The sequence below is a fragment of the Streptomyces sp. NPDC015661 genome, from assembly GCF_043077765.1.
Classification (GTDB): Bacteria; Actinomycetota; Actinomycetes; order Streptomycetales; family Streptomycetaceae; genus Streptomyces.
Genome location: NZ_JBIBST010000002.1, coordinates 728,776 through 785,395, shown reverse-complemented (window position 1 = coordinate 785,395; position 56,620 = coordinate 728,776). Strand labels below are relative to the sequence as shown.

The window sequence follows — 56,620 nt, the reverse complement described above, 5'->3', positions numbered from 1 at the left end:
GGCGGCCTCGTACAGCTCGTCGGGGATGGACTGCATGCCCGCCAGGTAGATCAGCGCGTTGTAGCCGGTCCAGCGCCAGATGACGACCGTGGACAAGGCGATCTGCGAGGCGACCGTGCCGTTCTGCCAGTCGACGGGGTCGATGCCGACGAGCCCGAGCGCGTAGTTGATCAGCCCGAAGTCACGGCCGAAGAGCTGGGCGAAGACGAGGGTGGCGGCGGCCACCGAGGTCGCGTACGGCAGCAGCACCGCCGTCCGCAGGAAGGTGCGCCCGCGCATCCGGTAGTTCAGCAGATGCGCGAGACCGAGGGCCATGACCAGCTGCGGCACGGTGGAGAGGACGCCGATGGTGAAGGTGTTCCGCAGCGCGACCCAGAAGTACTCGTCACCGAGGAGCGCGGTGTAGTTGCCGAGGCCGCGCCACTCCATGTCGCCGGGGGCCTGGAGCTCGACCCGGTAGAGGGAGACGAAGGCCGTGTAGAGCAGCGGGAAGAGGCCGAAGGCGGCGAACAGGGTGAAGAAGGGGGCGAGATAGGCGTACGGAGAGACCGTCCGCCAGGCCCGCCGGGCGCTCCCCGGCCGGGGCGGCGGGGCGGCGGCGTGCGGCGGGGCCGGTGCCTGGGGTGCGGTGAGGGTCACGGTGCGGCCCTTCGGTGAGAGGTCGGGGCGAGGGGGGTACGGGGCGACGCCGGGCGGGCGGGCACGGCGCCTGGCGGGCACGGTGCCGGGCGGGCAGGCGCGGCGGTCGACCTGGTGGTGGGCTCCGCGAGGACGGGTGCCCGCAAACCGCATACGGGCAGGCAGACGCGGCATGGGTGGGCGGGCGCGGCACCGGCGAGCGGGCGCCGGGCGGGCAGGCAGGCGCGGCGCCCGGCGGCTCCACGTCAGCCGATGGTGTTCTCGACGCCCTTCTTCGCGTTCGACCAGGCCTTCTCGGGCGAGGTGCCCTTGCGCTCGACCTCGCTCAGCGCGTTGGTGATCTGCTGCGCGATGTTCTGGTCGTGCACGCCGAGGACCTGGACCGGCGCCGCCTTCGCCGCGTCGCCGAAGATCTTTCCGGTCGGGGCGCCGGAGAAGTACGCGTCCTCGGCGCCGGCGACCTTCTCGATCGCCCCGGTGGCCGAGGGGAAGTTGCCCTGCTTCTCGAAGAGCCGGGTCTGCTGCTCGGGCGCGGTGAGCCACTTGATCAGCTCGTACGCCTCCTTCTTGTGCCGCGCCGCCCTGGGCACGGCCAGGTAGGAGCCGCCCCAGTTGCCGGCGCCGCCGGGGAGCGCGGCGACGTCCCACTTGCCCTTGCCGGTCTCACCGGCCTGGCCCTTGATGTACCCGAGCATCCAGGCGGGGCAGGGGATCGTGGCGAACGACCCGGCGGCGAAGGCCTGGTTCCACTGCGGGGACCACTGGTCGAGCTTGGCGCTCAGACCGCCCTGCGCGGCCTGGACGGCGTGGTCCCAGGCGCTGCGCAAGGCAGGGTTCTCCTCCCAGATCAGCTTTCCGGAGGCGTCGTAGTACCGCTCCTTCTCCTGCCCGATCATGATCGAGTACAGGCTGCCGACACTGTCGATCCACGCGCTCCTGCCCGGGGCCTTGGCCTTGTACTGCTTGCCGAGCTCCAGATAGCCGTCCCAGGTGGCCCACTTCTTCGCCAGTTCCTCGCGGTCGGTCGGCAGTCCGGCCTGCTGGAACAGGTCCGCGCGGTAGCACAGGGCCTCCGGGCCGACGTCCGTGCCGAGCCCGAGGACCTCGCCGCCCCTGCCGGTGGCGGCGGCCCACTTGGCCGGGGCGAACTGGTCCTTGAGGGCGTCCGCCCCGTACTTCCGGAGGTCCTCGAACCGCTCGGCCTGCTGCTGGGTGACGGAGGCGATCCGGCCGACCTCGATGCCCTGCACGTCGGCGAGGCCGCCCCCGCCGGCGAGCCGGGTCTGGAGGGACTTCCAGTAGTCGGCCTCGTCCTCGGTGTCCGTCTGCTTGATCGTGACGCCGGGGTGGAGCTTCTCGTACTCGGCGTACAGCCCGGCCTCCTTGTATCCGAACGAGCCGAACAGGTCCACGGTGATCGTGACCTCGCCCCCGGCTGCGTCCGTGGACGCGCCGTCCGTCGAACTTCCGCAGGCGGCGAGCAGTGCCCCGGTGAGCACGACCGCCCCGAGGCGGGCGGCGGTTCTTCTGGCGGCTCGGGCGATGGGCATGGGAAGCCTCCTTGGCTCCGGAACGAGCGAGAGCGATTGAGAGCGCTCTCAAACCTGCGGGGGGAGCGTGCCCGTGGAGAGGTGCATCCGTCAAGGCTCGAAGGCGTATCGGACGGGAAGACGCGCCAACTCCCGTCTGTGTTCAATCCATTGACACAGTCGTTTCGCGGGTTTTACGTTTCCGGCGATCTGAGAGCGCTCTCACCCTCCTCCCCGCACACCCCCCACCCACCCCGACGACATGAGGTGCTCCTTCATGCCAGCCCCCCGCAGCAGGCCGGCCGCAGTAGTGGTCCTGGTCTCCGCCCTCGCCGCCCTGGGAGTCGGCCCCGCCGCCGGCCCCGCGGCGGCCGCCACCGTCCCGGTGGGCGCCGGAAGTTACTCCGACAGCCGACCCGCCGGCACCTCGGGACCCACCACGAACACCGGCACCCCGGTCACCCCCAAGGTCACCCCCGCCGCCCAGGGCAAGCCGGTCCCCACCAACGACTGGTGGTCCTCCCTCGCCTTCCAGCGGTACGGGGACAACCCGTACTCCACCCCCATGTACGGCCACCCGCTCACCTACCAGGCCGTCGCCGGCGGCCTGGAGATCGGCTACCCGACCAGCCCCGCGATCGTCGGGGACGGGCGCCAGTACGAGTTCGCCCACAAGCGCGACCTCACCCTCGGCCTCACCGGCCTCAACTCGCCCGACACCAGGGCCGACGCCTGGTCCGACTGGACCGTCACCCCCTACTGGTCCGACGGCGCCCGCACCCTGCGCACCACCATCGGCCACGGCCTGCCCTTCGTGTACGCCAAGGGCACCGGCGGCGACGCCCGGATCACCACCGCCGAGGCGCCCACCGTCTTCGCCGACCAGGGCAACGTCCTCGGCATCACGGTCGCGGGCCACCACTACGCCCTCTTCGCGCCCACGGGCACCGACTGGAACGTGTCCGGCTCGACCGTCACCGCGGGCCTCGGCGGCAAGGACTACTTCTCCGTCGCCGTCCTGCCCTCCACCGACGCGCTCGCGACCTACCGGAAGTACGCGTACAGCTTCGTCACCGGCTCCACGGTGAACTGGAGCTACGACGCGGGGACGGTTCGCGCCACGTACACCCTCACCACCGAGGCGAAGGAGGGCACCGAACGGGGCACCCTCCAGGCGCTCTACCGGCACCAGTGGCTGCACACCACCGACCCGCTCACCCCGTACACGTACGTCTCGCCCCGCGGCACCATGAAGGTCCGCGAGTCCGCCTCCTTCACGACCTCGCAGCGGGCCGCCGCCACCCTGCCGGGACTGCCGGGCGCCGGCGTGGACCCCGCCCGGCTGCGCGGCTACCTCAACGAGGTCGCGAACTCCGCCGACCCGTTCTCCGGCGCCGTCGACACGTACTGGACGGGCAAGGCCCTCGGCAAGCTCGCCCAGCTCGTGCCGCTCGCCGACCAGATCGGCGAGGGCGCGATCCGCGACAAGCTCCTCGGCCTCGTCAAGGGCCGTCTCCAGGAATGGTTCACGGCCGGCGGCGCCAACGAGTTCTCGTACGACCAGGCCTGGAAGACCCTGATCGGCTATCCCGCCTCCTACGGCAGCGACACCGAACTCAACGACCACCACTTCCACTACGGCTACTACGTGTACGCGGCCGCGATCGTCGCCCAGTACGACCCGGCCTGGGCCACCGACTCGGCGTGGGGCGCCATGGTCAAGACGCTGGTCAGGGACACCGCCAACCCCAGCCGCACCGACAGCGCCTTCCCCTTCCTGCGCGGCTTCGACGTCTACGCCGGACACAGCTGGGCCAGCGGCCACCAGGGCTTCGCCGCGGGCAACAACCAGGAGTCCTCCTCCGAGTCGACCAACCTCAGCGCCGCCCTCGTCCTCTGGGGCTCGGCAACCGGCGACAACCAGCTCCGCGACCTCGGCACCTATCTGCTGACCACCGAGGGCGAAGCCGTCGCCCAGTACTGGTTCGACGCCGACCAGCAGGTCTTCCCCGCGGCCTTCCAGCACGACACCGCCGGCATGGTGTGGGGCAGCGGCGCCGCCTACGCCACCTGGTGGACCGCGAACCCCGAGGAGATCCACGGCATCAACGTCCTCCCGGTGACCGGCGGTTCGCTCCAGCTCGCCGGACACCAGGACGCCGTCCGGCGCAACGTCGCCGAGATGGAACGCGAGAACGGCGGCCCCGCCGTCGAGTGGCGCGACATCCTCTGGGAGTTCCAGTCCCTCGCCGACCCCGGCGCCGCCAAGGCCAAGTGGGACGCGGGCAACGCCGGTTACACCCCGGAGGCGGGGGAGTCCAAGGCCCACACCTACCACTGGCTGACGGCGCTCGACACGCTCGGCGCTCCCGACGCGACGGTCACCGGATCCCTCCCCACCTCCGCCGTCTTCCTGAAGGGCACCACCCGCACGTACGTGGCCCACAACCACGGCGCGACCGCCCGCACGGTCACCTTCTCCGACGGCGCGTCCCTCTCGGTCCCGGCCCGTTCCACCGCGACCGGCACCGGCACGGGCGGCCCCGGACCCGACCCCGAGCCCTCGACGGGCAACACCTTCCAGCTCCGTACGGGAGGCACCCTCACCACGGCCACCGGCGCCACCGCCGGCAGCGACACCATCGCCTCGGCCCAGGGCGCCAACCACGACGGCACCCCGTACCGGCCGCTCGTCTACGAGGTCAGGAACGTCAACGGCACGCTCAGGAGCGGTGGTTCGACCGCCTTCCGGCTCCAGGTGGACGCCGGCACGGTGGTCGGCCTCGGTCAGCAGGCCCGCATCAGCTACGACCTCACCGGCGACGGCACCTTCGACCGGACGGAGACCTACCGGTACTTCGCGACCGACCCGGTCACCGGCTGGGAGGAGTACGCCCAGACGCGCGGCCTGCAGTCCGCCACCGGAACGCTCGGCGACCTGCGCGGCGGCACGGTCCGCCTGGAGGTCTGGAGCGCGATCGGAAACGGCGACTCGCGGCTCCAGACGGGCACGGACCGGTCCGTCCTCGTCATCCCGTACGACTGACCCTCCGGCGAGGAGGCGGCGGGCCCGGGAACGTCACCGGGACCCGCCGCTCTCCCGTACGGAGTCAGGCGGAGGCGCGGCGGACCAGCGAGGTCGGGGTGATCACGGACGACGGGATCCCGGGCCCGGTCCCGTCGAGCAGCCGCATGAGGAGCTTCACCATCAGCCGGCCCATCCCCTCGATGTCCTGGTGGACGGTGGTCAGGGCGGGGACGGTCCCTTCGGCCACCGACGCCATGTCGTCGAAGCCGACGACCGCCACGTCCTCCGGCACCCGTAGTCCGCGCTCCCGCAGGGTCCGCAACGCCCCCGAGGCCATCAGGTCGTTGGCGACGAACACCCCGTCGACGTCCGGCCGCCGGTCGAGGAGCTCCGCCATCGCGCGCGCCCCGCTCTCCTCCGTGAAGTCGCCCCGGCACAGGAGCTCGGGATCCGCGTCGAGGAGGACGTCCCGATAGCCGTGGATCCGGTCGATCGCGGACGTCTGGTCGGCGGGACCGGAGATGTGCGCGATGCGCTGCCGCCCGAGACCCACCAGATGCCGCACCGCCTCCCGGGCGCCACCGCGGTTGTCGCAGTCGACGAAGGGCACGGCCGGATCGGTACCGGCGGCGGGCCGCCCGCCGAAGACCACCGGAATCCGAGCCCGCTCGATCACGGACGGCAGTGCGTCGTCGCTGTGCAGCGAGAAGGCCAGGGCTCCGTCGACGTGCCCGCCGCCGAGATAGCGCGAGATCCGTTCGTGGTCCCCCGGACCCTCCACCCACAGGAGCACCAACTGGGCGTCGTGAGCCGTCAGTTCCCGGCTGATGCCGCGCACCTGCTGCTCGAAGAAGGGGTCCGAGAAGATTCGGAACTCGGGCTCCGCGATGATCACGGCGACGGCGCCGTTGCGCCGGGTGACCAGGGTGCGGGCCGCGTGGTTCGGCACGTAACCGAGCTCGTCCACGGCCCTGAGCACCTTCTCCACCAGCGGAGCGCGTACCCCCGCACCCCCGTTGACGACCCGGGAGGCCGTGGCACGGGAGACACCCGCGCGCGCGGCGACGCCTTCCAGCGTGGGGCGGGGCCCCGTGGTCTGCTCGGGCAAGGCGTACGCTCCTCTGCTGCGTCGGCTGTACGGGGCGTGCGGTGGGTGTGTCCGACGGGCCCCGCAGGGACCAGGATATCCGGGGACGTCACACGTTGAGAGCGCTCCCAGAACCCGCTTCCAGAACCCGCTTCCAGAACCCGCTCCCAGAACCTGCGGCACCGACGGGGACTCGGGGAGCGGCGGGCGGTGAGCCGGGCGAGCGGCCCCTGTGGCGAGTCCGTCGGCAGGGGAGAGACGTCCTGATGACTGTCCCGTGGACGATCCCCGGGGCGGTGTCAGTGGGGCGTGCGACGATCCAGGACATGATCGTCTCGCTGGATGCCCTGCTGCCCACCACCGGTACGCACGTGTCGACCACCTACACCGACTGGGTCGCCGCCCACGACCCGGGCGCGGCCGAGGCCGCGCGTGGGCTGGTCCAGGACATGGGTACCGAGCTCGGCCGGTCCTGGACCAAGCCCGGTGCGTTCGTCGACGCGATGGCGCGGCGGGCGCGGCAGCTGCCGCCGGCGCATCTGCCGTGGTTCTGGGACACCGTCGGGCATCGGCTGATCGGTTACGGGAGCAGGCCGGGCGGGCGGGCGTACGCGGCGGCCCGGGCGGCCGAGACCCAGCACTGTCTTCCGGTGGACCCCGCCTACCGCCTGGCCAACGGGCTGCTGTTCGCCACGGGCGGGGCCATGCCCGCCAAGGAGTTCGGCGCCCATCAGCGCTTCCTCGCGGACTCCCTCGATCCGGCGGCGGCGCACACCGCCCTGGAGGCGTTCCTGACCGCCTGGGCCGCCTCGCCCGCCGACCTCCCCGCGGATCTGGTGCGCCGGGTACGGGCCTCCGCCAAGAAGGCCGGGCTCGGGGACGTGGAGGTCGCCCGGCTCGTGGGCGCGATCCTGTCGGTCACCCGGAAGAAGAGCGTGCCCGACGCCCTGCTCGCGGCGGCCGAACCGGTCCTGACGGCCCATCCGCCGACGGACGCCGTCGCGGCCGGTCTGGTGGAGGTCTTCCCCGAAGGCGTCACCGACGGAGGCGCGTGGCTGCGGATGCTGATCGGCTGCGGCGCGACCGCGGCCATGGAGGCCGGCCGGATCGTGCCGGAGGGCGGAGCGCACCATTGGCTCGGGAACTTCGTCCGCATGTACCAGTACGCCCTGCAGTCCGGCGGCGGCGTCGCACGACAGCCGCTGCCCGAGGAACTCCTCGACCTGATCGGCAGGTTGGGACCACGCCTGCGGAGCGAGGCCGCGTCCCTGACGCTGCACACCACCCGCCACCACTACCAGGGCTTCGACGCGGACGTCCTCGACGCCTGCCTGGCGGCGGGGGCCACGGTCACCGACCCGGGCGCGGACGTCCGGATGCGCTTCTGGGGCGAGAAGTCCCGGCGCGACCTCGCCGCGCTCGCCGCCGACCCCGTGTTCGGCCCGCGCCTGGAAGGGACCGTGCACGCGAACCTGCTGCCGAGCTGGCCCATGGCGCGCGGGCGGCAGCCCGGCTCCGCGGTGACGCTGCTCCCGGGCAACGAGGGCATCGCCCACGAGGTGGCCGGACGGGTCGGCAAGCTCGTCGACACCGTCGGGGGCGGCGGCATGGCCGGCGCCGAGGAGTCCGTGACCGAACTGGAGACCCTTCTCGACCGGCCGACCGTGACCGCGCTCGGCGGGATCGTCGACGCCCTCGGCGCGGTGAGCGCGGCGGGCGCGCTGCACCGCTCGCTCACGGCCGGGCTTCCGGAGGAACTGGCCTGGCCGGCGCTTGAGTCGGTGTACGCGGAGTTCGCCGCCGAAGCCCAAACCGAAACCCAAACCGAAACCCAAGCCGAAACCCAAGCCGAAGCCGAAGCCGAAGCCGAAGCCGACGGCGATGACGGACCCGTGCCAGGGGTCTCCGGCGTCGCCGGAATGACCTGCACCTGGCCCGTGCTCACCGTGTTCGGGGCCGACCGTGCGGTCGCGGTCGCCCCGGACGGGGTGCGGGCCTCCTGCCGCTTCACGGTGCCGGACGACGCGACGATGCACGCCGTCCACTACGTCGGCGGATCGTTCCTCGTGAGCTGGTCGGTCAAGCAGGATCCGTACTACTGCGACACCGCCTGCTGGGCGGACCGGCCCGAGGAGCCGTTCGCGCCGGACGAGCAGGGCGGCCTCGTGCCGTTCGGCGGGAAGCTGGACGGGGCCTACGGCTTCCAGTTCGAGACCGCCGACGGGGGAGGGCGCCACGGCGGTCTGCGTGCCCTGCGGCCCGGCGGCACGGAAGGCATCGACAGCAACGAGCTGCAGCTCGGCGACGGCTCCCGGATCTGGACCAACGGCGTGTACCGCGATCGCCCTTGGCAGTCGGTGGACCGGGTCACCGGGGAGCCGGCGGGTGGCGTCGGAGTGCCCGCCTTCCCCGGTCGCCCCGCGAGCGCCGACCCGGCGACGGAACCGTCCGAGGCGGGCATGGCCCTGGCCCAGGAGGCCCTGCACCTGGCGCCGCTGCCCGCCGGTCTGACCGAGTCCCCGCTCGGCAGCAGGGACGGTCTCGTCGGAACCCGGATCCTGTTCCGTACCCCGCACCGCGACCCCGCGCCCGACCACTACCTGCTCCAGAGCATCGACGGGCGCACGGCGCGGTTCGGCATCGACCGGCAGGGCCAGAAGCCGTGGGCGCTGTGGGCGCCGCCGGAGGGTGCCGCGGAGGACGTGGTCCTCGCCGACGCCGAGACGTGGACGGGCGTGCGGGCGTACACCGCGGACGGCGTCCTGCTGTGGGAGCTGGACGGCCCCCACTCGCACCGGGAGCCCCGGGTGAAGCCGGCCCGGCGGGTCACGCCGTCCCGGGGCGTGGCTCTTCCCCCGGCCTTCTGGTACCTCCTCCGGACCCGGGACGCCGCCGGGTCCCGGGGGCTGCGCCACATGCGCCGGGAGGCGGCGGAAGCGCTGCTCGCCGCCGCCTCCGAGGGCATGGCCGCCTCCGAGGGCACGGGTGCCTTCGACGGCACGGCCGCTTCCCACGGCGCGGCGGCGCTCCGTGCGGTCGTGGCGCGGGAGCTGCCGGACGTCACGGATCCCGTCCTGGTCGAGGCGGTCGTCGCCGTGGCGGAGCGGGCCGCACGCGTGGAGGAGCGGCGGCGGGCCCTGCACCGGCGTGTCACCCTGCTCGCCGAGGCGCCGCCCGTGCGGCTCGGCCGGTCCGCGCCGGACACCGAACTCGTCCCCGCGCTCTTCGGTCTGGTCGGGACCGGCGAGCCCGACCAGTGGCGTCGGACCCCCGACGTGGCCCTCCCCGCGACGCTGACCGCGCTCGCGGCCGACGGCGCCTGCCTGGACGGGACGATCGTCGAGGAGGTGCGGCGGCTCTCGCCGCCCGCCCCGCCGCACGACTGGTCCCAGCTCCTCGGCACGATCGACGCGGTGGCCTGGCGGGCCGCGGTGGCACCGACCCCGGACGCGGAACGGGCCGCTCTCCTCGCGCTCCTGGACACCTGGGCCGAGCAGCCGTTCGCCCGTGCGGGCAGCCGTTGGTGGGCGGGGAGGACGTCCGGCCCCGGGATCGTGGGCTTCATGCGCGCGCACGGCACGGTCCTCGCGTCCGCCGGGGTCCGGGACGGCGGCGCGGAGCACTGGTTCGTGGCGCCCGTCGCCGAGAACCCGCACGCCGACCCGGTCCCGGGCGTGGCCACGGAGGTGCGGCACGTGCGCGTGGAGCGTGACGACGCCCAGCGGCTGCGGGCCCTCGTGGCCGCGGTGGACGCCCACGGGCCGGTCCCGCTCCCGGAGACGGCGGCCGCGCGCTTCGCCGAACTGACGGGCGTACGAATGTCGGTGGCCCGGCTCGTCGTCGCCGGTCTCGTCGGCCGGACGGACAGGGAGGAGCACCGGGCCCTCGTGCGCAAGGCCCCGTACAAGGCGACCCCGCTGACGGCGGAGTCGTACGAACGGCTGCGCGCCCGGCTCGGCGACGCGGGGCGCAGGGCCGTCCTGGCCGCCGCCCTTCCCGACGACCCGGCCGAGCTGTGGCGGCAGGGCGGCGTCGAGGCGGCCGTGGAGCGGATGGCCGGAGTGTGGCGGGAGCTCCTCGGGGCGCGGCCCGTCGTCGACGACGCGACGGCCGACGCCCTGGAGACCGACCTCGGCCTCGCCGAGGTGTGGGCCCGGCGCCTCGCCGGAGGCTACGACGCCGCCGAGGACGCGACCGTGCCCGCGGCCGGCTGGGAGCTGGCCGGGACCCGGTACGGCACCGGGGTGGAGGTCAGGGCCGTACCGCCGGCCGGCCCCGAACTGCCCTACCGGACCCCGGTGGGGCTCGCCGTGGCGGACGTCGCGAGCGCCCTGGTGTGGGCGTGGACGGACCGGCCCGTCGGCGATCCGGCGCTGGCGGGCGCGCAGGCCCTGTACGAGCGGCTGCGCGCCGAGCTGGACCGCCCGGAACTGCTGCTCGGCCTCGCCGGCGGCCGCATCAAGGACACGTCGGAGCGGATCGCCGAGCGGTTCGGACCCCGGCGGCTGCCGGTCGACTGGCACGAGGACAACCGGTCCGCCCCGGTCGGCGCCTACGACTCGGGACCGCTCGTCGTGTGCGCTCCCGGCGGCGCCGCCTTCCTGCGCCCCGCGGCGGTCGCCGATCCCGAGGCGTGGCGGGAGGTCCGTGAGCTCACCGACCTCGCCGAGGAGCTGGACCGGGTGGCACCGCTCCTCTCCGGCGGCGGACTCGCGCGGATGATGCGCCGGGCGCGCTCCGGAGCCGTACCGGTCGGCGCGTACGAGGCGGATCCGCGCCGGTCCTGCCCGGAGCTCCTCGCCCGGGTGGCGGCGAGGCTCGGCGTGGGCGGGGACGCGGCGGCCCTGTACCTCCAGCTGGCGACCCTGGCCGCGCCCACCGACCGGAACGTACGTCGGTGGAACGGCTGGTCGACGAAGTGCCACGCGGAGGTCCGGGCGGAACTCCTGGCCACCGGCGCGGTCGTGGAGGCCAAGCGGGCACGGGCCGGCCGGACCCTGTTCCTGCCCGGGGACTGGACGGAACTCAAGGCCCCGCACCTGCCGCTGGAGACCGTGAAGCTGACGAGCCACCTGGTGCGGCCGATGTGGGACAACCTGATCCGTTCCCCGTTCGTCCGGGTGCTGCCCACGGCACCCCTCCACGAGATGTTCGAGGAGGCCTGGGAGCGGATCTCCGCCTAGGTCCCGTCAGGGCCCGTGCGGGGGACGCCGGCAGCACGGGCCCATGACGACGCTGCCCCGCCCACCGAGGGGTGGGCGGGGCAGCGTCACGGAGATGTTCGCCGGTCAGCCGGCGGCAGGGGACCCGAGCTGAACCTGCGGGTCGGCGCCGGCCGTTCGGGCCGCCAGCACCTTCTGCGCGAGGACGCCGAAGACGATCCCGAAGACCGCCCACAGCACCGCCTGGATGGCCAGCGACGCGAGCCTGAACTCCCAGAGCAGCGCGGCCGGGAAGCCCGCCGCGACGGCGTCGTCGTTGTCCGGCAGGAACGCGAACGCGACCGCCGTCACGACGATGAACCCGCCGGCCGCCGCCAGGGTCGCGTTCCAGTTCCCCAGACGCGGCGCGAGCCGGCGCCCGGCGATCACGGCGGCGATCCCGAGGAGAACGCTGAGCAGGATCATCAGGAAGAACAGGGTGGTGCGCTGCCCGATGGTGTCCGGATTCCCGACGGCCGGAGGGGTCGCCGGGTACTTGAGGAACGGCACCAGATAGACGGTGGTGAACGCCGCGGCGGCGGTGAGCGCCGCCGTCGCCCGGGGGCTGAACCGGCCGACGCGGCCCAGCACGAACGAGAACGCCAGCGAGGCGATACCGCCGAGCGCGACCCCGTACACGAGGACGCCGGTGGCGAGGCCGAAGGTCGACTGGGTGGAGCGGCTGAACCCCTCCTCCTCTTCCTCGGCGGCCTCCACGGCGACGGTGCCGCCGCCGTGGCCCGCGTGGGACCCGTGGCCGGCCGGGGCTTCCCCGGCGGCCTTGGCCTCCTCCACGGCGATCGCACCGTTCACGGGCGGTTCACCCACGGCGTAGGCCACGGCGAAGGCGAAGAGCCCGGCGATCAGGCCGGCGAGCATGCCGCGGACCAGGAGGGATCTGACAGTTGAGGCGTGCATGGTGCGGTCGCCCCTCAGTGGCACGGGAAACCGAGCAGGTGGCGACCGTCGTGCACCCACTCGTGCACGTCGGAGCCCGCGAACAGGGAGGTGGCACCCTGCTCGGCACCGACGAAGTACAGCGCGATCAGCGCGAGGAGCCCGACGAAGAAGGCCCAGGGCAGTACGGCGCGCACGGGCAGCGGAGCCGGAACGGCGACGGACGGGGTGGAAACAGCAGCGGAGACGAGGGCCTCGGCCATGATGGAACCTCCTGCGGGAACTCGCGTCCCAGACGGTGGTGCAGGACGACGGTCCACGGGTCTGACTCGCCGTGACCTCCCCTAGGGGACGCCTCGGCATACAGTGGCGCGACCGTGCCGGACTCTCACCGGACTTCCGTCTCGCCGTCGTCACGCTGTTCAAATGTCGCCTGACGGTACCGCGCGCGGGGACCGTCGCCAAGACCATGAGGCGCGCATCACCTTGTGCACGCCCCCGGTAGAGTCCCGTCCGCCCCACCTCGCACGCCCGCCGTCCGGCGCAAAGGAGCCCGATGACAGTCCGGTTGACGCTGATTTCGCCCGCGGCGAACGAGGCGCTGCGCGAGGTCCGGTTCGACGACGACGGTCCTCTCGACCCGGCGGGCATCGCCCTCGCCGAGGCCGTCGCGTCCGCCGTCGGCCCGTCCCCGCGCGCGTACTCCTCGCCGTCCCTGCGCTGCCGCGGCACGGCGGAGGCCCTGGGTCTGTCGGCGGAGCCCGTGGAGGCCCTCGCGGGCTGCGCCATGGGGCGGTGGCGCGGGCGGAGTCTGGCGGCCGTCGCGTCCGCCGAGGAGGCCGAGGTGTCCGCCTGGCTGTCCGACCCGACGGCGGCCCCGCACGGCGGGGAGTCGCTGCGCGACCTCCGCGTCCGGGTCGGCACCTGGCTCGACGGTCTCCAGGAGGGGTCCGGGCGCGTGACCGCGGTCGCCGAACCGGACGTGATCCGCGCCGCGATGGTCCACGCCCTCGCGGCACCGGACTCCACGGCCTGGCGCCTGGACGTCCGCCCGTTGACCGCGGTCCACCTCAGCGGCCGCGCCGGCCGCTGGAACCTGCGCGCGGGAGAGCCGCTCGGACGACAGCAGTAAGGGGGGACCGCGGTGCGGTCCCCCCAGGGCCTGTCCGTCGACTCGCGCCGGATCAGGCAGGTCGCTTCCACTCCCGCAGCAGGAGGTAGCCGAGGTACGCGCCTCCGACGGCCATCGTGTACAGGCCGACCGGCAGGTTGTCGAAGAGCGGCAACTGCTGGGCTGTGAGGTCGGCGAGGACCAGGAGCAGCGCGCCCAGCAGCGTCGACATGACCAGGTGCGGACCGCCGCCGCGGGTGACCCGCTTGGCGATCTGCGGTGCCGTCAGGGAGATGAACGCGATCGGTCCGGCGACGCTGACGGCGCCGGCGGACAGGACGATCGACAGCGTGACCGCCGCGGTCGCCGTGCGGGCCGGGCGGGCGCCCAGGCCGGTCGAGAGGTCGTCGCCCATCTCGCCGATGCTCAGGGGCCGCGCGAGGAGCGCCGCGAGCGGCAGGCAGACGAGCAGCACCCCCCAGATCGTCGTCGCGTCCTCCCAGGAGCGGGCGGAGAGGCTGCCGTTGATGTACGCGGTCAGCGCACTGGCCTTGTCCCGCTCGACGGCGTACACCACGTACTGGGTGAGGGCCGTCGACATCGCGGCCACGCCGATGCCGGCCACGACCAGGCGTCCCGGATTGCGGAAGCCGGTCCCCGTGGAGAAGTAGACGACCGCCATGGCGATCACCGCGCCGAGCAGCGCCCCGACGGGCACCGGCACGACGTCCGGGAAGAACAGCGCGGCGGCCGCCGCACCCGCCCCGGAGCCCGCGCCGAGCCCGATCACGTCGGGACTGCCCAGGGGGTTGCGGGTGACCGACTGGAAGAGGGCCCCGGACAGGCCGAAGGCCGCGCCGGTGGCGATGGCGACGACGAGCCGCGGTCCGCGCAACCGGTTCAGGACGAAGGCGTTCTTGCCGGTGGCCTCGCCCATCAGCGCCGACGGAAGGTCCGTCAGGCCGATGCCGAGCCGGCCCAGGGAGAGGGTCGCCACAGCCGCACCGACAAGCAGCAGCAGCGTCACCGCGGCGGCGATCGCCGTGCGGCGCCGCACCGGGACGGCCACCCACGGGCCGATCCGCACGAGGCTCCGACCCGAGGGACGTTCGGGCCGCGGGGCCGTCACGGCCGGGGTGTCGATCAGCTCGGCGGTCTTCATGACGCTCCCCTCATGCGACGGACGGCGAAGAGCAGTGCGGGCGCGCCCACGAAGGCGGTGACGACGCCGACCATCAGCTCCTGCGGGCGGAGCAGTACGCGGCCGATGACGTCGGCGAACAGCAGCAGCGTGGGCCCCGCCAGCGAGGTGAAGAGGATCTGCAGCCGGAAGTCGGCGCCCACGAGCGCCCGGACGAGGTGCGGGACGGCCAGCCCGACGAAGGCGATGGGGCCGACGGCGGCCGTCGCGGCGGCGCTGAGCAGCGTCGCGGCGAGGAGCCCGGCGCCCTTCACGCGCGCGGGGCTGATGCCGAGGGAGGCGGCCTTGTCGTCGCCCATCGCCATGGCGTTGAGCCCCGGCGCGAGGAGCACCGCGAGGACGAAGCCGACGGCGGCGAACGGCAGGACCGCCCAGAAGGCGTCGAAGCCGCGCCCGCCGAGCGCGCCCACCACCCAGTAGCGGTACGTGTCGAAGACCTGCGGCCGGGACAGCGCGACGGCCTGGATGAACGCGGCGAGGACGGCGGAGAGCACGGCGCCGGCGAGCACCAGGCGGACCGGTCCGCTGCCGCCGCCGGCCGTGCCGACGAGGTGGACGACCACACCGGTCGCCAGGGCGCCGGCGAGGGCCCACCAGATGTTCTCGCGCTGCCCGGAGGCGCCGAGGAACGCGGTCGCGGCGACGATCGCGGCGGACGCGCCCGCGTTGATGCCGAGAAGTCCCGGCTCGGCGAGCGGATTACGGGTGATGCCCTGCATCAGGGTGCCCGCGACGCCGAGGCACAGCCCGGCGAGCAGGCCGAGCGCGGTGCGCGGATAGCGGCTCTCGACGACGGTGCGGAGATAGCCGTCGCCGTCACCGGTGACGACCCGGAGCACATCGGACGCGGATGTCGGCTTGCTGCCGAACATCACGCTGGCGAGGACCGCGAGGGCGAGCAGGACCAGGCACAGGGCGGCGGCTGCCAAGTGCCGGGCAGGGCCCCGCCGTACGACGGCGGGGCCCTGGCCGATCCGGGAGAGAGTGGTCACGCCGGGGACCCGCTGCTACTTCCCGGCCTTGGCGACGGCCTTGTCGATCATGGGGAGGTACCGCTCGATGCTGTAGGGCACCGTCAGCGGGTTGATCATCGACGAGGCCGTGACGAAGGGCTGGTCGTTGCTGTAGACGAGCGCGCCCTTCTTGACCGCGGGGATGGCCGCGTACAGCGGCTGCGCCTCGATCTCCTTGCGGGACTTGTCGTCCATGTAGAAGGTGAAGGCGATGTCGCTCTTGGAGAGCTTGTTGGCGTTCTCCAGGCCGATGAGGGCGGAGTCGGTGCCCTCGGTCTCCTTGAAGGTGTTCACGACCGGGTCGACCTTGAGGCCCAGCTTGGAGACCATCGCGACGCGCTGCTCCTCGGGCTTGAAGACGCCGAGGGTGCCGGGGCCGGTGTTGTAGATGTACGAGAACGTGACGTTCTTGTAGTTCGGGCGCGTGGCGGCGGCGTCGGCGAGCTGCTTGTCGATCTTGGAGGTGAGCTCCTTGGCCTTCTCCGGCCGGCCCAGCGCCTTGGCGACGATCTCGATCTGCTGGTCCCAGTCGGTGCTCCACGCCTTGTCGGGGTAGGCGACGGTCGGCGCGATGTCCTTGAGGAGGTCGTACTGCTTCTGCGTGATGCCCGACCAGGGGGCGAGGATGACGTCGGGCTCCAGCTCGGTGATGGCCTCGATGTCGAGCTCCTCGCCGCCGTCGAACTGCTTGGGCAGCGTGGCGCCGGACTTCTTCACGGCGTCGTGGATCCAGGGCAGGTAGCCGGTCTTGTCGCTGCCCCAGGGGTAGCTCTCGATGCCGACGGGAACGTTGCCGAGGGCGATGGCGGTCTCGGCGGAGCCCTGGCCGAGGGTGACGACCCGCTTCGGCTTCTCCTTGATGACGGCCTCGCCGAGGGCGCTCTTGATGGTGACGGGGAACGCGCCCGCCGGAGCCTTGGCCGACGAGTCCTTCGTGTCGTCCTTTTTGCCGTCCGAGCCGCACCCGGTCACCATGAGGCCGAGCGAGACCGCGGCGGCACCCGCCACGAGGACGCGGCGGCGGAGGGGGGTGAACAGTGCAGGCATGGCGGATCCTTGTCTCCGGGCAGAGGTGTGCTGGCGCCCGCCCGACGCCCCTCCAGGCATGGGAATGCCGAGGCAGCGGCCATCGCGAGGCGCTTGTTAGGTGAGCCTAACCTATCTGGCCCCTGCTTGGGTATGCCGGGCTCCGGCCGAGCGCCCGTCACATGAACCGGCGTCAGTCCGACGCCTCCCACGCCGTCGTCAGCCCGTCCAGCCACGCCGGCGGCAGCTCGGCGGCGTCCCACTCCTCGTGCAGGTCCGCCGGTGCGGTGGCGAGCCGTTCCAGAACGGCGACGCTGGTGGGGGAGTGGATGAGCGAGTAACGGCCGTGGATCGCGATCGCGCTGCCCGGCCCGTACTCGGCGTACAGCCGTTCCAGGCGCGCCCGGTGAGCCGAGGTGAACTCCGTCAGCCGCCCCGCGTACCCGGCCCGCTGACGTGAACTCATCGTGCCGAGGAGCGCCCGAAGCACCTGCTCGGTGACCTCCGGGTCGAGCTCGGAGACATCCGTGAAGGAGAGATAGAGCGGGGTCACCGCCACCTTGGTCCGCTCCAGCTCCGTCCGCCCGACGGGAGGACGGTCGTCCGGGGAAGCGGCCGACGGATCCGCCGCGACGGCCTTCCTCAGTGCCCGCTCGGAGACGGCGCCCAGCTCGTCGGTGACGGCCCGCACCCCGTCGAGCCACCCGGCGGCGTACGCCTCGTCCTTCCCCTCGGGCGCGCTCCGCCGGGCCCCGCCGATCTCCTCGTACGCGAGGGCCAGTGCGCCCGCCTCGACGAACCCGATCAGCTCCTCGGCGTCGCCGGACCAGACCCCCGCCCTGGCGAGCAGCTGGAGGAGCGTCCTCTTGGCGTTGAGGACGCTGGCCTCGTCCAGCTGCTGCCGTCCTTCTCCGGCGGTGCTCACAGGGTCCTCCTCGTCGTAGGGACGGCGCGTGCGGGGCTCCGCGGAACGCTCCGTTCGAGCCTACGCAACACCCGTCGCCGCCTGCGGGCGGCCGGGCCCGTCGAGGCGCGGACGGCCGGATCGATCGTCGCCTGTCCCGGCGTCGGAGGGGGTGGTCAGTTCCGGTACACGCGCAGCCGCGCCACCTCGTACGACATCTCCGACGCGTCCGGGTCGGGCGCCGGGTGGTACCGGCCCGCGCAGACGGAGAGGTTCACGATGAGGTGGGCCCGCCAGGAACGCCCCACCCCGCGGCGGTCGTCGAAGACACGCGCTCCGTTGACCCACCACACCACGGAGCGCGCCCCGAACTCGACCCGGAGGTCCACCCAGGCCCCCGGCTGGACCGCCGGGTCCCGGAAGTAGAGGTACCGGCCTCGCACGCGGTTCGACAGCTCCAGGAGGTCCGGGTTGTCGGGGTGGTACTCGAAGACGTCGATCTCCTGGCCGCCGTCGAGCCAGGTCCAGATCGCCGGCCAGGCGCCCGTCTCCACGGGCAGGCGCACCCGGGCCTCCAGGACGTCACCCGTCCGCACCAGGAACCCCTCCGCGCTGCCCTCCGTCGTCAGCAGCCCGGCGTCCCACAGTCCGTCCGTCCTGCGGGTGGCCCGGAACGTCCCCGTCCGGCTGTACGAGGGGTCCTCGACCAGGTAGTCGAGCTTGTTGTCGCCCTCGTTCGTCGGTCCGCCGTCGGGGTACGCCCACGAGCGGCCCGCGACCCACTGCTCGGCGGAGGAGAAGTCGGCGTCGAGGACGAGGTTCGCGGGCGTCGACGCGGGGCCGCGCCCGCCGGCGCCGGCGCCGTTGCCGCCGCGCCGGAGCCGGTCGAAGAAGTCGGACAGCACGGCACCACTCCCTTCGCAGGGGCCTCCAACGGCCCGCGGGCGATCCGCCCCACTTTGCACCGAGCGGCGCGGGGCCGTGGGCCCTTGGCGAGAACTCGTCACGGCCGCCCACCGCGCACGGCCCCGCCGTCCCGGCTCGTCGCCCTCACCGGGACGGCGGCACCCGAACATGTGCCTGAGGGGGTACGTATCGACCTCATGAAGGCACTTCAGTACCGCACCGTGGGCGCCCCGCCCGAGGTCGTCACCGTCCCCGACCCCGAACCCGGGCCGGGACAGGTGCTCCTCGAGGTCACCGCCGCCGGAGTCTGCCACTCCGACATCGCCGTGATGAGCTGGCCCGCCGAGCAGCTGCCGTTCCCGCTTCCCCTGACGCTCGGTCACGAGGGCGTCGGCACCGTCGCCGCGATCGGCCCCGGCGCCGAGGGGTTCGGCATCGGGGACCCCGTCGCCGTGTACGGCCCCTGGGGCTGCGGCACCTGCTTCATGTGCGCCCAGGGCAAGGAGAACTACTGCCTGCGGGCCGCGGAGCTCGGGATCCGTCCGCCCGGGCTCGGCGCGCCCGGCGCCATCGCCGAGTACCTGATCGTCGACAGCCCGCGCCATCTGGTGCCGCTCGGCGACCTCGACCCGGTGCGGGCCGTACCGCTCACGGACGCCGGCCTCACCCCGTACCACGCCGTCAAGCGCTCCCTGCCGAAGCTCGTCCCCGGCAGCACCGCCGTCGTCATCGGCACCGGCGGGCTCGGCCACGTCGCCATCCAGCTGCTGCGCGCCATGACCGCGGCCAGGGTCGTCGCCCTGGACGTCACCGAGGAGAAGCTCGCGCTCGCCCGCACCGTCGGAGCGCACGACACGGTCCTGTCCGACGCGGCGGCCGCCCCCACGGTCCGGGAGCTGACCGGCGGCCGCGGCGCGGAGGTGGTGCTCGACTTCGTGGGGGTCCAGCCCACGGTGACGGCCGCCGGCGCGATGGCCGCGGTGGAGGGCGACGTCACCATCGTCGGCCTCGGTGGCGGCACCCTGCCCGTCGGCTTCGGCGCGCTGCCGTTCGAGGTCTCCGTCGCCTCCCCGTACTGGGGCACCCGTGCCGAGCTGATCGAGGTGCTCGACCTGGCCCGCACCGGCGCCGTCGACGTCCACGTGGAGACGTACGGCCTGGACGAGGCGCCGGAGGCGTACGAGCGGCTGCACGAGGGACGCGTCAACGGCCGGGCGGTGATCCTCCCGAACGGCTGAGGGCCCCGTACGCCTGCCCGGCGGTTCAGGTGAGCCGGTCAGGGGAGTTGGTCGTTCCATCGATAGCGATCCGGGTGGATGTGGACGGTCATGGACGTCTCGCGTTCCCCCCAGCTCATGTCCGTCTCGGCGATCACCCAGGCCATCGCCTGGTACGCACTCGGACGCGTGGTCCTCCGTGGACAGGCGTCGAGCGGCGTGACGGCCGAGCGGCCGGCGGGGACGGTCAGGCGCACGCCGGTTCCCCAGGGCGCGGGGCAGGGCGTCACGACGCGGCTCCGCACCCAGGACAGGCGCGCGCGTACGGTCACGGCACGGCTGCCCGGGTTGTCGATCCGCACGGCGAACCGCATGGTGTCGCCGGCGTCGAGGATCTGGCTGCAGGCGCTCCACGCGGCATGCTCCACGGCCCGCACCTTGCCGCAGCGGTAGTCGCCCGTCATCGGTCCCGGGACCGCCGTCCCGGTGACCGCGGGCGGCCCGACCGGCCCCGGGAGCGCCCCGGCGGGCCCCTCCGGCGCCTTCCCGCCCTCCGCAGCGACCGGCGCCCCACCACCGGTCGGTGAGGAGGGCAGGAGGGCGACGGCCCAGGTCGCGACGACCGCCGCCAGCGCGACGGCGCCCACGAGCGCCCGGCGCCCGGCGGGACGCCGCCCCGGCGTGGGCGCCTGGGCGTGCCGGGGGAGGAGTTCGGCACGGCCGTCCGCGCGCGGAGCCGTTGCCACCGCCGGGCCCGGCGGCGAAACCGGGACGGCGTCCTGCGCCGGGCCCGGCACCGAATCAGGCGCGGCGTCCTGCGCCGGGCCCAGTACCGAATCAGGCGAGGCGTCCGGCGTCGGGCCCAGTACCGAATCAGGCGCGGCGTCCTGCGCCGGGCCCAGTACCGAATCAGGCGCGGCGTCCGCCGCCGGGCCCGGTGCCGGAACACGCGCGGCGTCCGCCGCCGGGCCCGGTGCCGGGACTCGCACGGCGTCCGGCGTCGCGTCCACCTCGGGACCGGACGGCGTGGAAGGGGACGGCTGCCGGGGGGACACCTCCGGCGGGTCGACAGGCGACGCCTCTCCGGCCGCACCCGGCGGCGGCCCCGAGGGCCCCTTCGTCCCCCGGACCGCGGCCCTGCGCCTCCGCGCCTCGGTCCGCGCCTCGTCCAGCAGGCGTCCCCACTGCTGCGCCTCCTCGGCGCCCACCCCGAAGAGCTCGGCGAGCGCCGTCAACACCTCCGCGTCCGGTAACGCCGTGGCCTCCGGGTCCTTGTAGCGGTTGAAGCTGGAATCACTCAGGCCCCGCATGCTCCGGCCGGCGAAACGGGACTTGAGCCGCGCCTCGATCCGCTCCTGCGCCAGACAGCCCGACCTCGTCCACGCCGCACCGATCAGGCGGGCGAGCTCCTCACGGGCCGCACCGCCCCCCGTCGCGCCGAACGCCTCACCCATCGTCATCCCTCCGCCGTCCCACGACCGACCGAAACCCCAGGTCAGACGAGTGAGCCGGTCGCGGGACCGGGATGAAACGACGCCGGGTGAACCGCCCCGGCGAAGGTACTGCCGCCACCGCCCCGCCCCCGGGAGTCTGATCCCGCCGAGCCGCTCGACGGCCCGGCGCTCCCACCCTCTGACAGGAGAAGAACGATCATGCTTCGTTCCAGGACACGCGCCCTCGCCCTCGCCTCGACCGTGCTCGCCCTCGCCCTGGCGGCCCCCGCGGGGACCGCCGCCAACGCCGCGGCCACCGCGCCCCGGGCCCGGGCCGCCGGCGGCCAGGTGACGCTCGTCTTCGACAAGAACCCGAAGAACCCCACGTACTCCAAGCTCACCGCCTACCTCGGCAAGCGCGTGGTCGGACAGTGGCGGGCGGGCTCGGGCACGACCACCAACCCCTGCCAGGTCGGCAAGGGAAGGAGCGGCGGATGGCTGCCGAACGGCACGTACGCCATCCCCTTCCGCACCAAGACCCACAACGGCAAGGCGATCAAGGGGTACGCGATCCGCCTCGCCGACAAGAAGTGCAAGGGTGGCAAGGGCGCCAACCGCGACGAGCTCTTCATCCACAGCCGCATGACCGTGAACGGTGCCTCGCAGTGGCGCGGCGACCGCGACTACAAGTCCCTCGGCTGCGTGAAGCTGCACCCCGACCACATCAAGGCCCTGTTCAAGACCCTCGACAAGTACGGCGAGGCCAGGACCCTCAAGGTCGTCGCCTGACCTGACCCACGGTCACACCGACCCTGCCCGTGTCCCGAGCCGCACGCTCGGGGCACGGGTGTCACGGATCGGAACGGTGCGGCGGACGGCTCGTTGATCACGCCATGAAGAACGTGAACACCGGGCGACGCGCCCGCCTCCTCGCCTCCGCCGCGGCCGCCCTGCTGCTCGCCGTCGTGGACGCGCCCAGCACGTACGCGGGCCAGGACGCGCAGGACTGTCCGGCCGCGGAGATCTTCGCGACCGACAACACCGCGGTCATCACGGACCCCGACGACCCCCGGCTCGACACCCGCCTCACCCGGTTCGGCCACGAGGTACGGCGGATCATCCGTGCCCACGGGGCACGGCCGGGTCCCTCGGAGCTGCTGAACGGCGTCTTCTGGTCCGAGGAGCTGCGGCAGGCGACGTACGAGCGGTCCCGGGAGTTCGACGTCGAGAGGGTGGGCCGCGACGGGCTCCACCACATCGCCGGCGTCATCGCCAAGCAGTACCACCAGGAGGCGGTCCTCACCTTCCGCTGCCTGCCGCGCACCTCGCCGGAGACCGACGCGGTCGAGATCGAGGTCCCCGGCGTCCGCGTGAACAGCCTGCGCGAGGCGCTCGTCGCGGACCCCGAGGCCCGCGACAAGCTCGGCGGCGGTTCCGTCACCCTCGACGGTCGGCTCCTCCTCGTCGCCCCGGTCGACGACCTGCCGCTGGCCCGCAGGTTCACCACCGCACTCGGCGCCGACTGGGACCGGGCTGAGGTGCGGTACGGCGACCGCGAGTTCGTGGGCTGAGCCGGTCCGTCATCCGCCGTTGAGCTCATGACGCTCAGCACGCGGGCGGTCGTTTCCGGTCATTTCCGGTACGGAACCGGACGGCCCGCCTTGTGTCGGTCCGGGGCGGTCGAGTAGCGTCGCCCGTCATGAACACCGGACCGGCGACACGCCACGCACAGACGGGCGATCCGGTGGACGACTGATCGCCGAGCGGGTGCCCGACGGGCACCCCCACGGTTCGGCACGTGGACCACCCCAGTGCGGCAGCACTGCGAACCCCTTCCACATGCCGAATCGACAGCGAGGTCATCCACATGGCAGTCACGTTCAACCACACCGTCATCGCGTCCAAGAACCGCGACGAATCCGCGCGCTTCTTCCGCGAGTTGCTGGAACTCCCCGAGGCGCCGTCCTGGGGTCCCTTCCTCAACATCCAGCTCCACGACGGGGTCCTGCTCCAGTTCGCCGAACCTCCGGTGGACATCCAGATGCAGCACTACGCGTTCATGGTCGACGACGAGCTCTTCGACCGGGCGTACCAGCGCCTGTGCGAGGGCGGCATCGAGCACTGGGCCGACCCGCAGATGCGGCGGCCCGGCGAGACCAACACGGAACACGGCGGCCGCGGGGTCTACTTCAAGGACCCCTCCGGGCACGCGATCGAGCTGATCACGCGGCCGTATCTGTAGAGCGGGGCGTTCGTCCCGGGTGTGCCCCCGACACGGTCGGGGGCACACCCGGGGGCCCGCGCCCCGGTCGCGTCAGGCGAGGAACTCCCCGTCGCGCGCCACGACCACACCGCCGTGGACGACCATGTCCCGGCGCGGCATGTCGACCACGACCTGCGGCACGCACTCGCCGCGCACCAGGACGAAGTCGGCCGGCGCGCCGGGCCGGAAGTCGGCGTGGGCGAGACCCATGACGTCCGCGCCGCCGTGGGTCGCGACCCGGTAGCACTCGTCGAGCTCGTCGTCGAGGCGTACGTCGGTCACCCACCCGAGGATGTGCGCGCGGTGCATCATGTCCGCGTCGCCGAACGGGCTCCAGGAGTCGCGCACGCCGTCGGAGCCGAGCCCGACCCGTACACCGTGCTCGCGCAGCCGGGCGATCGGCAGGACGAGGGAGTCGGAGGGCGCGACCGTCGTGAGCGCGATGTCCTGCTCACCCAGGTCGGTGGCGATCGCACCGAGTTCACTGTCCGTCAGACCTGGCAGACAGAAGACGTGGCTGACGGTGACCTTGCCGGCGAGGGAGAGCGCGCGGGTGCGCTCGACGATGCCGCGCATCGCCCGCATGCCCTTCTCGCCGCGGTCGTGGAGGTGGATGTCCACGCCGACGCCGTGCCGGTCCGCGATGCCGAACACGACGTCGAGCTGCTCGTCGAGGGCCTGGTCGAAGCCGATCGGGTCGATGCCGCCGATCATGTCGATCACGCCCTCGCGCGCCGCCTGCTCCAGGAGGGCCGCCGTGCCGGGGGTGCGGATGACGCCGTGCTGCGGGAAGGCCACGATCTGGACGTCGAGGGCGTGGCGCAGCCGCTCACGGGCCTCCGCGAGGCCCTCGACCCCGGCCAGGCCGTAGGCCGGGGCCACGTCGGCGTGGGCGCGCATGCCGCGGGTGCCGCGGGCGACGGCGTGGCTCATCAGGCCGTGGGCGCGCTCGGCGACGGGGCGGCGCTGGACGCGGAACAGTTCCACGTCCTGCGCGACGTAGTCGGCGATGGCGGAAGCCGGGCGCCGGCTCACCCAGGAGCCGCCCCAAGTCGTCTTGTCGGGGTGGATGTGCGCGTCGACCAGGGACGGGAGCGCGATGCGGCCGCCGCCGTCGACGACCTTCGCGCCGTGCGGCGCGGGGCCGTCCGAGATCCGGCCGTCGACGACCACGAGATCCGTGGGCTTCGCGGCACCGAACGGGCGCACGTTGCGGAACACCACGGTCCTGGATCGGTCCCCGGCGCGGGCGGCGGTCGCCGCCTGGGCCGGGGCGGCGGTGGCGGCCGCCGTGGCCGTGGCACCGGCGAGCGCCGCGGCGCCGGCGAGCATGGTGCGGCGGGAGAGGGCGTGCATGGGGGCTCCTTGGGTGGGTGGGGTCGCGCGGGTGGGTGGGGTCGCACGGGATGGTGGGGCCGCGCGGGTGGGTGGGGTCGCACGGGATGGTGGGGCCCCGCGGGTGGGTGGGGTCGTGCGGGGTGGTGGGGTCGCACGGGGCGGTGGGGTTGGCGGGGCGCCGTCGCGGGTGGGCCCGGCCGCACCGGGTCGGCGCCAGCCATGGGGGGCGCCGTGGCGTGGTCAGAGCGTGAGGCCCGCTCGTACCACGCGGGTCGGCTGCTTCAGGAGCGTCACGTCGGCCAGGGGGTCGCCGGACACCAGGATCGCGTCGCCCGCGAAGCCCCGGGCGAGGCGGCCCACCGTGCGTTCCACGCCGAGGAGGCGCGCCGCGCCGGTGGTCGCGGTGCGGATCGCGTCGAGCGCCGGCAGGCCGGCCGCGCGCATCAGCTCCACCTCGCGGCCGATCGGCCGTACGGTGCCGCCGGACGAGTCGGTGCCCGCGGCGAGCGGGACTCCGCGTTCGTGCGCGGCGAGGACGGCCCGCTGCAGGACCGGGAGGTAGGTGCGGCCGCGTTCGGCGAGGACCGGGTTCGTGGACTCGGCCAGGCCCGCGATGGCCGTGAGGGTCGGGGTGAAGTACGTACCCCTGCGGCGCATCTCGGCCAGCGTGCGCTCGCCGACGAACGCGCCGTGCTCCAGCGAGCGGACGCCGGCCGTGACGGCGTCGTGGCAGCCCCGCTCGCTGTAGCTGTGGCACAGGACGCCCTTGCCGCGCCGCCGGGCGGCGGCGACGATCTCGGCGAGCTGCTCGTACGAGTACACCTGGGCCAGCGGGTCCTGTTCCGGCAGCCCGGCGCGCTCGTTGACGCGGGTCTTGATGACGTCCGCACCGCGATCGAGGTTCACCTCGACGACGCGCCGCAGCGCCTCGGCGGAGCGCACGCCGTCGGTGAGGCGCGCGAGCGGGGTGAGATCGGGGTCGGCGAGGACGGTGTCGCCGAGGTCCGGGGTGACGAAGACGCCGGCGGCCGTCAGTCGGGGTGCGAGGTCCGGGCTGTGCCGGGCGAGTTCGCGGACGGCGATGTCCTGGTAGAAGGTGGTCGATCCGCTGCGTGCGCTGGTGGCGCCCTTGCGGACGGCGTCGCGTGCCTCGGCGGCGGTGCTGAGGTGGATGTGCGCGTCCACCAGACCGGGCAGCACCCAGTGGCCCTCCGCGTCCAGGGTCGCGGTGCCCTGCGGCACGGTGACGGAGCCCTCGCGGCCCGCCGCGCGCACGGTTCCCCCTTCGATCACGACGACGGCGTTCTCCGTGACCTCGCCGGTGGCGGGGTCGAGGAGGGTGCCGCCCCGGATCACCAGGTCGCCTCCGCGCGGAGTCCCGTCGCCCCGGGCGGTACCCGTCGAGGACACCGAGGCCGCCGCCGTGCCCGACGCGGCCACGGTGCCGGCGAGCGCGGCCGCCCCGGCGAGGACGCCGCGGCGGGTCAGCGAGCGGGAGGGCGGCGGGGTGGATTCGAGGCACATGGAAGCTCCTGGGGGAGTGGGCCGACGACTCCGAGTTTTGTATACCAAATAGCGAGGCCCGGACAAGGGTGAAGATCCGAAAGGTGGTGATGGCTGGATGATCTCGGGCTCCACGCTCGCCTTGCTCCCTTTTTTGGTATACGAATGTTCCTTGAGCTGCCCGTCCTCTCCCTGTCCACCGCCTCGGATATTCGCGTGCGCCGCCCCCGCCCCGGTGGTGGAATCGCCCCATGCGACGAGCGACATCCATGACGGTCGACCGCGGGCAGTTCGCGGACGCGGTTACCCCCTGGGAGGAAGAGGCCTGGCGGGCCGACGCCCTCGGCTGGTCCGAGCGCGAGCTCGCCCGGCACGGACTGGAGGAGACCGGGCCCCGTGAGGTCAGGGTCCGGCCCTGGTCGATCCTCGTGCGCTTCCGGACCGGAACCGGAGAGCGCGAGGCCGTGTGGTTCAAGGCCAGCGCCCCCGACGCGGCCTTCGAGGCCGGCCTCGGCGGTGCGCTCGCCGACTGGGTGCCCGAGCACGTCGTGACACCGCTCGCGGTCGACGCCGCCCGCGGCTGGTCGCTCCTCCCCGACGGCGGGCCCCTCTTCCGGCACGTCCTCGACGCCGGCGACGCCGGGCCGGACTCCTGGGCCGAGGCGCTCGGCCAGTACGCGCGGATGCAGCGTGCCCTGACCCCGTACACCGACCGGATGACCGCCCTCGGCGTGCCGGGCGGCCGCACCGGTCAGCTGCCGGACATCTTCGACGGCCTCGTCGAGGGTAACGCCACCCTGACCCCGGACGCCCGCGGCGCCCTCCGTGCCAAGCGTCCCCGGCTCGTCGACTGGTGCGCCGAGCTCGACGCGTACGGGATCCCGGACTCGCTCGACCACTGCGACCTGCACGACGCCCAGCTCCTCGCCCCCGCCGCGGGCCGCTTCACCTTCTTCGACTGGGGGGACGCCAATGTCGCCCACCCCTTCGCGAGCCTGCTCGTCCCCGCCCGCGCCGTCCGCGAGCGCCACGGCCCCGAGCATGTGCACCGGCTGCGCGACGCCTATCTGGAACCCTGGACCGACCTGGGGTACTCCCTCCCGGAGCTGCGCCGCGCCGCGGCACTCGCCGGCCGGCTCGCCGCGCTCGGCCGGGCGGTCTCCTGGTTCCGTCTCTTCCCCGGAACGCCGGACGAGGGGTGCGCCGAGGCGAGCGCCCACTGGGTGAACGAACTCTTCGTCGAATCCGCGGTGTTCTGAGCAGGGCGCAAACGCGGTACCCGACGGCCCCGGCGTCACTCGTCGCCACTGGTGTGGCGGAAGCGCACCCACAGGGGCAGCGCGAACCAGCACAGCAGGTACCACGCGAAGACGGCGGCGACCAGCCAGGGCACGTACGTGTTCCGCGTGGCCACCCGCAGCACGAGCAGGAGGGCCGACGTCAGGGTCGCCAGGAGAAGGACGAGACCGGCGAAGGTCAGGCGGGCGGCCCAGGTGACCGCCCGCGGCTTCATCCGGCGCCCCGACACGACCCGGTGGAAGGCGACGGGGCCGATGAGCGCGCTGGTGGCCAGCGATCCCAGGACGATGGTGATGACGTAGATCGTCTTGTCGGTCCGCTCCAGCCCCTGGAAGATCGGCGTGAAGACCACGGTGAGCAGGAAGCCGAGGAGGATCTGCACACCGGTCTGCGCCACCCGGATCTCCTGCATGAGATCCGTCCAGCGCCGGTCGGCCCGTTGTTCCTCGGTCTCGTCGCGGCCGTGTCGCAGCCCCTCCCGAGGCTTCGGGCCGTCCGCCTCCATGGAGGCCTCCCTTCCGGAGCCCGTGGATCAGGCGCGGCCCGCGGCCTTCTGGCTCCGGCGCGACAGCGAGTCGACGACCACGGCGGCCAGCAGGACCGATCCGGTGATCATGAACTGGACGGCGTTGCTGACGCCCATGATGTTCATGCCCGACTGGATGGAGCCGATCACCAGCGAGCCGAGGAGGGCGGACCAGACGGAACCCCGTCCGCCGAACAGGCTCGTACCGCCGATGACGGCCGCGGCGATGACGTTCATCAGCAGGTTGCCGCCGCCGGAGGTCTGGCTCGCGGACTGGATCTGCCCGGCCAGGAAGATGCCGCCGACCGCCGCCATGAGCCCGGAGATCGAGAAGACGCTCATCCGGACGAACGGCACGCTGATGCCGGCCCTCCGGGCGCCCTCGATGTTGCCGCCGACGGCGAAGATCCGCCGCCCGTACGTCGTACGGCGCAGCACGAAGTCCAGGACCACCAGCAGGATCAGGAAGATGAGGAGCGCGAGCGGAAGCCCCTGGTACTGGTTGAGGATGTACGCCGAGACGAACGCGATCGCGGCGATGACGACCGTACGGAGCACGATCTCGGCGACCGGGCGGAACGGCACCCGGGCGGCCTGGCGGCGTCTGGCGTCGAGGAGCGAGGACGCGAGGAAGAGTCCGACCCCCACGGCCGCGGCCACATAGGCCGTCGCGGGGCTGTGGAAGATCGTCGTGTAGAGCTCGGAGACGATGCTCTCGCTCGGGATGTTGACCGTGCCGCTGGTGCCCAGGATCTGGAGCATCAGGCCGTTCCAGAAGAGGTTGCCCGCCAGGGTGACCACGAACGCCGGCACCCCTACCTTCGCGAAGAAGAAGCCTTGGATGAGCCCGACGGCGGCTCCGCCCACGAGGGCGATGAGGAGCGCCAGCCACTCGTTCATGCCGTTCAGGACGTTGAGCACGGCGAAGATGGCGGCGCACAGGCCGCTGACGGAGCCGACGGACAGGTCGATCTCGCCGAGCAGCAGGACGAAGACGACACCGACGGCGATCATGCCGGTGCCGACGATCTGCTGACTGAGGTCGGAGAGGTTCTGGGCCGAGAGGAACGTGCTGTCCAGGAGGCCGAAGACCGTCCAGATGATGATCACGGCGACGACCACGGGCAGCGACCCCAGCTCTCCGCTGCGCAACTTGCGGCGGAACTCCCCGAGGTATCCCCGGAGGCCCTCCTCGCGGACGAGCAGCCGGGTGTCGACCGCCGGCATGGCCTCGGGCGCAGGTTCCTGGGCGGCGGAGTCGCCGGCGGATCGGTCCCGTCTCATCGCTCCTCCTCCCGCTTGCGGGCCTGGCGGCGGGTGACGGCGCTGTCGGTGGCCCCGGTGATCGCGGAGATGATCTCCTCGGTGGTCGTGGAGCGCTTGTCGAAGAAGCCGTTGTTCCGGCCGAGGCGCATGACGGCGATGCGGTCGGCGACCGCCATCACGTCCACCATGTTGTGGCTGATCAGGATGGTGCCGAGCCCGTGGTCCCGGAGCCGCTCGACCAGGTCGAGGACCTCGGCGGTCTGCTCCACGCCGAGCGCGGCGGTGGGCTCGTCCAGGATGACGACCTTCGGGTCGCCGATCAGGGAGCGGGCGATGGCGACGGTCTGGCGCTGGCCGCCGGAGAGGGAGGCGACCGGGATCCGGACACTGGGGATCCGGATGGAGAGGGTGTTGAGCAGTTCGCGCGAGCGCTGTTCCATCCGGACCTCGTCCAGGACGCCGAAGCGGCGCAGTTCGCGGCCGAGGAAGAGATTGCCGACCACGTCGAGGTTGTCGCACAGGGCGAGGTCCTGGTAGACGGTGGCGATGCCGAGGTTCTGGGCGTCGTGGGGCCGGTTGATGGAGACCGCCCGGCCCTGCCATTCGATGACGCCCTCGTCGGGCGGGTTCACGCCGGCGATCGACTTGACGGCGGTGGACTTGCCGGCGCCGTTGTCACCGACCAGGGCGACGACCTCGCCGGCGTGGACCTCGAGATCGAAGTCCTTCAACGCCTGGACGGCGCCGAACCGTTTGGAGATCCCCCGCAGGGTGAGCACGGGTGGCTCCGGCAAGGGAACCGCCTCCTCCGCTCGCGCGAACCGCTCCGCGGCTTACCCGGACCGGTTGTTCGGGACGGGTTGTTCGGGACCGGCTGTTCGGGACCGGTTATTCGAGACCGGCGTCCTTGCAGGCCGCCGCATAGGTCGGGGTGCAGATCTCCTGGACCGTGTAGAGCCCGTCCTTGACGACGGTGTCCTTGATGTTGTCCTTGTTGACCACGACCGGGTTGAGCAGCTGTGCCGCGACCTTGTGGTCACTGCCGCTGGTGACGGTGGTGGGCACCAGGTCGGACGACAGCTTCTTGCCCTCGGCCAGGTTGACGGCCATCGTGGCGGCGATGTCGGCCTCGGGCTTGTAGGGCTTCTCGATCGTGAAGGTCTGAGTGCCCACCAGGATCCGCTGGATCGCGTCGAGTTGGGCGTCCTGACCGCTCAGCGGCACGTTCATGCCGGCCGCCTTGAGGGCGGTGGCGATACCGGCCGCCAGTCCGTCGTTGGCCGAGTAGACACCGACGATCTTGTCCTTGCCGAGGGCGCTGATGGCGCCGGACATCTGCTGGTTGGCGTTGTTCGGGTCCCAGTTGGGAGTGTCGTACTCCTTGCCGATCGTCACCTTGCCGTCGAGGACGGAGTGGGCGCCGGCCTTGAACTCGCCCGCGTTCGGGTCCGTCGGAGACCCGTTGTGCATCACGATCACGCCGCTCTTGGCCTTGTCGCCGAGCGCGGCGAGGAGCGCCTTGCCCTGCAGCTCGCCCACCTTGTGGTTGTCGTACGAGACATAGGCGTCGACGGGTCCCTGTGCGAGGCGGTCGTACGCGACGACCTTGACGCCCGCGTCGTGGGCCTTCTGCACGGAGGACTGGATGGACTTGGCGTCCACGGCGTCCAGGATGAGCACCTTGTCGCCCTTGGCGAGCGCGGTGTTGACCTGCTGTTGCTGGGTGGTCGCGCTCTCCGCGGCGTTGTAGTAGTCGATCTGGGCGTCGGGGGCCAGTTCCTTGATCTTCTGCTCGATGTAGGGCCGGTCGAACTTCTCGTACCGCGTGGTCTTGCTCTCCGGCAGCAGGAGACCGATCCGGACGTTCTCCTGCTTCTCGCTCCCCGCGCCCAGGGCCGTCGCGCTGGTCGCCACCACTCCCAGGGAGAGGGCCGCGGCTCCGGCCAGGGCTATCGCGCTCCGCAATGTACGGGTCATCGGAGGCTCCTTCCGTACGCCCCCTGTCCCTCACCTCGTGAGCGCGGGAACGAGGATGTACATATGGCCTATATATCGACATTAGCCTCAACCTGAGGACCGGCAAGCGGGTGCACGACCGTGCGCGCTGTCGGGTGGAGGCTGGCGGGGCGTCGCCCGGAGTGGGAGTATTTGTACGAAGCGACAATGAGCCCGCGCCGGCGGAGCGGCTTCCGGCGGGGTCTCCCGTCGAACGAAGAAGGCGACATGCCTGCCATCACGGAAACCATCGACATCGCCCGCAAGCCCGCCGAGGTCTTCTCCTACGTGACCGATCCGACGCATCTGCCCGAGTGGCAGGAGAGTGCGGTCTCGGTCCGCAAGCTCGGCGACGCGCCCTTCGCGGTCGGCTCCAAGGTCGCCGTCACGCGGCGGCTCGGCAAGCGGGAATTCACCGCGACCATGCAGGTCATCGAGCTGGAGCCGCCGAGGCACTGGCATGTGCACGGCATCGACGGCCCGGTACGCGGTGACGTACAGGGCACCATCGAGCCGCTGGACGACGGCGAGCGCTCCCGCCTGACGCTCTCCCTCGACTTCGAGGGGCACGGCATCGGCAAGGCCCTCGTCCCGCTGGTCGTCCGCCCGGCCGTACGGAAGGAGATGCCGAGAGACGAAATGACCCTCAAGGGCATCCTGGAGAGCGGCGCGCACGGCTGACGCGGGACGGACGGGACATCAGTCCGTGGAGACCGGACGCTCGAAGAAGGTCTCCAGGGACACCGTCGCCTGCGTGCCGCTCACTCCCTCGATCGCGTACAACCGGCGCAGCACGTCCTGGAGTTGGACCGTGGTCGCGGTGCGCACCTTCACCAGGACCGAGGCGCTGCCGGCGATGACGTGCGCCTCCTGGATCTCGGGGATCGCGGCGAACTCCGCCGCCGAATCCCCGATCCAGGCGGACGAGTCGACCATGACGAACGCGAGCACGTCCTGTCCGAGCGCCGAGGGATCGACATCCACCGTGGTGCGGCGGATGACGCCGCGCTCCCGCAGCTTCCGCACCCGCTCGTGCGCCGCACCCGCCGACAGGCCCACCGCCTTGCCCAGCACCGTGTACGCCTGTGTGGCGTCCCGCTGGAGTTCGGCGAGCAGTGCCCGGTCGATGGCGTCCACAGTCCCCTCCGTCATTCCCATGCCGTCATTCCCCCACCGTCGGTCTCATGCCGGAAACATACGTCAGTAGTGATTCCGCATCGCCGTGCGCACCTCCGCCAGCGTCTCCTCCGCCAGGGCCCGGGCCCGCTCGTTCCCCTCGCGCAGGATCCCGCGGAGGTACGCGCGGTCGCCGGCGTACGCGGCACGGCGGGCCCGGATCGGCGCCAGGTACTCGTTGACCGACTCCGTCACCGTCCGCTTCAGCGCGGCGGCCCCCGCGGAGCCGATGTCGGCGGCGACCTCCTCGGGAGTGCGACCCTGACAGAGGGCGGCGAGCAGCAGGAGCGAGGACACCCCGGGGCGGCCGACCGGGTCGTAGGCGATGTGACGCTCGGAGTCGGTCCTGGCGCCCTTGATCAGCCGGGCGGTCTCGTCGGCGTCGGCGGCCAGGCTGACGGCGTTGCCCCGGCTCTTGCTCATCTTGGTGCCGTCCGTGCCGAGCAGCAGCGGTGCCTCGGAGAGCAGGGCGTCGGGCTCGGGGAAGACGGCGGCGCCGTCGCCGTAGCGGTCGTTGAACCGGCGGGCGACGGTCCGGGTGATCTCCAGGTGCGGCAGCTGGTCCTGGCCGACGGGGACGAGATTCGCCTTGCAGAAGAGGATGTCGGCGGCCTGGTGGACGGGATAGGTGAACATCAGACCGCTGACGGCGGACTGCCGGGAGTGGGCGATCTCGTCCTTGACGGTGGGATTGCGGCTCAGCTCGGCCACCGACACGAGGCTGAGGAAGGGCAGCAGCAGCTGGTTCAGGGCCGGCACGGCGCTGTGGGTGAAGATCGTGCTGCGCTCGGGGTCGACCCCGATGGCGAGGTGGTCGAGGACCAGATCGTCGACGTGCTCGGTGAGACGGTCCGCGACGTCGCGGTCCGTCAGGACCTGGTAGTCCGCGATGATCACGAACAGCTCCACCCCGAGGTCCTGGAGCCGCACCCGGTTGTGCAGGGTGCCGAAGTAGTGCCCCAGGTGCAGCCGGCCGGTGGGACGGTCCCCGGTCAGCACGCGGAAGCGCCCCGGCTCCTCGAGGATCTGTTCCTCCAGGACCGCACTGCGTGCCCGGGCGGCGGTCGTCCCGAGAGCGTCGGTGGACGGGGCGGCGGAGGCGAAGGTCGTCATGGGGTTCTCCTGGTGTGGGTCGGTGGTGCCGTCGGGACGACAGGACCCATGAGCCAGGGAACGCAAAAGGGCCGTTCGTCCGAACGGCCCGGTCGTGCGCGAGTAGTGGCCGCTCCTAGGAGGAGCGCCACCAGCTGAGGCACGACGACAGATGCATGAGCGGAGCATAGCGCCCCACGGCACGAAGGGCTCGGGACAAAACCCTTTGGCGGACCGGGACGACCCCTGCTACGTTTCCGGAGGCCGTGCGAGAGAACAAGGAGGTGGTACCCGTGAACGCAGTCATGACATGGGTGCTCCCCTCCGGGGTCACGGTCGGGCGATAGGTCGTCCGGGAGCGCCGTTCTCAGAGCTCTCCCGAAAGGCACGACCGTGCACTTCACTTCCGAACAGCACCTCGACGGCGGCGTCCTCGAGCGCGCATTCACCCTCGGCGACGTCCCCGGCATCCTGTGGACGCCCGCAGCCGTGTCCGAGCCGGCTCCCCTCATCCTGATCTGCCCCCCGCCCCTCGGACTGCGCAGGATCCACCCCCGCCTGGCCGGGCGCGCCCGGTACTACGCGGAGGAGTACGGCTTCGCCTCGGCCACCATCGAGCTCCCCGGCAGCGGCGAACGGCCCCGGTGGGACGCCGCCGAGCAGGCCCGCGCCGACCTGCGCAGGGCGATGGAGGCGGGCGAGCCGGTCGGCGACGACATCATCGACGCCCTCGTCCTCCCGCTCGTCGAGAAGTCGGTCCCGGAATGGCGGTCCGCCCTGGACGCCCTCCTGGCACTGCCCGAGATCGGCGGCCCGGTCGGATACGAGGGGGGAGTGATCTCCATCGGCGTGCGCCTCGCGGCGGTCGAGCCGCGGATCAAGGCCGCCGGCTTCTTCGCCGGGAGCCTCGTGCCCGCCGTCATGTTCGAAGAGGCCCGCCGGGTCACCATTCCGCTGCACGTCCTGCTGCAGTGGGACGACGAAGACAACGACCGGCAGGCGGCCCTCGACCTGTTCGACGCCTTCGGCTCCCGGGAGAAGACGCTGCACGCCAACATGGGCGGACACACCGGCGTCCCGCGGTTCGAGTTCGAGAACGGGGCCCGGTTCTTCGCCCGGCACCTGAAGTAGAGCCGGGCCCGCAGGCCGTCGGCGCACGATGGGCGCCGACGGCCTGCGGCAACGAGGCGATCAGCCCGTCGACGTGGACGGGGCGGCGTTCCGCCAGACCGTCAGGTCGAGGGTCATGTAGGTGCTCGGCGAGTCCTCCGGGGAGAAGGCCTTGACGGTGACCAGACCGAGGTGGCCGGTGCCCGTGGTGACGCAGACCTGGCGGCCCGGCGACAGCTTGTTCACGTAGATGTTCTGGGTGAACCGGGTCTCCGCGCGGCACGCTTCGAGCGAACCGACCTGGCCGGGGTCGAGCAGGACCAGGTTGCCGCCGCTGCTCTCGGCGTCGAGGTAGCCGCCGGTGTCGTAGGAGAGCTCGTAGCCGTTGTCCTCCCCGTCCTGGGGGCGTACGTCCTGGTCCCCGAGGGTCAGGTGGTAGCCGGCCGTGAGGTTGATGTTCTTGTACGTGGCGGCCTGCGCGGCCGGGGCCGTCGACGGCTTCGGGGTGGAGCTCCCGGTCCCGGCGCCCCCGTTCCCCGTGCCCCCGCTGCCCTGGGTGCTCGCCGAACCCTTCCCGTTGGGCTTGCCGCCCGCGTTCGAGGCCGCCTGGTCGTCCTTGTCCTTCAGCACGACGTAGGCGGTCGCGCCGCCCGCGACGGCGAAGGCGAGGACGGCGGCGACAGCGATGACCAGACCGCGCCCGCCGCCCTTCCGCTGCTGCTGGGGCGGCTGCTGGGGGTGGTGGCCGGTCGGCGCCGACGGGCCGGACCAGGACTGCTGCGGGTACGTGGGCCCGCCCGGCGCCTGCGCCGGGGCGTACCCGGGACCGCCCGGGCCCTGCGTCGGGGCGTACCCGGAAGTGCCCGGGCCCTGCGTCGGGGCGTACCCGGAAGTGCCCGGGCCCTGCGTCGGCGCGTACGCGTAGCCGGGCGCCGGAGCGGCCGCGGCCGGGGGCGCGGCCGGGGTGGCGGCCGGGCCCGCGGGGGCGACGGGGCCCGTGTTCGGCGGCGGGCCGTACCCGGGCGGCGGGGTCGACGGCGCGGACGGCACCGTCGGCGAGTACCCGGCCGGTGCCGCCGGTGCCCCTGCCGGGGCGGCCGTCGGCGGCGGGGGCGTCTGCGGTGGCGCGGGAGCCGCGGCCCGGGCCGTGATCTCGGCGGAGACCGCGGCCGGCAGCCAGTCCTCGGGCCGCCGCAGCACCGTCGCCGCGTTCGCCGCCTGGCACAGCCGGATGATCTCGGAGAGCGTCGGCCGGGCCTCGGGGTCCTTCGCGAGGCAGCGCGTGACGAGCTCGGTGAGCCGCTCCGGAACGGCGCTCAGGTCCGGCTCCTCGTGCACGATCCGGTAGAGCACCCCGTGCCCGGTCCCCTCGCCGAAGGCCGGGACACCGGTCGCCGCGTACGCCGCGACCTGGCCGAGCGCGAACACGTCCGTGGCGGCCGTGACCTTGCGCCCCGCCGCCTGCTCGGGCGCCATGAACGACGGCGTCCCTATGGTGACTCCACTGCCCGTCAGGGACGTCGCGTCGGCCGCGTGGGCGATGCCGAAGTCGATGACGCGCGGCCCGTCGGCGGCGAGCAGCACATTGGACGGCTTCAGGTCGCGGTGGACGATGCCCGCCCCGTGGATGACGTGCAGGGCCTCGGCCATGCCCGCGACGAGCAGCAGCACCGTCTCCACGGGCAGCGCACCGTGCGCCACGACCGCGTCGGCGAGCGAGGGCCCCGGCACGTACGCGGTGGCCAGCCACGGCTGAGCGCCGTCGGGGTCCGCGTCGATGACGGGGGCGGTGAACAGGCCCTGGACGCGCTGCGCGGAGCGCACCTCCTGGGCGAACCGGCGGCGGAACTCCGCGTCCTCGCCGAACTCGGGACGGATCAGCTTGATGGCCACCGGGCGTCCGCCGGGCGTGTACGACAGATACACCTTGCCCATGCCGCCGGCGCCGAGCCGGGCCGCGAGCCGATAACCGGCCACCGTCGTCGGGTCGTCCGTCGCCAGGGGCTGGAACACCCCGGAGCCGCCCCGGTCCGCTTGCTGACCGCCCATGAGCCCATGTCTCCCCACGCAGAACACTGTTTGCCGGAGGGCACCCTACCGGTGGCCGGCGCCCTCGGCGGAGTCCGTCGTGACCTCCGCTCCCGTGAGCCCGGCGCGCTCCGCGAGCGCGCCGCCCTGGAAGCGGCTCTCCGCCCCCAACTCCTCCAGGAGATCGGCGATGTGACGGCGGCAGGTGCGCAGCGACATCCCCATCCGACGGGCGATCACCTCGTCCTTGGCGCCCTCCGCGAGCAGCCCCACGAGCGCCCGCCGCAGACTCGGACCGACCTCCTTGTACGCGGCCTCGCTGGTGCCGCGGAAGGGGACTGCCCCGGACCAGTGCTGCTCGAACACCCGGCAGAGGTACGCCACCACGTCGGGGTCCCGGACGAGGACCGCGCCCTCGCCCGTACCGCCGTCCGCGCGCCGGGGCAGGAAGGCCACCGAACGGTCGAAGACCACGGCCCGGTCGGGCAGTTCGGCCGCGGTGCGGTACTCGGCACCCGCCTCGGTGAGCCGCTCCACGTACCCCTGGGTGGAGAGGCTGGTCCGCGCCGAGTGCTGGTACAGCGTGCGCATCCGCACCCCCCGGCGGAGCATCGCCACGTCCCGCTCGACGGCGTCCCCGAGGCGGTGCGCCGCCCGGCCGCCGCCCGGCTGGATGCTGAACACCTCCTCCCGGCAGCGGGCCGACTCCTCGGTGAGCATCGCGGAGGCGGACGCCATGTCGGGCAGGACGTCGAAGCCCTCCCGGCGGCCCTGCTCGCGCCGGGCGGCACGGTACCGGGGCATCAGGGAGTGCAGATCGTCGCGGAGGGACTGGGCGTGCGCGGCGGCCCGCGCGAGCTCCGCCTCCATGGGACCGACCACTTCCGCCGCGGCGGCGTCCGGGCTCACCGGGATCAGTTCCTCGCTCCGGCCCGGCGCCGGCCGGAGCAGCCGGAGACGCCGCAGGGTGCGGCAGGCCGCCTCGACCTCCTCGCGGCCGAGCCCGAGGGCCGGAAGCCCGTCCGGCGACGGCGCCGTGAGGCCGCCGTGCTCCAGCGCGTACGCGAAGACGGCGACGGCCCCGGCGTCCAGCCGAGGTATTCCGTCCGCTTCCACCCCAGTAGTCACGCATTTCCCCCGTGATGCGGCCCTGCTACTTCCGTGCCATGCAGGGTATTGCCAGGTCATGGCCCTGGACCAAGCGGGCTCGCCGGGATGAACTGGGGGTGTCCGGCCGAGGGAAACCCCATCAGGCCGACATACGGCGTGAACCCGCCAGACACGGAGCTTCCCGCCCGCCCTCTCCACTCCCGAACCAGGAGCCGCACCATGTCCGTTGCCGTCCGCTGCCTCCTTCTCCTCGCCGTCCTGCTCGCCGGCGGAGCGAGCGTCGCCACCCAGGACGGCGCACCGGAGACGACGCGGACGGTCGCCGCGACCCCCTTGGACACCAGCTGGGGCGACGACTACGAGCGGCCGGTGCAGTAGGCATGTCGTCACCCACCGGGAACCCTTCCCCGACCGCCCCCGGCCCCCGGCGCTCGCGCGCCGAAAGTGCCGTGGACCGGGCCTTGTTGCCCGACATCGTGCGCGCCGCGATCGCCCGGAGCGCACAGGAGCCGTGGAGCGTCGAACCCGGCCCGTTCTGGTGTCACGTCGTGCCCGGCGGGGCCGTGGGACGGGCCCAGGGCTGGAAGCTCCACGTGCCCGCCACCCCGCTCTCCGCGCCCCTGGTCCTCGCCCGGTCCGCCGAGGTCCTCGTGGCCCACCGCGCGGCCTTCAAGTTCGCCGGGAGTCCGGCCAAGATCGCCGCGCTGGTCTCCGGGCGCTTCGCGCGCGGCGGGGGCGGCAAGTTCCTGACCGTCTACCCGGCGGACGACGCGCAGTTCCGGCGGCTCGCCGAGGAACTCCACCGGGCGACCGAGGGACTCCCGGGCCCCGCCGTCCTCTCCGACCGCCGCTACCGGCCCGGAAGCCAGGTCTTCTACCGGTACGGCGTGTTCAAGGGCGTCCGGGAACTGACGGCCGACGGCTCCTTCGCGGCCCGCCTCACCGACCCCGAGGGCCGGCCGGTCGCCGACGAGCGCAACGCCTGGTTCAGCCCGCCGGCCTGGGCCGGCGACCCCTTCCCCGACCGTCCCGCCGCACCGGCCCGCAGCACGGCCACGGCCAGGCCCGTCCTCCTCGGCGACCGCTTCCTCGTACGGGGCGCGATCCAGCACTCCAACAAGGGCGGGGTCTTCCGGGCCGAGGACACCCGCACCGGCGCGCAGGTCGTCGTCAAGCAGGCGCGGCCCCACGTGGGCGCCGGTCTCGAAGGCCTCGACGTCCGGGACCTGTTGCGCCGCGAGGCCGCCCTGCTCGAACGGTTCGGCCGGGCGCGTCCCGACCGGGTCCCGGGCCTCGTCGAGGTGTTCGAACAGCAGGGCAGCGTGTTCCTGGCCACCGAATCGGTCCCCGGGGCGACGCTCCGACGCACCGTCGCCGAGCGCCTCGCCCGGGACGGCAGCGGCTGCCCCGACGACCGTACGGCCGACTCCCTGGTCCGGCAGCTCGTCGAACTCGTCGCCACCGCCCATGAACTCGGCGTCACCCTGCACGACTTCAACCCGAACAACGTCATGGTCACCCCGGACGGGCGGCTCGTCCTGATCGACCTGGAGATGGCGGCCGTCGAGGGGGAGCGGTGGGTCCTCGGCGCCACCCCCGGCTACACCGCCCCCGAGCTGCGCGCCGTCGACCAGGTGGCCCCCGCCCTGCCGCCGGGCGTCGACCTGTACGCCCTCGGCGTCACCGTCCTGCACGCCCTGACCGGAGCGGATCCGGTCTTCGCGGAGGACCTCCCGCGGGACACGGCCCGGCCGGACGAGCGGCGTCTGGCGGACCTCGTGCGTCTCCTGGCCCGCGACGACGCACGCGTACGGCGGTTCACGCCGCTGGTCCTGGGGCTGACGCGGGACGCCCCCGAGGACCGGTGGACCCTGGACCGGGCACGGGAGTTCCTCGACGGAGCCCGGGCTCCGGATGCCGGGCGGCCCCCGAGGAAGGACGAGCACGCGGACGCGGCGGCCACGCGCGCGCGTCTTCTGCACGACGGCATCGCCCACCTCCTGGCCACGATGCGTCCGCACGATCCCGAACGGCTGTGGGCCTCGGACGCGTTCGGCGAGACCTGCGACCCGGTGGCCGTCCAGCACGGCTCGGCCGGCGGCGTCGCCCTGCTCGCCCGGGCCCTCGGCCACGGGGACATCGGGCTCGGTGCCACGGGAACCGGTCCCGTGACCCGCGAGTCGCTCGCCGAAGGCCTCCGCTCCGCCGCCCGGTGGACCGCGGAGCGGCAGGAGACGCTGCCGAGCGACCCGCCGGGCCTGCACTTCGGCCGTTCGGGCACGGCCTGGGCCCTGCTCGACGCCGCCCGCGCCCTGGACGACACCGCCCTCGCGGACCGGGCCCTCGCCCTGGCCCTCGGTCTGCCCGTCCGTGGCCCCAACCCGGACGTCTGCCACGGCGTGGCCGGCTCCGGTCTGACGCAGCTGCACTTCTGGCGCACCACCGGGGACCCGCGGTTCCTGGACCGCGCCGCCGAGGCCGCGGAAGGACTGCTCGACGCGGCGCGGTGCACCCCCGAAGGGGTCTTCTGGCCGGTGCCGGAGGACTTCGGCTCGGCGCTCGCCGGTGCCTGGCACTACGGCTTCGCGCACGGCGTGGCCGGCGTCGGCACCTTCCTGCTGCTCGCGGCGGAGGCCACCGGCGACAAGAGGTTCCTCGACGCGGCCACCGAGGCGGGGGCCACCCTCGCGGCAGCCGCCCGCCGCGGACCGGCGGGGGTGCTCTGGCCCGTGGACCGGGCGCGCCACCTCTCCGACTCCCCGGAGCTCGCCCGCCACTGGTGCAGCGGCTCCTCCGGCGCCGGCACCTTCCTGGTCCGGCTCTGGTCGGCGACCGGCGCGTCCGACACGCTCGTACGCGACCTGGTGGACGGTGCGGCCCGCGCCGTACGGGTGGGCAGGGTGACCGACTCGCCGGCCACCTGTCACGGGCTCGCGGGGAACGCCGAGTTCCTCCTCGACGCCGCCGAGCGGACCGGCGACGAGAGCCACCGCGCCGCCGCCGAACTCCTGGTCGAGCACCTGGCCGCACAGGCCGTACTGCGCGACGGCCGCCTCCTCGTACCCGACGAGAACCGAAGGACCGTCCTCGCCGAGTACGCCACCGGTCTCGCCGGCAGCCTCTCCCTGCTGCTGCGCCTCCGGTGCGGAGGCCCGCGTGCCTGGCTGCCGGAGGACGGCCCGGTCCACCCCTGAGTGTCCGGCGGCCGCAGGCCGCCGGCGTACCACCGAGACATCCGAAGAATCCCAGAAGGAGACCGTCATGACGGAGTACGACATCGATGCCCTGCAGGTCCTGCCGGAGGAGGTCCGCACCGAGGACGCCCGTGGCGAGGAGCACGCCGCCGCTCTGATCACCGCCTGCCGCTGGCTCACGAGCGGCTGCTGACCCGCTCCGCCCACGGAAGGGGGCCGGCGTCCCGGCCGGCCCCCTTCGCGCGCGGCGCGACCCCCGTGGAGGCACGACCGTAGACTCGAAGTGCGGGCCCGTCCCGCTGCCGGGCGCGGGGCGCCGCGTACGGCATGGAGGCGTCGATGACCAGGCTGACGGGCAGGGCCCTGCGGGTGACGGTCTTCGTGGGGGAGACCGATCTGTGGCACCACAAGCCGCTGTACACCCAGATCGTCGGCCGGGCGCGTGAGGCCGGTCTCGCGGGGGCGAGCGTGTTCCGCGGCATCGAGGGCTTCGGGGCCTCGTCGCTGATCCACACCCAGCGTCTTCTGTCGCTGAGCGAGGACCTCCCCGTGGCCGTGGTCGTCGTCGACACCGAGGAGAAGATCCGCGCCTTCCTGCCCCAGCTGGACGAACTGGTCGGCGAGGGCCTGGTGATCCTCGACGACTGCGAGGTCATCCGCTACGTCGGCCGTTCGAAGCCCGCCTGAGGTTCACGAGGGCGTGATCGCCGAGATTCCCTTGCGGAGCTCCTCCGGGTTCATGACGGGGGAGTAGTGGATCCTGGCGTCGAGGCCCATGAAGAACGGCTCCGAGATCTTCGGCATCTGGGACGGGTCGGCCAGGTCGAAGAAGATGTAGCCGGTCCGACAGCCGTCCTCGACGGTGAAGTAGGCGGCTTCCGCGTCGAGTTCCCGGAGCGTGCTCTCCAGGGTGTTCAGCAGCTTGCCCTGTCTGATGGCCTCGTTGGAGGCCGAGGTGTCCATCGTGATCTTCAGCAGCATGCGCATGACGCGGCCTTTCCCGACCGGGCGGGCGCTCCGTTCGGGGCGCCCGGGATCCCGGACGCGCTCAGTTACAGCGTCCCCCTTCGCCTCGGGCGCGACCACTCGACGGGTCGAGGCAGCGGACGGTCGTCCCGTCGGCGTGCGGGGCCAGGAACGCCTCGGTGCCGTCCGCGGGACGGATGACGACCTCGCCGGTGACGTGGTCCAGGTCGAAGGCGCCGGCGGGCAGTCCGTGGCGGACGGAGACGAGGTTGTACGAGTCGACGGCCGGGTTGATGCGCGGCAGGGCGCCTTTCCGCGACGCCGGGGGCCAGGTGGAGGGTGACCACGGGCGAGTTCCGTTCGCGTGGGCGGACGAGAGGGCGGGCGGGGCCGGTCAGGTCAGGGCCAGGAGGCTGACGGCCACCGCCGCCGTTCCCAGACCGACGAGCTGGCCGCGGTGGATGCGTTCGGCGAGGACGGTGCGGGCGAGCAGGACCGTGCCGACCGGGTAGAGGGCGGTGATGACGGCGACGACGGCGAGGTCCCCACTGCGGGCGGCGAGCAGGAAGAGCAGGTTCGCCACCGAGTCGAGAACGCCCGCGGCCGCCGACATGGCGTACGCCGGCCGTTCGGAGCCCAGCCTGCGGTACATCACGGCCGCCGCGGCGAGGATCACGGCCGAGGAGACGGCCCGGCCCACGATCAGCGGCGCCACGCCGCTGTCCGAGGGCGCCTGGTGCAGGAAGATCAGCTGGAGGGCGATCGCGGCGCCCGCCCCCAGGGCGAGCAGCAGCGCGGTACGGGACGGGCGTGCCGTACCGGAGCCGTGCCCGGCGCTGACCAGGACCACCGCGGCCAGGGCGAGCGGCAGCCCCACGAGGCCGGTGACGCCCAGGTGCTCGCCCTGGACCAGCCCCACGCCGACGGGCAGGAGGGCGGACACGAGCGCGGTCACCGGCGAGAGGACGTTCATCGGGCCGATCGCCAGGGTCCGGTAGAGCAGCGCGAAGGCCGCGGCGGAGGCGACACCGGACGCGGCGCCCCAGACCAGCACGTCGGCGTCGAACGAGGCGCCGAGGAAGGGCCAGAGCAGCAGCTCCACGGCGAGCGAGGCCGGGGCCGCGATCATCACGGTCCGCAGCACATGGGCCTTGCGGGCTCCGAGGCCGCCGAAGAAGTCGGCGCATCCGTAGGCGAGGGAGCTGCCCAGGGCCAGCAGCAGAGCGATCATGGTTCGTACATCCCTTACTATTTCAGTGGAACGACTGAACCGTACATCGGAACGACCGCGCTGTGTCAATCAAACGACCGGACGGTGCATTCCACTGGTCCACCTATGCGAACGGTGATCGGATGGCCGAGACAGAGGCAGCCCTGCGGACCCTCGCCCGCAACGTGAGGACGGCCCGCAACCGGGCCGGCCTGTCCCTGGACGAACTCGGCAGACGCGCCCAGGTCAGCAAGGGCGCCCTCGTGGGCCTGGAGAAGGCCCAGGGGAACCCGAACTTCGCCACCCTCGTCCGCCTCGCCGACACCCTCGGCATCTCCGTCTCCGCCCTGATGGAGGGCCCGGCCGAGGGCCGCGTCCGCGTCGTGACCGCCGAGGCCGTCGCGCCGCTCTGGACCGGCCGGCTGGGCAGCGAGGCCCGCCTCATGCTGACGACCTCCGGCCCGGCCCCCGTCGAGGTCTGGCGCTGGACCCTCGAACCGGGCGAGGAGTACCCCAGCCACCCCCACCAGGCGGGAGTCGTGGAGACCGTCAGCGTCACCGCCGGGCGGATGACCCTGGTCGTCGACGGCACGGAACACTCCGTCGAGGCCGGGCAGACCGCCACCTTCGACGGCGACGCCACCCACACCTACCGCGGCGCGGGCGAGACGACCTGTCACCTGATCATGACGGTCCACCTGCCGCCCGGCCCCGCCGCCTGACCCGGAGCCGCACCCAGGGCCTCGCGCGGAGCCGCCCCGCCGCCTCGCGCGGAGTGGCTCTCACCGCTCCCGGGGGAGGAAGGCGGGGCGCAGGGACGTGTCCACCGGGTCGTAGTACCGGTGGAAGACCGGCGTCGTGGAGCCGGACACCGGCGGGACGATCCAGCTCCAGTCGGCCGGCACCGGCCTGCCGTGCCGGCTCTCCTGCGCGATGTGCCGCAGGAACCGCTCGGACTCCGTGTGGTGGTCCGCCATCGTCACCCCGGCCTTCTGGAAGGAGTGCAGCACCGCCACGTTGAGCTCGACGAGCGCCCGGTCCCGCCACAGCGTGCGTTCCGAGGAACGGTCGAGGCCCAGCCGGTCGGCGACGACCGGGAGGAGGTCGTAGCGCTCGGCGTCGGCGAGGTTGCGGGCGCCTATCTCCGTCCCCATGTACCAGCCGTTGAACGGCGCCGCCGGATAGCGCACCCCGCCGATCTCCAGCGTCATGTCGCTGATCGCCGGCACCGCGTACCAGCGCAGTCCGAGCTCCGCGAACCACCCGTGGTCCGGGTGCCGGAGCGGCACCTCCATGACGCAGTCGTCCGGCAGCTCGTACCACTCGGGGCGCACGCCCGGACGCTCCTCGACCATCAACGGCAGGACCTGGAAGGCCTCTTCGTCGCGCTTCCAGCCCAGGGAGCGGGCGCGGGCCGTCGGCTCGGCGGCGCGCGGGTCGCCGAGCCGACGGCCCTCGGGGGTGTTGTGCCCCGCGTAACGCACCAGCTGGTCGTTGACGATCCGCGGCGCCGGACGCTCCGGCCGGTCGGGGGCGAACACCGAGATCACGGGTCGGATCCGCCCGCCGTTCCCGGCGATCCGCAGGTGCTCGAAGCACGCGGCGGCGATGTCGTCGGCCGACGTGACCTGCCGCAGGTCGCGCACCACGAGGCTGCGCCAGTAGAGCCTGCCGATGCAGCGGGCCGCGTTGCGCCAGGCGACACGGGCGCCGAAGGACAGTTCGGCCGGGGTGTGCTCGTACGTCCCGGTCCGGTCGATCTCGGCCAGCACCGCGCGCACCCTGCGCTCCACGTCCCCGGCATCGGGCTGCTCATGATGGAACTGCCGGACGAAGCTCTCCGCCTCCCGGCGGTCCGTCACCCGCGTGACGGGCCTGCGTGGTCGGTCCTGCCACTCGCCGGACGAGGGGGCGGACGTGAACGGACAAGCGCTGACAGTGGCGGCCTTGCGGCGGCGACCCAGACTGAAGACCAAGGTGTTCCCTCCCGCCCCCATGACTACCGTACGCGACCGCCCGGTTGTGGAGAGTAGGGAGAGTTCCGGATACGGAGGGCGCCGGGCTGCTAGGGTGCCCGGCGCCCGGACCCCCGGGGGTTGTCTCAGGGCCGGGCGGCGGGAGAACCCTCCCCGTCACGACGGCGGGAGACATGACCGCGCCACCCGGCCAGGAACACCAGGACGGTCAACACGGCCGAACCGCCGACGAGTCCGTCCCGTCGGCCCGCCGCGTCGACCTCGTCCGCCCGCTCCATCGGCAACTCGCCCCGGGAGTCGCGGACGACGTCGAACCGGTCGCCGACCCTCGGAGCGTCGACGCCGCGGTACACCAGCCGCTCGTCCAGCACATGGCCGTCGGCGCGACGCAGGGTGAGCCGGTGGTTCTTGCCGCCGGCGGGAGCGGCGCTGTCGGCCGTCACGACGACGCTCTCCCGCACGCCGTACCGCTCAAGCGCCAGTTCGGGGGCGTACTGCACGGCGCCGACCAGCACGAACAGCGCCGGCACGGCGGCCAGGAGCACCGACCACACGCCCCGGTGCACCAGATGCAGCAGGATCCCGAACAACAGGAAGAGCACCACGCCGAGACCGATGGCGACCCAGTCCGCGCGCGGCAGGAGAGACGAGACGACGGCGACGGCGCCGGCCGACGCCCAGAGGTACAGCGTCAGCGCGGCGGTGCGGAGCAGCGCCGCGCCCGGCCGGGCCGAGGGGCGGACCGGCGGGGCCGCCGAGGTGTGGACACCGGTGGTCATCCGCTCAGAGCCCCGCGACCTTGGCCGTCGCCGACAGCTCGTACACCAGCGTGACCGTGCGCCGGCCGCCCGGCGGCAGCGGGACGTCCCAGCGGACGATGCCTTCCTCGTCCACGGCGTCGGGCGCCGGGGAACAGGCCCCCTCGCGCAGGCGCACCTCCACCGCCGAGACCTCGGAGACGGGGATCCGCTCCCGCACCACGACCACCCGCTCGTCCTGCTCCCCGGGCGGAGAGAAGCGGGACAGGTGCAGCCGGACCGTGCGGGTGACCACCGTCCGCTGGGTGAGGCCGGTGGTGTCGCGGGACTCCTCGGTGTGCCGGACCACCCGATGGTCGTCGCGGCTGCCGAAGGCGAGCTCGACGGCGGCGCCGGGAGCCGTGAAGTCCAGCGTGCCGCGGCCGGTGAACCCGCTGCCCCGGACCAGGTCCACGGGCCCCGCGAGCAGGGCGTGGCCGGACAGGTTGTCGCACCTCACCACCTGGGTGACCAGCGGGGACAGTTCGGGGGAGCAGGCGTACTCGCTGCTCGCGGCGGTCGTGAACGAGGAGACCGGCACCCGGTGGGCCCGGCCGTCCCCGGGCACGGAGACCGGCGCGGGGGAGTGCAGGACCCGCGCCTCGCCCCCGTCGTCCACGCCCGGCAGACCGAGCACCGGGGCCGGGCCCAGCGTCGCGATCTCCTCCTCGCGCAGTTCGACGTCGATCGTGCGGCGCTCCGCCGCGCTGCGGTCCTTGAGCGTCAGCCGGTCCTCGACGAGCCGCGGCGGCTCGGTGGCGAGCGCGGACCGGGCGGTCGACAGCGTCAGCCGTACGTCCGACCAGTCCTCCCCGGTGCGCTGCCACACCATGGCGTCCGTCTCCAGGCTCAGGGACTTCCCGTCGAACACGGCCCGGTAGGCGGGCCTCCACAGCGCGCACGGGGTCAGATGGCTCAGCCGCAGCCGTACGGGCCCGGCCGCCGCCGCCTCCACCGTCAGCTCGACATGGGCGACGAGCTCGGCGGGCTCCTCCTCGGCGAGCTCCACGGCGCGCCGGATCTCCTTGAGCTCGGCGGTGAGCGCCGTCAGCCGGGCTTCCACGGTACGGAGTTCCTCGCCGTACGTCTCGCGCTCGGCGTCCACGCGGTCCAGCTCGCGGCTCCAGCGGGGACGTTCGGACTCTCCGAACCCGGCACCCTCGCCCATCTCCCGCAGCAGGTCGGCGGCGAGCCGGCCGAGCAGGTCGAGGCGGCCGCGCAGCCGGTCGCGGCGCCGCTCCACGGCGAGCCGCTCCTCTTCGAGGGCGTGCTCGCGGTGACGGAGGGCGGAGTCGTCGTCGCCGGGCGGCACCGGTCCGCGCGGCGTCCACGTGCGGACGATCCGTACGTCGAGCACGGTGGCGGGGTGCTCGGAGGTCAGTTCGGCGTGGAGGGTGCGGTCCACGGCGAGCGCGCTGACCGGTCCGAGGCGCAGGCGCTGGACGCCGGCCGTCAGGTCCAGCACGGCGGTGCGCTCGACGTGGGCGCGGTCCTCCAGGCAGGTCACGGCGGTGACGGGAAGGGCGATCGGCTGCGGGTCCGTGATCATGTGGGTGTCAGCTCCTGCGGTTGCCGTCGACCAGGGCCTTGCCGGCCGGGATGCGGATCTCGAAGCCGCCGTCGAGCGCGGCGGTGCCGCCGGCGGGCAGTTCCACCCGCCAGACGCGGGTGCCCGGGGCGTGTTGCTCCGGCGCGGCACCGTCCTCGGGTGCCGTCCAGTCCGCGCGTTCCTCGATGCGGACGTCCGGCTCGGAGGAGACCGGCACCCGCTCGTGGACCTCGACGGTGACCGGCCCCGCGAGGCGGTTGGCCAGCTCCACGTGGACGCGGTGGTCGAGCACGGTGAGGTGGTTGCGCAGACCCGCCGTGGACTCCTTCAGATGCGTGCGGCGCGTGACGCGGACGCCCTCGGCGGGCCCGAGCCCCAGCCGGCGGACGCCACCGGGCGCGAGCGTGGGCAGCGCGGCGGTCAGCAGGTAGTCGTCATCGACGGTGACCTCCACCGGGCCCGCGAGCAGCGCCTGACGGGTGGTGTTGGAGACCGCGAGGGTCGCGTACACGGTCTGCTCCACGGACGGCACACAGATGTGCTCGGTGTGTACGACGACCGGGATCTCGCCGACGGTGACGGTGTGCCAGGTGCCGTCCGAGGGCACGTCCGCACGGGCCGCGGCGTCGAAGCGGTGGTCGAACGAACCCGCCGACGTGCGGGGGCGCACCGCGTGCCGGGGCAATGGCAGCCCGGCCACGGCCTCGGCGCGGCGTCGGTGTTCCCCCGCCACCGCGTCGAAGGAGGAGCCGGGGAACAGCCGGCCGCGGCGGGCGCCGGGCTCCTCGGGGCCGGACAACACGAGGGCTGCGTAGTCGAGTTCGGCACCGCTGGGCTGCGGCGGACCCGCCGGCGGCGGCGGAGGCGGCGGTGCCGCAGCGCCCGGAGCCATGGGGGCCCGGGGCGGGCGGCCCGCGAAGCCGGCCCCGCCACCGGCACGCGGCCGGCCGCCCGGCCGAGGGGCCGCCGCCCTGGCGACGTCCGGCCCCCCGCCCCCGAGGGCCTCCGGAGCGGCGCCGTACGCGCCACCCGGCTGCGGCGGCGGCCCGGTGAACGCCGGAGGCGCGATGGGTGCCGGTGCCGGTGCCGGTGCCGGGGCCGGTACGGGGGCGGGCGCCGCCACCGGAACCGGTGCCGAGCCGGCCACGCCGCCCCCGACCGCGGAACCGGCGAGGAAGGGCTCCGGCGCCGGGCCGGCCGCCTCGTACCCGGTGAACAGGTCGGCGAGCCCCGCCGGGGGCTCGCGCCAGCCGGACGGAGCGGGCACGGCCTGACGGCGCCCGATCCGGATCGAGCGGAGCGCCGGCAGGTCGGTGCGGCGCCGCAGATCGGCGGTGGCCAGGGCGAGGCGCACCCCGGTCCAGTCCTCGCCGGTGCGCTGGGCCACCGAGGCCCGCAACACGAGGCGGCCGCTGCCGTCGCCCTGACGGTGGGCGAGGCGGTACGTCGGCACCCAGACGGCACCCGGCACGCCGTACTCCAGCTCCAGCTCGACCTCCTCCGCCTCGGCACCGACGAGGGTCAGCACGGCGCAGACCGTCGTCCGCACATGGGCCGGCGGCGCGTCGGTGGAGGCGCGGTGGAGCCTGTCGTGGGCGACCTCGAACTCGTGCTCGGCGCACCGGATCGCCTCGTCGAGCTCGGCCAGCCGGGCGTGCAGGCCCGCCAGCCGCTCGTCGACGAAGTCGGCGAGCCCCAGCCACGCGTCGACCGGGGTGCGGCGGTGCGGGTCCTCGCGCTTACGGGCCGGTGGGATCGGGCGCAGGCCGCCGACCTCCTCGATCAGGGCCCGGTGCCGGTCGCGACGCGCCCGCGCCGCCGCGTACGCCTCGCGCAGCCGCTCGACCTCGCGCCGCAGCTCGTCGGGGGCGGCGTCGGCGCGGGGCTCCGCCTCGACCTCCACCCGCGCCTCGGTGACCCGTGCCCCGGAGTCGCCCAGGACCCGCGCCCGCAGGGAAACGGGGTCGAGCGAGCGGGGCAGCCCCGTCACCCGCACCCGGCCGTCCGGCGGCACCGGGCCCCGGGCCAGACGCCGGCAGAGCGCGCCCTGCGCGTACACCACGACCGAGTCGAGCTCCGACCCCCACCTCTGCTCCGCACCGACCGTCATGCGCCCCCCTCTGCTGCCCTGTCCGTGTCCGGGAAGCCTACGCCGGACCGCTCCGGGCGGTCCCGGGGCGCCGGAGGCCCCGCGGGGCCGGGACCTTGTCGCCGGTGGCCGGCGCCTGCAAGATCTTCTTCGTGAAGGAATCGGGTGGGAATTCCGTGGGGAAGGCCGGTGTGTCGTGGGGGAGATGACCAAGGGCGGCAACGGATTCGTTCCGTCGGTGCCGTTGAGGATCGCCGTGCGCGGGGGCGTGGACGCCATGGCGCTGCTGCTGACCGAGGCCGGAAGGGTCGGGGGCGACGCGGACGTCGTCTTCCACGGCGCCCCGCTGCATCCCTCCGGGTCGGTCCGGCTCACGGAGGCGGCGCCGGGGCCGGAGGCCGGCACGGCGTGGGTGGAGGTCGGCCTCACCGCCGTGGAGGAGCGGATCGCCCGTGTGCTCCTGGTCGGTTCGACGGAGCACGGGGCGATGAGGGACGCCGCCGGACTGTCGGTCGAGGCCTACGCACCCGACGGCACCTCGGTCGTGCGCTACGACGTCACCGACGCCGCCGGGGAGACGGCGATGGTGCTGGCCGAGCTCTACCGGCGGGCGGGAGGCTGGAAGTTCCGCGCCGTGGGCCAGGGCTATGCGAACGGACTCGCCGGACTGGCCACGGACCACGGTGTGGACGTGGCCGACCCCGCAGCGGCGACGGCCCCGGCCGCCCCACGGGCAGCCGTCATGCCGCAGGCTCCTGCCCTGCCGCAGGCACCCGTCATGCCGGCTCCCGCTCCCGCTCCCGCGCCGGCTTTCGCTCCTCCGCCCGCGGTGCCCGCCGTGCCCGTGGTGCCCGCCGTGCCCGCAGTGGTCGGACCCCCGGCGGCCCCGCCCTTCGCGGTCCCCGCCGCGGTCGCCCCGCCGGTCGCGACCCCTCCCGGGGCGGTCCCGCCCATGGCGCCGGTCCCGCCCGTCACCGCCGGCTGGTGGACGTACGGGCCCGTGTTCGAGCCGTACACGGAGACGGGCCGGGACAACGACGTGATCACCGTGGGCGGCCTCCCACCGGGGCCGGTCGTCGTCCGGCTCGACATCAGGGGCGACGGGTACACGGGACTCTGGGTGCTCAACCGCCGCAACAAGGAGGAGGACAACCTCGTCAACAGCACCGAGGAGGACTTCCACGGCAGCGTCCTCGCCACCGTCCCGGCCCACGGCACCCTGCGCCTGAAACTGCAGGCCGATGGTCCCTGGCAGGTCCGGGTCTCACCGCTGGCGGCGGCCCCCCGCCTGACGGAGGAGGAAGCGCAGTACCGCGGTCCCGAGGTGCTGCTGCACACGGGAGGCGTGGCCGACATGGCCGTCCACTACCGAGGCGACGACAACCTCATCGTCCACGTCTACGAACTCGCGGAGCACGACGACCACACGGCCCTGCCGCGGTACGAGAACGTGGTGAACGAGATCGGCAAGCGGCGCGAGACCGTACCGCTGCCCGAGGGGCCGCTCGTCGTCCAGTTCGAGATGGCGGACGGCCCGTGGCGGGCCCGGCTGAAGCGTCTTCAGCCGCCGACCCGGCCGCTGCCCCCGGAGCCGCCGGGCGCGGCGGCACCCGTCCCGTTCGCCGTCCCCGGCGATCCGGCCCGGCCGGACAAGCAGGCCGGGCCCGCCCCGCGGAGGAACTGGTTCTCGCGCGGCTGACCGTCGGGACACGCCTCAGGGGTGCGCGGCGGCGGCCGGGGCAGGGCTCGTCATCTCCGCGGCCGTGGAGGCCTGGGCCAGGGCCGCCGCCACCTCGCCCGCCAGCGCGACGGGGTCGCCCTCCGGCGCCGTCGGGTAGGCCCGGCGGCCGTGCGCCCAGGCGTCGTCCCGGGCGAACCAGTCGATCGCGACCGGCGCCGTGCCCCGGACGAGCGCGGTGTCGAGGCTCGCGAAGTACGCGGCCCAGCGCGGCGCGTACACGTCCTGGACGAGACCGGCCCACTCGCGGTTGGCGTAGTCGCGCAGGCCGCCGCTCTCGCTCGGCCCCCGGTCGGCCCAGGTGGTGAGGATCGAGCGGGCGTCGTACTCGAGCCGGTCGCCCTCGCCCGCGTCGGCGCCCCAGGAACGCGCGTCGGCGAGCCATGGACCGAGCAGGAAACGCCGGTCGGAGGCGACGAGCCGGCCGAGGAGCTCCTCGTCGGCGTTCCACTCGCGCACCAGCGCCCGGAAGGCCTCCAGATCCTTCGCGTCGTACGCGGCCTTGACGCGCGGCAGCAGGGCCCGGCCCCGGTTGGTGAGGGCCTGGCGTGCCACGTCGACGACGTCGAAGCGGTACGCGTCCGAGGTCCGCAGCTCCGGCGCCACCTGGAGCAGTTCCGACAGGGCACGCTCCACCGTGGCGGCCTCGTACCGCATGGCGGTCGGGCTCCAGCGTGCCGCCCTGGCCGCCGTCAGGCTCGGCCGGGCGGTGAAGAGGCTGTCCTGAGGCTCGCTCCACGTACCGGACGTGCCGCTGTACGGGCCGAGGCGCAACTGCTCCCAGGCGGCGGCCGCGTGCGGGTCGGCGCCGCCGTAGCGCCGGGCCGCGTACGCGGCGAACCAGGCGCGGTGGTCGACCGGGTCCGGCTCCCAGGCGAGTTCGGTGAAGAGGTCGAAGGCCGCGGGGTTCCCGCCGGTGGCCTCGGGGAGGTAGGCGATGCCGCTCAGCGCGCTGTCGGACTTGGCCAGCCAGGCGCGGAACCGGTCCACCCACACGCCCGTGTTGGCGCCCATGCTGGTGTGGCCGCCGAAGTTGGCGATCGAACCGAACGCGTAGGGCGTGCCGCCCCACTGCGTCTCGCGGTCGAGCCCCTCGTACCGGTCGGAGAGGCCGTCGACGATCAGCACCCGGCTCCGGTCCACCCCGCTCAGGAGGGCCGCGGACGGGTTGTTCTGCCAGCCGAGCATGACCCAGGTGGCGCGGGGGTGCGCGGTGTCCAGGGCCTCCTGGACGGCCTCTGCCGCCCGCGCGACGTCGACCGTTCCGGGGGTGCCGCCCTCGTGCAGCAGGTCCATCTTGAACAGGTCGGTGTCACCGAACCGCTGCCGCTGCACCCGGTAGTAGGCGGCGGCCAGGTCACCGAAGACGGGTCCCGTCGGATCCAGCCAGTCGGGCCGGGCGAACCCGACCCACTTGCCCTGCGGGACGGTGACCGCACCCGGGTTCCGGTCGGCGAACCCGGGCGGCACCGTACCGAAGAAGCCCGGCAGCACCGGGGTCATCCCCAGGGAGCGCAGGTGTTCCGTGATCCGGCCGCCGAGCGCCGCCCGTGCCTCGATCAGCCGCTCGGACACCGGACCCCCGAAACCGGACATGTTCTGCAGCAGCCACCAGGCCTGATGCGCGGGGCCGGGGATCCAGGCCCGCAGTTCCTCCGCGCCGTAGCCGAACCCCTGGAGCGCCCGGTAGTACGGGTACTCGGCCCCCGTCGGCACGAAGACCTCGTTCACGCCGTGCAGCGCCATCAGGTCGATGTCCCGCTGGTACGAGGCGAAGTCACGGTACGCGCCGGAGTACCCCTCGTCGGTGTCGTTCAGGGCGTAGCGGTGGGGCACGGTCGCCGAGCGGGTGATCGTGCCCGGGACCGCGGGGAGCGTGGCCGGCAGCCGGCCGACGCTGTCGCCCGGCCAGCCGATGTCGACACCGGCGACCCGCTCCAGATACCAGCCCACTCCGGTGAGCAGCGTGGCCGGCGAGGTGCCCCGCACCTGGATCGCGCCCGCCTCGCCGGAGACCGAGAAGTGGTCCCCGGAGCCGGTCTCCCCGACGGGGACCAGGGTGAACTGCGCGGCCCGGGCCGGCAGCAGTCGTTCCAGGGCCGCCCGGGCGGGCTCCGGGTCGAAGGCGGGCGCGGCGGCGGAGGCGCTGCCCGACCGGGCCGGCGCACCGGGCGCGGCGGCGGTCACGGCGGCGAGCACCACGACGAGGAAGGTGTCGCGGCAACGACGGATCAGGCGGCTGCCCATCAGGCTCCCTGCTCGAACAGGACGACGGCGTGGAGCACCACTCTCCGCCGCCCCGCACCCGCGACCACGCAAGCGGTGCCGGGGAAACCGCGGCGCTCATCCGTGCGGGTGCGCGCGTTCGGGTCGGGGTGCGAGCGGATCCACGAACCCCGGCGCCTGCGGGGCCCGGACCGGGCCGCTCCCGACCACCCCGAACCGCCGGTGGACCCCGCCGACGGCCTCGCCCGCTTCCGGCGGGCCCGCGGCCGGTGGACCCCGTGGGGGAGAGCGGTGTACCTGACGGACACCGAGGCCTGGCAGACTTCGCCCCTCACGGTGTCCCGCCCTCACGACCCCTGGAGGCCCCATGGCGCAGCGGCCCGGTCATCCGTCCCGCACGAGCGGGTACGTCCCCCGGCCGACGGGCCGACGCGCGACCGGAAGGGCCGCGCGATGACCCTGTGCCCCGCCCGCCGTGCCGATCCGACCGCGCTCCTCGTCCGCAGCGCGCCCGACGTGCCCACCGCCGCCGTGCTGCTCCTCCACGGCGGCCGCGCCGAGGGGCCCGAGCCGCCGCCCGCCCTCAACCTGCCGGCGCTGCGGATGCGCCCCTTCGTCGGCGCGGTGACGCGGGCCGTCCGGGGCCGGGGCGTCCTGGTGGCCGAGGTGCGCTACCGCCACCGCGGCTGGAACGGCGCCCGCGCGGACGCCGCCCAGGACGCCGAGACCGCCCTCGCGCGGCTGCGGGAGCGGGTCGGGGCCGTGCCCGTCGTGCTCCTCGGCCACTCCATGGGCGGCCGGGCCGCCCTCCGTGCGGCGGGCGATCCCGCGGTGCGCGGGGTGGTCGCCCTGGCGCCGTGGTGCCCCGCCGACGAGCCCGTGGACCACCTCGGCGGACGGCGCCTCTACCTCCTCCACGACGAGGCCGACCGGGTCACCTCGGCCCGCCAGTCCTGGGAGTTCGTCCGCCGGGCCAGGGAGGCGGGCGCCGACGCGGCGGGCATCCCGATGCCGACGGGCGGCCACGCCATGCTCCGGGGCGCGGACCTCTGGCACCGGCGCGCGGCCGAACTCACCGCGGCACTGCTGTCGCACGGCTGAGCCCGGCGGGGATCAGCCGCGAGCGTCCGCGGGCGGGAGCAGCGGCGCGCAGGCGGCACGGGTGGCCGCGTGCGCGGCGCGGGCGAGCCGCGCGCCCCACAGGGAGCGCGGGCCGGCGAACGACTCGCCGGGGCTGCCCGCGCCCGGCACGGGCGCGGCCACGCAGACCGCGTCCGTCGGTGTGCCGGAGGCGTCGGCGCCCAGTTCGACGAGGGCCTGCACCTTGGCCTCGGTGGCGGTGGCGACCGCGTTCACGAGCGCCGCGTCCGTCAGTGGGACCGGCAGCGACACGATGATGTTGATCGTTCCGGGCCGCGGGGCCGCGACGTCACCGGCTCCCGGAGCGGCGGCCCAGCCCCGTACACCGATCCCGGCGGTGACGACGGCCTGCGCGCCGCCGTCTCCCGCGTGCCGCCGGTCGGCGACCGACGCGGCCGTCATGAGCCCCACGCCCGGGCCCGCCAGCCCCGCCCCGGAGGCCAGCTCACGGAGGTGGGCGACCGGGTCGAGGCGGGCGTAGCCGGGCGGTACCTGCGCGTTGACGACCCACTGCCGCTCTCCGATGCCTCCGCCGAGGACGGCGCTCGACACCATGCGGACGCCCGGGCCCGGCGCCCACACGAGGAGCGGCCACTCCCGGCCCTGTTCCACGTGGCCGAGGAGGGCGGCGTCGGCGAGCGAGGGGCCGGTGAGGAGGGTTCGCGGGAGCACCCCGCAACCCTAGGGGTGGGCCGGCCGGCCCCGGTCGGCGGGGCGGTCCGGCCGCCGGGGGCGACGGACCGCCCCGCCGTCCGTCTCAGCGGGCCCCGCCGTCCGTCTCAGCGGGCGTCGGGCCGGGACGCGAGGCCGAGTACGGCCGTGAGGGCGGCCCTCAGGTCCGCTTCCGGATGCTCCGACGTCCCCTCGGACCGCCAGGCGACGAAACCGTCCGGGCGGACCAGCACCGCACCGCTCGCCGTGACGCCATGGGCCTCCGCCCAGTCCTCGCCGCCCGCGGGGGAGAGGTCAGCGTCCGGCCCGTCGCCGATCCGGTACGAAGCGAGGGGCACCGCGAGGCGTTCGGCGACGTGCGCCGCCGCCGTGTGCCAGCCGCCGACGGCCCCGGCCGAGGTCAGCAGCACCGGAGTCCTCTCGTACAGATCCAGGGTGGAGATCCGCTCACCCGCCCGGTTCAGCCACAGGTGCGGCGCGCGGGTGCCGGGCTCACCCGTCAGACGGAGCCCGTCCGGCACCACCGGCACCGCCGGGTCCGCGCCCAGGACCGCGCCGCGCGGATAGCGGTAGCCCAGCGCGACGTTGAGGATCCCGCCCCGCTTCCCGCCCGCGCCGGGACCGGGGGCGTACCCCGGGTGGCTGTGCTCGACCGAACGCGAGGAGGCACGCGCGCTCGTCGCCTCCGCGACCGGCCGGCGCTCCGCGTCGTAGGACGCGAGCAGATCGGGCCCGGCCCAGCCGCCCAGCACCGCCGAGAGCTTCCAGGCGAGGTTGTGCGCGTCCTGGATCCCGGTGTTGGAGCCGAACGCCCCCGTGGGCGGCATCTCGTGGGCCGAGTCGCCGGCGAGGAACACCCGTCCGGCCGCGTACCGTTCGGCGATCCGCTCGGCCGCGTGCCACGGGGCCCGGCCCGTGACCTCCACGTGCAGATCCGGCACGCCCACGGCGCGACGGATGTGCTCCCGGCACCGCTCGTCGGTGAACTCCTCCAGGGTTTCCCCGTGTTCGGGGTGCCAGGGGGCGTGGAACACCCACCGCTCGGCGTTGTCCACCGGCAGGAGGGCGCCGTCCCCCTCGGGGGTCGTGAGGTAGCAGACGATGAAGCGCCGGTCGCCGACGACCGCCGCCAGATCACGCGACTCGAACGTGATGCTCACGTTGT

General features: G+C 73.7%; 47 protein-coding genes, 1 pseudogene and 1 riboswitch (2 of these 49 running past the window's edge). Of the genes and pseudogenes, 17 read left to right on the top strand and 31 right to left on the bottom strand.

Annotated elements, in window-relative coordinates; translation table 11 throughout:
- Together ACF07V_RS08090 and ACF07V_RS08085 are read right to left on the bottom strand one after the other, a co-directional pair.
- On the bottom strand, positions 1–639 hold the 5' portion of the coding sequence (locus ACF07V_RS08090) for a carbohydrate ABC transporter permease (RefSeq protein WP_392152229.1). 327 nt of this gene lie to the left of the window's left edge; 639 of the gene's 966 nt are visible here — the first part of the coding sequence; its start codon is at positions 637–639; the stop codon falls past the left edge of the window.
- Positions 640–884: 245 nt separating this feature from the next.
- Positions 885–2,189, bottom strand: coding sequence for an extracellular solute-binding protein (locus ACF07V_RS08085; RefSeq protein WP_392152227.1), 1,305 nt, complete (start codon positions 2,187–2,189; stop codon positions 885–887).
- Positions 2,190–2,445: 256 nt separating this feature from the next.
- On the opposite strand from ACF07V_RS08085, the gene ACF07V_RS08080 reads away from it, so the two are divergent.
- Positions 2,446–5,214 (top strand): glycosyl hydrolase, encoded by a 2,769-nt coding sequence (locus tag ACF07V_RS08080; protein ID WP_392152225.1) that lies wholly within the window; start codon positions 2,446–2,448, stop codon positions 5,212–5,214.
- A gap of 64 nt (positions 5,215–5,278) precedes the next feature.
- Here ACF07V_RS08080 and ACF07V_RS08075 read toward each other — a convergent pair whose 3' ends face one another.
- A complete protein-coding gene (locus tag ACF07V_RS08075; RefSeq protein WP_392152223.1) occupies positions 5,279–6,304 on the bottom strand; it encodes a LacI family DNA-binding transcriptional regulator in 1,026 nt (341 codons plus the stop codon).
- A 305-nt stretch (positions 6,305–6,609) separates the two neighbouring features.
- Here ACF07V_RS08075 and ACF07V_RS08070 point away from each other — a divergent pair, with 305 nt between their 5' ends.
- Complete coding sequence (locus tag ACF07V_RS08070) at positions 6,610–11,466, top strand: hypothetical protein (RefSeq protein ID WP_392152221.1); 4,857 nt, start codon at positions 6,610–6,612, stop codon at positions 11,464–11,466.
- Between the two features lie 105 nt (positions 11,467–11,571).
- Here the strand turns inward: ACF07V_RS08070 and ACF07V_RS08065 are convergent, their stop codons facing one another.
- Together ACF07V_RS08065 and ACF07V_RS08060 are read right to left on the bottom strand one after the other, a co-directional pair.
- Positions 11,572–12,402 carry a CbtA family protein gene (locus ACF07V_RS08065; protein ID WP_392152220.1) on the bottom strand — a complete coding sequence of 277 codons (831 nt, stop codon included), beginning with the start codon at positions 12,400–12,402 and terminating at the stop codon, positions 11,572–11,574.
- 14 nt (positions 12,403–12,416) lie between these two features.
- The gene (locus ACF07V_RS08060; protein ID WP_392152218.1) at positions 12,417–12,644 is read right to left on the bottom strand and encodes a CbtB-domain containing protein; all 228 of its coding nucleotides are present in this window, start codon (positions 12,642–12,644) and stop codon (positions 12,417–12,419) included.
- A 59-nt stretch (positions 12,645–12,703) separates the two neighbouring features.
- Positions 12,704–12,782: riboswitch (cobalamin riboswitch) on the bottom strand.
- Between the two features lie 155 nt (positions 12,783–12,937).
- Between ACF07V_RS08060 and ACF07V_RS08055 the strand changes: the two genes are divergently transcribed.
- Positions 12,938–13,513 (top strand): histidine phosphatase family protein, encoded by a 576-nt coding sequence (locus ACF07V_RS08055; RefSeq protein WP_392152217.1) that lies wholly within the window; start codon positions 12,938–12,940, stop codon positions 13,511–13,513.
- 52 nt (positions 13,514–13,565) lie between these two features.
- Here the strand turns inward: ACF07V_RS08055 and ACF07V_RS08050 are convergent, their stop codons facing one another.
- The 5 genes from ACF07V_RS08050 to ACF07V_RS08030 all read right to left on the bottom strand — a co-directional run bounded on the left by ACF07V_RS08050 (position 13,566) and on the right by ACF07V_RS08030 (position 18,541).
- Positions 13,566–14,654 (bottom strand): FecCD family ABC transporter permease, encoded by a 1,089-nt coding sequence (locus ACF07V_RS08050; RefSeq protein WP_392152215.1) that lies wholly within the window; start codon positions 14,652–14,654, stop codon positions 13,566–13,568.
- Positions 14,651–15,685 (bottom strand): FecCD family ABC transporter permease, encoded by a 1,035-nt coding sequence (locus tag ACF07V_RS08045; RefSeq protein ID WP_392152214.1) that lies wholly within the window; start codon positions 15,683–15,685, stop codon positions 14,651–14,653. Before ACF07V_RS08045 ends, ACF07V_RS08050 begins: the two co-directional genes overlap by 4 nt.
- A 15-nt stretch (positions 15,686–15,700) precedes the next feature.
- Entirely contained in the window at positions 15,701–16,753 is a 1,053-nt protein-coding gene (locus ACF07V_RS08040) for an iron-siderophore ABC transporter substrate-binding protein (protein ID WP_392152212.1), read from the bottom strand.
- A gap of 172 nt (positions 16,754–16,925) precedes the next feature.
- Positions 16,926–17,657, bottom strand: coding sequence for a hypothetical protein (locus ACF07V_RS08035; protein WP_392152210.1), 732 nt, complete (start codon positions 17,655–17,657; stop codon positions 16,926–16,928).
- 155 nt (positions 17,658–17,812) lie between these two features.
- The gene (locus ACF07V_RS08030) at positions 17,813–18,541 is read right to left on the bottom strand and encodes a beta-glucanase (protein ID WP_392152208.1); all 729 of its coding nucleotides are present in this window, start codon (positions 18,539–18,541) and stop codon (positions 17,813–17,815) included.
- Between the two features lie 198 nt (positions 18,542–18,739).
- Here ACF07V_RS08030 and ACF07V_RS08025 point away from each other — a divergent pair, with 198 nt between their 5' ends.
- Complete coding sequence (locus ACF07V_RS08025) at positions 18,740–19,780, top strand: NAD(P)-dependent alcohol dehydrogenase (RefSeq protein ID WP_392152207.1); 1,041 nt, start codon at positions 18,740–18,742, stop codon at positions 19,778–19,780.
- A gap of 38 nt (positions 19,781–19,818) precedes the next feature.
- Here the strand turns inward: ACF07V_RS08025 and ACF07V_RS08020 are convergent, their stop codons facing one another.
- A complete protein-coding gene (locus ACF07V_RS08020) occupies positions 19,819–21,213 on the bottom strand; it encodes a hypothetical protein (protein WP_392152205.1) in 1,395 nt (464 codons plus the stop codon).
- A 198-nt stretch (positions 21,214–21,411) separates the two neighbouring features.
- Between ACF07V_RS08020 and ACF07V_RS08015 the strand changes: the two genes are divergently transcribed.
- The 3 genes from ACF07V_RS08015 to ACF07V_RS08005 all read left to right on the top strand — a co-directional run bounded on the left by ACF07V_RS08015 (position 21,412) and on the right by ACF07V_RS08005 (position 23,434).
- On the top strand, positions 21,412–21,981 hold the full coding sequence (locus tag ACF07V_RS08015) for a L,D-transpeptidase (RefSeq protein WP_392152203.1): 570 nt from the start codon (positions 21,412–21,414) through the stop codon (positions 21,979–21,981).
- A gap of 104 nt (positions 21,982–22,085) precedes the next feature.
- Complete coding sequence (locus ACF07V_RS08010; RefSeq protein WP_392152202.1) at positions 22,086–22,763, top strand: hypothetical protein; 678 nt, start codon at positions 22,086–22,088, stop codon at positions 22,761–22,763.
- 296 nt (positions 22,764–23,059) lie between these two features.
- Positions 23,060–23,434 (top strand): VOC family protein, encoded by a 375-nt coding sequence (locus ACF07V_RS08005; RefSeq protein WP_392152200.1) that lies wholly within the window; start codon positions 23,060–23,062, stop codon positions 23,432–23,434.
- Positions 23,435–23,506: 72 nt separating this feature from the next.
- Here the strand turns inward: ACF07V_RS08005 and ACF07V_RS08000 are convergent, their stop codons facing one another.
- Together ACF07V_RS08000 and ACF07V_RS07995 are read right to left on the bottom strand one after the other, a co-directional pair.
- Positions 23,507–24,811 carry an amidohydrolase family protein gene (locus tag ACF07V_RS08000; RefSeq protein WP_392152198.1) on the bottom strand — a complete coding sequence of 435 codons (1,305 nt, stop codon included), beginning with the start codon at positions 24,809–24,811 and terminating at the stop codon, positions 23,507–23,509.
- Between the two features lie 222 nt (positions 24,812–25,033).
- Positions 25,034–26,317, bottom strand: coding sequence for an amidohydrolase family protein (locus ACF07V_RS07995; RefSeq protein ID WP_392152196.1), 1,284 nt, complete (start codon positions 26,315–26,317; stop codon positions 25,034–25,036).
- 230 nt (positions 26,318–26,547) lie between these two features.
- Here ACF07V_RS07995 and ACF07V_RS07990 point away from each other — a divergent pair, with 230 nt between their 5' ends.
- On the top strand, positions 26,548–27,555 hold the full coding sequence (locus ACF07V_RS07990) for an aminoglycoside phosphotransferase family protein (protein WP_392152195.1): 1,008 nt from the start codon (positions 26,548–26,550) through the stop codon (positions 27,553–27,555).
- Positions 27,556–27,590: 35 nt separating this feature from the next.
- Here the strand turns inward: ACF07V_RS07990 and ACF07V_RS07985 are convergent, their stop codons facing one another.
- The 4 genes from ACF07V_RS07985 to ACF07V_RS07970 all read right to left on the bottom strand — a co-directional run bounded on the left by ACF07V_RS07985 (position 27,591) and on the right by ACF07V_RS07970 (position 31,364).
- Positions 27,591–28,100 (bottom strand): DUF6328 family protein, encoded by a 510-nt coding sequence (locus ACF07V_RS07985; protein ID WP_392152193.1) that lies wholly within the window; start codon positions 28,098–28,100, stop codon positions 27,591–27,593.
- A 27-nt stretch (positions 28,101–28,127) separates the two neighbouring features.
- The gene (locus ACF07V_RS07980) at positions 28,128–29,405 is read right to left on the bottom strand and encodes a sugar ABC transporter permease (RefSeq protein ID WP_392152191.1); all 1,278 of its coding nucleotides are present in this window, start codon (positions 29,403–29,405) and stop codon (positions 28,128–28,130) included.
- Positions 29,402–30,181, bottom strand: coding sequence for an ATP-binding cassette domain-containing protein (locus tag ACF07V_RS07975; protein WP_392152189.1), 780 nt, complete (start codon positions 30,179–30,181; stop codon positions 29,402–29,404). Before ACF07V_RS07975 ends, ACF07V_RS07980 begins: the two co-directional genes overlap by 4 nt.
- A 94-nt stretch (positions 30,182–30,275) precedes the next feature.
- The gene (locus ACF07V_RS07970; RefSeq protein WP_392152187.1) at positions 30,276–31,364 is read right to left on the bottom strand and encodes a substrate-binding domain-containing protein; all 1,089 of its coding nucleotides are present in this window, start codon (positions 31,362–31,364) and stop codon (positions 30,276–30,278) included.
- Positions 31,365–31,610: 246 nt separating this feature from the next.
- Here ACF07V_RS07970 and ACF07V_RS07965 point away from each other — a divergent pair, with 246 nt between their 5' ends.
- Positions 31,611–32,063, top strand: coding sequence for an SRPBCC family protein (locus tag ACF07V_RS07965; protein WP_392152185.1), 453 nt, complete (start codon positions 31,611–31,613; stop codon positions 32,061–32,063).
- 18 nt (positions 32,064–32,081) lie between these two features.
- Here ACF07V_RS07965 and ACF07V_RS07960 read toward each other — a convergent pair whose 3' ends face one another.
- Positions 32,082–32,519: an Lrp/AsnC family transcriptional regulator gene (locus tag ACF07V_RS07960; protein ID WP_392152183.1), complete on the bottom strand. Its 438-nt coding sequence runs from the start codon at positions 32,517–32,519 to the stop codon at positions 32,082–32,084.
- Between the two features lie 63 nt (positions 32,520–32,582).
- A complete protein-coding gene (trpS, locus tag ACF07V_RS07955; protein WP_392152182.1) occupies positions 32,583–33,671 on the bottom strand; it encodes a tryptophan--tRNA ligase in 1,089 nt (362 codons plus the stop codon).
- Between the two features lie 372 nt (positions 33,672–34,043).
- Between trpS and ACF07V_RS07950 the strand changes: the two genes are divergently transcribed.
- Positions 34,044–34,781: an alpha/beta hydrolase gene (locus ACF07V_RS07950; RefSeq protein WP_392152181.1), complete on the top strand. Its 738-nt coding sequence runs from the start codon at positions 34,044–34,046 to the stop codon at positions 34,779–34,781.
- Between the two features lie 60 nt (positions 34,782–34,841).
- On the opposite strand, the gene ACF07V_RS07945 is transcribed toward ACF07V_RS07950, so the two are convergent.
- Together ACF07V_RS07945 and ACF07V_RS07940 are read right to left on the bottom strand one after the other, a co-directional pair.
- On the bottom strand, positions 34,842–36,809 hold the full coding sequence (locus ACF07V_RS07945) for a serine/threonine-protein kinase (protein WP_392152180.1): 1,968 nt from the start codon (positions 36,807–36,809) through the stop codon (positions 34,842–34,844).
- 45 nt (positions 36,810–36,854) lie between these two features.
- Complete coding sequence (locus tag ACF07V_RS07940) at positions 36,855–37,916, bottom strand: hypothetical protein (protein ID WP_392152178.1); 1,062 nt, start codon at positions 37,914–37,916, stop codon at positions 36,855–36,857.
- Positions 37,917–38,117: 201 nt separating this feature from the next.
- On the opposite strand from ACF07V_RS07940, the gene ACF07V_RS07935 reads away from it, so the two are divergent.
- The 4 genes from ACF07V_RS07935 to ACF07V_RS07920 all read left to right on the top strand — a co-directional run bounded on the left by ACF07V_RS07935 (position 38,118) and on the right by ACF07V_RS07920 (position 41,779).
- On the top strand, positions 38,118–38,276 hold the full coding sequence (locus tag ACF07V_RS07935; RefSeq protein ID WP_392152177.1) for a hypothetical protein: 159 nt from the start codon (positions 38,118–38,120) through the stop codon (positions 38,274–38,276).
- An 83-nt stretch (positions 38,277–38,359) separates the two neighbouring features.
- On the top strand, positions 38,360–41,092 hold the full coding sequence (gene lanL, locus ACF07V_RS07930; protein ID WP_392152175.1) for a class IV lanthionine synthetase LanL: 2,733 nt from the start codon (positions 38,360–38,362) through the stop codon (positions 41,090–41,092).
- Between the two features lie 67 nt (positions 41,093–41,159).
- A complete protein-coding gene (locus ACF07V_RS07925; protein WP_255325155.1) occupies positions 41,160–41,285 on the top strand; it encodes a hypothetical protein in 126 nt (41 codons plus the stop codon).
- Between the two features lie 146 nt (positions 41,286–41,431).
- Positions 41,432–41,779: a DUF190 domain-containing protein gene (locus ACF07V_RS07920; RefSeq protein WP_392152173.1), complete on the top strand. Its 348-nt coding sequence runs from the start codon at positions 41,432–41,434 to the stop codon at positions 41,777–41,779.
- Between the two features lie 3 nt (positions 41,780–41,782).
- On the opposite strand, the gene ACF07V_RS07915 is transcribed toward ACF07V_RS07920, so the two are convergent.
- The 3 genes and pseudogenes from ACF07V_RS07915 to ACF07V_RS07905 form a co-directional block, all read right to left on the bottom strand.
- Positions 41,783–42,079 carry a hypothetical protein gene (locus tag ACF07V_RS07915; protein ID WP_392152172.1) on the bottom strand — a complete coding sequence of 99 codons (297 nt, stop codon included), beginning with the start codon at positions 42,077–42,079 and terminating at the stop codon, positions 41,783–41,785.
- A gap of 148 nt (positions 42,080–42,227) precedes the next feature.
- Positions 42,228–42,377: pseudogene (locus ACF07V_RS07910) on the bottom strand (phenylalanine--tRNA ligase beta subunit-related protein); the annotation flags it as partial.
- A gap of 75 nt (positions 42,378–42,452) precedes the next feature.
- On the bottom strand, positions 42,453–43,289 hold the full coding sequence (locus ACF07V_RS07905; protein ID WP_392152170.1) for an EamA family transporter: 837 nt from the start codon (positions 43,287–43,289) through the stop codon (positions 42,453–42,455).
- A gap of 122 nt (positions 43,290–43,411) precedes the next feature.
- On the opposite strand from ACF07V_RS07905, the gene ACF07V_RS07900 reads away from it, so the two are divergent.
- A complete protein-coding gene (locus ACF07V_RS07900) occupies positions 43,412–43,990 on the top strand; it encodes a helix-turn-helix domain-containing protein (protein ID WP_392152169.1) in 579 nt (192 codons plus the stop codon).
- A gap of 60 nt (positions 43,991–44,050) precedes the next feature.
- Here the strand turns inward: ACF07V_RS07900 and ACF07V_RS07895 are convergent, their stop codons facing one another.
- From ACF07V_RS07895 to ACF07V_RS07880, 4 genes are all read right to left on the bottom strand, one after another.
- A complete protein-coding gene (locus ACF07V_RS07895; RefSeq protein ID WP_392152167.1) occupies positions 44,051–45,265 on the bottom strand; it encodes a nitric oxide synthase oxygenase in 1,215 nt (404 codons plus the stop codon).
- A gap of 104 nt (positions 45,266–45,369) precedes the next feature.
- Positions 45,370–46,023, bottom strand: coding sequence for a hypothetical protein (locus ACF07V_RS07890; protein ID WP_392152165.1), 654 nt, complete (start codon positions 46,021–46,023; stop codon positions 45,370–45,372).
- A 4-nt stretch (positions 46,024–46,027) separates the two neighbouring features.
- Positions 46,028–47,590, bottom strand: coding sequence for a DUF4139 domain-containing protein (locus ACF07V_RS07885; RefSeq protein ID WP_392152163.1), 1,563 nt, complete (start codon positions 47,588–47,590; stop codon positions 46,028–46,030).
- Positions 47,591–47,597: 7 nt separating this feature from the next.
- On the bottom strand, positions 47,598–49,700 hold the full coding sequence (locus tag ACF07V_RS07880; protein ID WP_392152162.1) for a DUF4139 domain-containing protein: 2,103 nt from the start codon (positions 49,698–49,700) through the stop codon (positions 47,598–47,600).
- A gap of 184 nt (positions 49,701–49,884) precedes the next feature.
- Between ACF07V_RS07880 and ACF07V_RS07875 the strand changes: the two genes are divergently transcribed.
- Positions 49,885–51,378 carry a TerD family protein gene (locus ACF07V_RS07875; RefSeq protein WP_392152388.1) on the top strand — a complete coding sequence of 498 codons (1,494 nt, stop codon included), beginning with the start codon at positions 49,885–49,887 and terminating at the stop codon, positions 51,376–51,378.
- Positions 51,379–51,393: 15 nt separating this feature from the next.
- Here ACF07V_RS07875 and ACF07V_RS07870 read toward each other — a convergent pair whose 3' ends face one another.
- Entirely contained in the window at positions 51,394–53,664 is a 2,271-nt protein-coding gene (locus tag ACF07V_RS07870) for an alpha-N-acetylglucosaminidase (RefSeq protein WP_392152160.1), read from the bottom strand.
- Positions 53,665–54,096: 432 nt separating this feature from the next.
- Between ACF07V_RS07870 and ACF07V_RS07865 the strand changes: the two genes are divergently transcribed.
- The gene (locus ACF07V_RS07865; protein WP_392152158.1) at positions 54,097–54,744 is read left to right on the top strand and encodes an alpha/beta fold hydrolase; all 648 of its coding nucleotides are present in this window, start codon (positions 54,097–54,099) and stop codon (positions 54,742–54,744) included.
- 12 nt (positions 54,745–54,756) lie between these two features.
- Here the strand turns inward: ACF07V_RS07865 and ACF07V_RS07860 are convergent, their stop codons facing one another.
- Both ACF07V_RS07860 and ACF07V_RS07855 read right to left on the bottom strand, forming a co-directional pair.
- Positions 54,757–55,455, bottom strand: coding sequence for an adenosylcobinamide amidohydrolase (locus ACF07V_RS07860; protein WP_392152157.1), 699 nt, complete (start codon positions 55,453–55,455; stop codon positions 54,757–54,759).
- A gap of 107 nt (positions 55,456–55,562) precedes the next feature.
- A protein-coding gene (locus tag ACF07V_RS07855) for an FAD-dependent oxidoreductase (protein ID WP_392152155.1) crosses the window boundary here: on the bottom strand, positions 55,563–56,620 show its 3' portion. 610 nt of this gene lie beyond the right edge of the window; only the last 1,058 of its 1,668 coding nucleotides appear in the window; its start codon lies off the right edge, out of view; its stop codon occupies positions 55,563–55,565.

Excerpts from the sequence above, each read along its gene's own strand:
- ACF07V_RS08070 (WP_392152221.1), top strand. The coding sequence starts at position 6,610 with ATGATCGTCTCGCTGGATGCCCTGCTGCCCACCACCGGTACGCACGTG.
- ACF07V_RS08000 (WP_392152198.1), bottom strand. The coding sequence starts at position 24,811 with ATGCACGCCCTCTCCCGCCGCACCATGCTCGCCGGCGCCGCGGCGCTC.
- ACF07V_RS07985 (WP_392152193.1), bottom strand. The coding sequence starts at position 28,100 with ATGGAGGCGGACGGCCCGAAGCCTCGGGAGGGGCTGCGACACGGCCGC.
- ACF07V_RS07895 (WP_392152167.1), bottom strand. The coding sequence starts at position 45,265 with ATGGGGGCGGGAGGGAACACCTTGGTCTTCAGTCTGGGTCGCCGCCGC.
- ACF07V_RS08020 (WP_392152205.1), bottom strand. The coding sequence starts at position 21,213 with ATGGGTGAGGCGTTCGGCGCGACGGGGGGCGGTGCGGCCCGTGAGGAG.
- ACF07V_RS08055 (WP_392152217.1), top strand. The coding sequence starts at position 12,938 with ATGACAGTCCGGTTGACGCTGATTTCGCCCGCGGCGAACGAGGCGCTG.
- ACF07V_RS07935 (WP_392152177.1), top strand. The coding sequence starts at position 38,118 with ATGTCCGTTGCCGTCCGCTGCCTCCTTCTCCTCGCCGTCCTGCTCGCC.
- ACF07V_RS07925 (WP_255325155.1), top strand. The coding sequence starts at position 41,160 with ATGACGGAGTACGACATCGATGCCCTGCAGGTCCTGCCGGAGGAGGTC.
- ACF07V_RS08050 (WP_392152215.1), bottom strand. The coding sequence starts at position 14,654 with ATGAAGACCGCCGAGCTGATCGACACCCCGGCCGTGACGGCCCCGCGG.
- ACF07V_RS08040 (WP_392152212.1), bottom strand. The coding sequence starts at position 16,753 with ATGCCTGCACTGTTCACCCCCCTCCGCCGCCGCGTCCTCGTGGCGGGT.
- ACF07V_RS07900 (WP_392152169.1), top strand. The coding sequence starts at position 43,412 with ATGGCCGAGACAGAGGCAGCCCTGCGGACCCTCGCCCGCAACGTGAGG.
- ACF07V_RS07915 (WP_392152172.1), bottom strand. The coding sequence starts at position 42,079 with ATGCGCATGCTGCTGAAGATCACGATGGACACCTCGGCCTCCAACGAG.
- ACF07V_RS08005 (WP_392152200.1), top strand. The coding sequence starts at position 23,060 with ATGGCAGTCACGTTCAACCACACCGTCATCGCGTCCAAGAACCGCGAC.
- ACF07V_RS07875 (WP_392152388.1), top strand. The coding sequence starts at position 49,885 with ATGACCAAGGGCGGCAACGGATTCGTTCCGTCGGTGCCGTTGAGGATC.
- ACF07V_RS07865 (WP_392152158.1), top strand. The coding sequence starts at position 54,097 with ATGACCCTGTGCCCCGCCCGCCGTGCCGATCCGACCGCGCTCCTCGTC.
- ACF07V_RS08025 (WP_392152207.1), top strand. The coding sequence starts at position 18,740 with ATGAAGGCACTTCAGTACCGCACCGTGGGCGCCCCGCCCGAGGTCGTC.
- ACF07V_RS08060 (WP_392152218.1), bottom strand. The coding sequence starts at position 12,644 with ATGGCCGAGGCCCTCGTCTCCGCTGCTGTTTCCACCCCGTCCGTCGCC.
- ACF07V_RS08065 (WP_392152220.1), bottom strand. The coding sequence starts at position 12,402 with ATGCACGCCTCAACTGTCAGATCCCTCCTGGTCCGCGGCATGCTCGCC.
- ACF07V_RS07995 (WP_392152196.1), bottom strand. The coding sequence starts at position 26,317 with ATGTGCCTCGAATCCACCCCGCCGCCCTCCCGCTCGCTGACCCGCCGC.
- ACF07V_RS08010 (WP_392152202.1), top strand. The coding sequence starts at position 22,086 with ATGAAGAACGTGAACACCGGGCGACGCGCCCGCCTCCTCGCCTCCGCC.
- ACF07V_RS07970 (WP_392152187.1), bottom strand. The coding sequence starts at position 31,364 with ATGACCCGTACATTGCGGAGCGCGATAGCCCTGGCCGGAGCCGCGGCC.
- ACF07V_RS08080 (WP_392152225.1), top strand. The coding sequence starts at position 2,446 with ATGCCAGCCCCCCGCAGCAGGCCGGCCGCAGTAGTGGTCCTGGTCTCC.
- ACF07V_RS08015 (WP_392152203.1), top strand. The coding sequence starts at position 21,412 with ATGCTTCGTTCCAGGACACGCGCCCTCGCCCTCGCCTCGACCGTGCTC.
- ACF07V_RS07920 (WP_392152173.1), top strand. The coding sequence starts at position 41,432 with ATGACCAGGCTGACGGGCAGGGCCCTGCGGGTGACGGTCTTCGTGGGG.
- ACF07V_RS07905 (WP_392152170.1), bottom strand. The coding sequence starts at position 43,289 with ATGATCGCTCTGCTGCTGGCCCTGGGCAGCTCCCTCGCCTACGGATGC.
- ACF07V_RS08085 (WP_392152227.1), bottom strand. The coding sequence starts at position 2,189 with ATGCCCATCGCCCGAGCCGCCAGAAGAACCGCCGCCCGCCTCGGGGCG.
- ACF07V_RS07890 (WP_392152165.1), bottom strand. The coding sequence starts at position 46,023 with ATGACCACCGGTGTCCACACCTCGGCGGCCCCGCCGGTCCGCCCCTCG.
- ACF07V_RS07980 (WP_392152191.1), bottom strand. The coding sequence starts at position 29,405 with ATGAGACGGGACCGATCCGCCGGCGACTCCGCCGCCCAGGAACCTGCG.
- ACF07V_RS07880 (WP_392152162.1), bottom strand. The coding sequence starts at position 49,700 with ATGACGGTCGGTGCGGAGCAGAGGTGGGGGTCGGAGCTCGACTCGGTC.
- ACF07V_RS07885 (WP_392152163.1), bottom strand. The coding sequence starts at position 47,590 with ATGATCACGGACCCGCAGCCGATCGCCCTTCCCGTCACCGCCGTGACC.
- ACF07V_RS07870 (WP_392152160.1), bottom strand. The coding sequence starts at position 53,664 with ATGGGCAGCCGCCTGATCCGTCGTTGCCGCGACACCTTCCTCGTCGTG.
- trpS (WP_392152182.1), bottom strand. The coding sequence starts at position 33,671 with ATGACGACCTTCGCCTCCGCCGCCCCGTCCACCGACGCTCTCGGGACG.
- ACF07V_RS07990 (WP_392152195.1), top strand. The coding sequence starts at position 26,548 with ATGCGACGAGCGACATCCATGACGGTCGACCGCGGGCAGTTCGCGGAC.
- ACF07V_RS07965 (WP_392152185.1), top strand. The coding sequence starts at position 31,611 with ATGCCTGCCATCACGGAAACCATCGACATCGCCCGCAAGCCCGCCGAG.
- ACF07V_RS07945 (WP_392152180.1), bottom strand. The coding sequence starts at position 36,809 with ATGGGCGGTCAGCAAGCGGACCGGGGCGGCTCCGGGGTGTTCCAGCCC.